The sequence below is a fragment of the Bacteroides finegoldii DSM 17565 genome, from assembly GCF_000156195.1.
In the GTDB taxonomy this organism is placed as follows: domain Bacteria; phylum Bacteroidota; class Bacteroidia; order Bacteroidales; family Bacteroidaceae; genus Bacteroides; species Bacteroides finegoldii.
Map to the genome: position 1 here is coordinate 956 of NZ_GG688335.1, position 57,671 is coordinate 58,626.

General features: G+C 43.1%; 40 protein-coding genes and 4 pseudogenes (1 of these 44 cut by a window edge). 16 read left to right on the forward strand and 28 right to left on the reverse strand.

Annotation, left to right across the window (positions count from 1 at the left end):
- Positions 1 to 49: 49 nt before the first annotated feature.
- From BACFIN_RS22085 to BACFIN_RS02005, 6 genes are all read right to left on the reverse strand, one after another.
- Complete coding sequence (locus tag BACFIN_RS22085; protein WP_081449109.1) at positions 50 to 250, reverse strand: NgoMIV family type II restriction endonuclease; 201 nt, start codon at positions 248 to 250, stop codon at positions 50 to 52.
- The gene (locus tag BACFIN_RS02025; RefSeq protein ID WP_007757576.1) at positions 195 to 1,178 is read right to left on the reverse strand and encodes a DNA cytosine methyltransferase; all 984 of its coding nucleotides are present in this window, start codon (positions 1,176 to 1,178) and stop codon (positions 195 to 197) included. Before BACFIN_RS02025 ends, BACFIN_RS22085 begins: the two co-directional genes overlap by 56 nt.
- 91 nt (positions 1,179 to 1,269) lie before the next feature.
- Positions 1,270 to 3,045 (reverse strand): oxaloacetate decarboxylase, encoded by a 1,776-nt coding sequence (locus BACFIN_RS02020; RefSeq protein WP_032839952.1) that lies wholly within the window; start codon positions 3,043 to 3,045, stop codon positions 1,270 to 1,272.
- A 761-nt stretch (positions 3,046 to 3,806) separates the two neighbouring features.
- Complete coding sequence (gene dprA / locus BACFIN_RS02015; RefSeq protein ID WP_007757579.1) at positions 3,807 to 4,931, reverse strand: DNA-processing protein DprA; 1,125 nt, start codon at positions 4,929 to 4,931, stop codon at positions 3,807 to 3,809.
- Complete coding sequence (locus BACFIN_RS02010; RefSeq protein ID WP_007757582.1) at positions 4,928 to 5,329, reverse strand: acyl-CoA thioesterase; 402 nt, start codon at positions 5,327 to 5,329, stop codon at positions 4,928 to 4,930. The genes dprA and BACFIN_RS02010 overlap by 4 nt, the downstream gene beginning before the upstream one ends.
- A 33-nt stretch (positions 5,330 to 5,362) precedes the next feature.
- Positions 5,363 to 6,646 carry a peptidase U32 family protein gene (locus BACFIN_RS02005; protein WP_007757583.1) on the reverse strand — a complete coding sequence of 428 codons (1,284 nt, stop codon included), beginning with the start codon at positions 6,644 to 6,646 and terminating at the stop codon, positions 5,363 to 5,365.
- A gap of 24 nt (positions 6,647 to 6,670) precedes the next feature.
- Here BACFIN_RS02005 and BACFIN_RS02000 point away from each other — a divergent pair, with 24 nt between their 5' ends.
- Positions 6,671 to 8,527 carry an RNA-binding domain-containing protein gene (locus tag BACFIN_RS02000; protein WP_007757584.1) on the forward strand — a complete coding sequence of 619 codons (1,857 nt, stop codon included), beginning with the start codon at positions 6,671 to 6,673 and terminating at the stop codon, positions 8,525 to 8,527.
- Positions 8,528 to 8,536: 9 nt separating this feature from the next.
- On the forward strand, positions 8,537 to 9,514 hold the full coding sequence (gene dusB / locus BACFIN_RS01995; RefSeq protein ID WP_007757585.1) for a tRNA dihydrouridine synthase DusB: 978 nt from the start codon (positions 8,537 to 8,539) through the stop codon (positions 9,512 to 9,514).
- On the opposite strand, the gene BACFIN_RS01990 is transcribed toward dusB, so the two are convergent.
- Both BACFIN_RS01990 and BACFIN_RS01985 read right to left on the reverse strand, forming a co-directional pair.
- The gene (locus BACFIN_RS01990) at positions 9,507 to 10,472 is read right to left on the reverse strand and encodes a phosphatase PAP2 family protein (RefSeq protein ID WP_007757586.1); all 966 of its coding nucleotides are present in this window, start codon (positions 10,470 to 10,472) and stop codon (positions 9,507 to 9,509) included. The genes dusB and BACFIN_RS01990 overlap by 8 nt on opposite strands.
- Positions 10,463 to 11,470, reverse strand: coding sequence for an NAD-dependent epimerase/dehydratase family protein (locus BACFIN_RS01985; protein WP_007757587.1), 1,008 nt, complete (start codon positions 11,468 to 11,470; stop codon positions 10,463 to 10,465). Before BACFIN_RS01985 ends, BACFIN_RS01990 begins: the two co-directional genes overlap by 10 nt.
- Positions 11,471 to 11,606: 136 nt before the next feature.
- On the opposite strand from BACFIN_RS01985, the gene rnr reads away from it, so the two are divergent.
- The 9 genes from rnr (at position 11,607) to BACFIN_RS01940 (ending at position 30,454) form a co-directional block, all read left to right on the forward strand.
- On the forward strand, positions 11,607 to 13,763 hold the full coding sequence (rnr, locus tag BACFIN_RS01980; protein ID WP_007757588.1) for a ribonuclease R: 2,157 nt from the start codon (positions 11,607 to 11,609) through the stop codon (positions 13,761 to 13,763).
- A gap of 3 nt (positions 13,764 to 13,766) precedes the next feature.
- On the forward strand, positions 13,767 to 14,246 hold the full coding sequence (locus BACFIN_RS01975; RefSeq protein WP_007757589.1) for a pyridoxamine 5'-phosphate oxidase family protein: 480 nt from the start codon (positions 13,767 to 13,769) through the stop codon (positions 14,244 to 14,246).
- Positions 14,243 to 18,310, forward strand: a complete 4,068-nt coding sequence (locus BACFIN_RS01970) for a hybrid sensor histidine kinase/response regulator transcription factor (RefSeq protein WP_007757591.1) — start codon at positions 14,243 to 14,245, stop codon at positions 18,308 to 18,310. Before BACFIN_RS01975 ends, BACFIN_RS01970 begins: the two co-directional genes overlap by 4 nt.
- A gap of 492 nt (positions 18,311 to 18,802) precedes the next feature.
- Positions 18,803 to 21,982: a SusC/RagA family TonB-linked outer membrane protein gene (locus tag BACFIN_RS01965; protein WP_032839949.1), complete on the forward strand. Its 3,180-nt coding sequence runs from the start codon at positions 18,803 to 18,805 to the stop codon at positions 21,980 to 21,982.
- A gap of 12 nt (positions 21,983 to 21,994) precedes the next feature.
- A complete protein-coding gene (locus tag BACFIN_RS01960; RefSeq protein WP_007757598.1) occupies positions 21,995 to 23,617 on the forward strand; it encodes a SusD/RagB family nutrient-binding outer membrane lipoprotein in 1,623 nt (540 codons plus the stop codon).
- Between the two features lie 35 nt (positions 23,618 to 23,652).
- Positions 23,653 to 24,033 carry a hypothetical protein gene (locus BACFIN_RS01955; RefSeq protein ID WP_007757599.1) on the forward strand — a complete coding sequence of 127 codons (381 nt, stop codon included), beginning with the start codon at positions 23,653 to 23,655 and terminating at the stop codon, positions 24,031 to 24,033.
- Positions 24,034 to 24,053: 20 nt separating this feature from the next.
- Positions 24,054 to 25,688, forward strand: coding sequence for a cellulase family glycosylhydrolase (locus tag BACFIN_RS01950; RefSeq protein WP_007757600.1), 1,635 nt, complete (start codon positions 24,054 to 24,056; stop codon positions 25,686 to 25,688).
- Positions 25,689 to 25,731: 43 nt separating this feature from the next.
- On the forward strand, positions 25,732 to 28,044 hold the full coding sequence (locus BACFIN_RS01945) for a glycoside hydrolase family 3 N-terminal domain-containing protein (protein WP_007757601.1): 2,313 nt from the start codon (positions 25,732 to 25,734) through the stop codon (positions 28,042 to 28,044).
- Between the two features lie 7 nt (positions 28,045 to 28,051).
- Positions 28,052 to 30,454, forward strand: a complete 2,403-nt coding sequence (locus tag BACFIN_RS01940) for a glycoside hydrolase family 3 N-terminal domain-containing protein (protein WP_007757603.1) — start codon at positions 28,052 to 28,054, stop codon at positions 30,452 to 30,454.
- A gap of 87 nt (positions 30,455 to 30,541) precedes the next feature.
- Here BACFIN_RS01940 and cysK read toward each other — a convergent pair whose 3' ends face one another.
- From cysK to BACFIN_RS01890, 11 genes and pseudogenes are all read right to left on the reverse strand, one after another.
- A complete protein-coding gene (gene cysK / locus BACFIN_RS01935) occupies positions 30,542 to 31,489 on the reverse strand; it encodes a cysteine synthase A (RefSeq protein WP_007757605.1) in 948 nt (315 codons plus the stop codon).
- 122 nt (positions 31,490 to 31,611) lie between these two features.
- Positions 31,612 to 31,953 (reverse strand): cupin domain-containing protein, encoded by a 342-nt coding sequence (locus BACFIN_RS01930; protein ID WP_007757606.1) that lies wholly within the window; start codon positions 31,951 to 31,953, stop codon positions 31,612 to 31,614.
- A 29-nt stretch (positions 31,954 to 31,982) separates the two neighbouring features.
- Positions 31,983 to 32,783 carry an alpha/beta hydrolase gene (locus tag BACFIN_RS01925; RefSeq protein ID WP_032839953.1) on the reverse strand — a complete coding sequence of 267 codons (801 nt, stop codon included), beginning with the start codon at positions 32,781 to 32,783 and terminating at the stop codon, positions 31,983 to 31,985.
- 202 nt (positions 32,784 to 32,985) lie between these two features.
- Entirely contained in the window at positions 32,986 to 33,495 is a 510-nt protein-coding gene (locus tag BACFIN_RS01920; RefSeq protein ID WP_232281672.1) for a hypothetical protein, read from the reverse strand.
- 7 nt (positions 33,496 to 33,502) lie between these two features.
- Positions 33,503 to 34,975 carry a class I SAM-dependent DNA methyltransferase gene (locus tag BACFIN_RS01915; RefSeq protein WP_032839954.1) on the reverse strand — a complete coding sequence of 491 codons (1,473 nt, stop codon included), beginning with the start codon at positions 34,973 to 34,975 and terminating at the stop codon, positions 33,503 to 33,505.
- Positions 34,976 to 34,983: 8 nt separating this feature from the next.
- On the reverse strand, positions 34,984 to 35,565 hold the full coding sequence (locus tag BACFIN_RS01910; RefSeq protein ID WP_007757624.1) for a restriction endonuclease subunit S: 582 nt from the start codon (positions 35,563 to 35,565) through the stop codon (positions 34,984 to 34,986).
- A 238-nt stretch (positions 35,566 to 35,803) separates the two neighbouring features.
- Positions 35,804 to 36,007, reverse strand: a pseudogene (locus BACFIN_RS23785) (sialate O-acetylesterase); the annotation flags it as partial.
- Between the two features lie 161 nt (positions 36,008 to 36,168).
- Positions 36,169 to 36,772: pseudogene (locus BACFIN_RS21040) on the reverse strand (IS982 family transposase).
- Between the two features lie 243 nt (positions 36,773 to 37,015).
- Positions 37,016 to 37,903 (reverse strand): hypothetical protein, encoded by an 888-nt coding sequence (locus BACFIN_RS01900; protein WP_007757630.1) that lies wholly within the window; start codon positions 37,901 to 37,903, stop codon positions 37,016 to 37,018.
- Positions 37,904 to 37,909: 6 nt separating this feature from the next.
- On the reverse strand, positions 37,910 to 38,899 hold the full coding sequence (locus tag BACFIN_RS01895; protein ID WP_007757631.1) for an alpha/beta hydrolase: 990 nt from the start codon (positions 38,897 to 38,899) through the stop codon (positions 37,910 to 37,912).
- A 44-nt stretch (positions 38,900 to 38,943) separates the two neighbouring features.
- The gene (locus BACFIN_RS01890) at positions 38,944 to 39,402 is read right to left on the reverse strand and encodes an alginate lyase family protein (protein ID WP_007757632.1); all 459 of its coding nucleotides are present in this window, start codon (positions 39,400 to 39,402) and stop codon (positions 38,944 to 38,946) included.
- 111 nt (positions 39,403 to 39,513) lie between these two features.
- Here BACFIN_RS01890 and BACFIN_RS23645 point away from each other — a divergent pair, with 111 nt between their 5' ends.
- Positions 39,514 to 39,648 (forward strand): hypothetical protein, encoded by a 135-nt coding sequence (locus BACFIN_RS23645; protein ID WP_262479250.1) that lies wholly within the window; start codon positions 39,514 to 39,516, stop codon positions 39,646 to 39,648.
- An 85-nt stretch (positions 39,649 to 39,733) separates the two neighbouring features.
- On the opposite strand, the gene BACFIN_RS01885 is transcribed toward BACFIN_RS23645, so the two are convergent.
- On the reverse strand, positions 39,734 to 40,219 hold the full coding sequence (locus tag BACFIN_RS01885; protein WP_007757634.1) for an HU family DNA-binding protein: 486 nt from the start codon (positions 40,217 to 40,219) through the stop codon (positions 39,734 to 39,736).
- Between the two features lie 256 nt (positions 40,220 to 40,475).
- Here BACFIN_RS01885 and BACFIN_RS23650 point away from each other — a divergent pair.
- Both BACFIN_RS23650 and BACFIN_RS01880 read left to right on the forward strand, forming a co-directional pair.
- Positions 40,476 to 40,676 (forward strand): annotated as a pseudogene (locus tag BACFIN_RS23650) (ATP-binding protein); the annotation flags it as partial.
- Positions 40,653 to 41,309, forward strand: a complete 657-nt coding sequence (locus BACFIN_RS01880; protein ID WP_342763646.1) for a response regulator — start codon at positions 40,653 to 40,655, stop codon at positions 41,307 to 41,309. The pseudogene BACFIN_RS23650 and the gene BACFIN_RS01880, both read left to right, overlap by 24 nt.
- A 28-nt stretch (positions 41,310 to 41,337) precedes the next feature.
- Here the strand turns inward: BACFIN_RS01880 and BACFIN_RS21045 are convergent.
- The 8 genes and pseudogenes from BACFIN_RS21045 to BACFIN_RS01850 all read right to left on the reverse strand — a co-directional run.
- A pseudogene (locus tag BACFIN_RS21045) lies at positions 41,338 to 41,889 on the reverse strand (glycoside hydrolase family 65 protein); the annotation flags it as partial.
- Between the two features lie 6 nt (positions 41,890 to 41,895).
- On the reverse strand, positions 41,896 to 42,081 hold the full coding sequence (locus BACFIN_RS23915; protein ID WP_007757637.1) for a hypothetical protein: 186 nt from the start codon (positions 42,079 to 42,081) through the stop codon (positions 41,896 to 41,898).
- 51 nt (positions 42,082 to 42,132) lie between these two features.
- On the reverse strand, positions 42,133 to 44,613 hold the full coding sequence (locus tag BACFIN_RS01875; protein ID WP_374728457.1) for a glycoside hydrolase family 31 protein: 2,481 nt from the start codon (positions 44,611 to 44,613) through the stop codon (positions 42,133 to 42,135).
- 60 nt (positions 44,614 to 44,673) lie between these two features.
- Entirely contained in the window at positions 44,674 to 46,437 is a 1,764-nt protein-coding gene (locus BACFIN_RS01870; RefSeq protein WP_007757640.1) for an endo-dextranase, read from the reverse strand.
- Positions 46,438 to 46,457: 20 nt separating this feature from the next.
- A complete protein-coding gene (locus BACFIN_RS01865; protein WP_007757641.1) occupies positions 46,458 to 48,161 on the reverse strand; it encodes a SusF/SusE family outer membrane protein in 1,704 nt (567 codons plus the stop codon).
- An 18-nt stretch (positions 48,162 to 48,179) separates the two neighbouring features.
- Entirely contained in the window at positions 48,180 to 49,664 is a 1,485-nt protein-coding gene (locus BACFIN_RS01860; protein ID WP_007757642.1) for a RagB/SusD family nutrient uptake outer membrane protein, read from the reverse strand.
- A gap of 36 nt (positions 49,665 to 49,700) precedes the next feature.
- On the reverse strand, positions 49,701 to 52,703 hold the full coding sequence (locus BACFIN_RS01855) for a SusC/RagA family TonB-linked outer membrane protein (RefSeq protein ID WP_149923731.1): 3,003 nt from the start codon (positions 52,701 to 52,703) through the stop codon (positions 49,701 to 49,703).
- A gap of 212 nt (positions 52,704 to 52,915) precedes the next feature.
- Positions 52,916 to 54,565: a DUF6377 domain-containing protein gene (locus tag BACFIN_RS01850; RefSeq protein ID WP_007757645.1), complete on the reverse strand. Its 1,650-nt coding sequence runs from the start codon at positions 54,563 to 54,565 to the stop codon at positions 52,916 to 52,918.
- Positions 54,566 to 55,577: 1,012 nt separating this feature from the next.
- Here BACFIN_RS01850 and araJ point away from each other — a divergent pair.
- The gene (gene araJ / locus BACFIN_RS01845) at positions 55,578 to 56,720 is read left to right on the forward strand and encodes an MFS transporter AraJ (protein WP_007757655.1); all 1,143 of its coding nucleotides are present in this window, start codon (positions 55,578 to 55,580) and stop codon (positions 56,718 to 56,720) included.
- A 125-nt stretch (positions 56,721 to 56,845) separates the two neighbouring features.
- Positions 56,846 to 57,671 carry the 5' end (the start) of a hybrid sensor histidine kinase/response regulator transcription factor gene (locus BACFIN_RS01840; RefSeq protein ID WP_007757657.1) on the forward strand. 3,158 nt of this gene lie beyond the right edge of the window, so the window shows 826 of its 3,984 coding nt (coding positions 1-826); it begins with the start codon at positions 56,846 to 56,848; its stop codon lies beyond the right edge, outside the window.

Genomic DNA, 57,671 nt, shown 5'->3' on the forward strand with positions numbered 1-57,671 from the left:
CAGGTAGGGAAATGTATTCATCAAGAAATTCATATTCATTTGCTCAAATTTAAGCACCCGAAGTCTGTCCTACTGCTTTTTCGTGGACTTCAGCCATTAATTGGTCAGCAATGCCGTGGGCAATATTTATTGATAGTTTGGAGGAACTGTCAGCATTACTTGGAATTCCTTTGCTATCAATAGTCATTACACCGCTAGATAGCAGCTCTTTGTGATATTTTTTTCTCGCCTCTGCAATAAGTGCGTTCATAATCCAATACCTTTTTGATTTGCAACCCTATTTTCATAGCAACAGGAGGAGGGAAAGCATTGCCGATCATCCGACAGGCAATCGTCTTACGCTTGCCGAAATCCCAACTATCGGGGAATCCCTGAAGTCTTGCAAGCATTTCCGGAGTCAATCGTGGCATTCCCACGAAGTCTGCGTCAGGAACGTCATTAGCTACCCCCCGACCGTCTACACCAAGCTCTGCCCACGCCTTACGTGCTCTTGTCGGGCCCAAGTCTGGACCTCCGTGTTTTTTACTTCCGCCTACTAGAGTGGGAGCTATTTTATTGGCTGTCCGCCTCCATTCTTCGACAGCTTTCCAACCATTAGCTGACATCAAGTCATATAAAGTCTCACCTACAGACAGTGTTTTCTCTGGTATCTTTTCGGGAAACATGAAGACATCTGCCAGATCTCTCCGTATTCCAATAATAATTACTCGTGGCCGTAGCTGAGGAACACCATAATCAGAAGCATTTAATAATTGAAGATGTGTACTGTAGCCTAATTTTTTCAACGTTTGAAGTACCTGTTCCCGATAAGCATTAAACTTAGAGCTTAAAATTCCACGGACATTTTCTATCATAACGATACGCGGATTAATTTCCTGCACAAGTCGGAGCATCTGAGGAAAAAGATCACGCTCATCATCAGCTCCCAGTTGTTTGCCTGCAACACTAAACGGAGGGCAAGGTACACCTCCTGCTAGCAAATCTATCTGCCCGTAGTAAGGCTTACCATCAAAATGATGCACATCCTTACAGAAAATATTCCATTCCTGACGATTGCGTTTCAGACATTCGCAATAGTCTTTTTCATATTCGACCAATGCAACATGAGAGAATCCCGCCATCTCAAGTCCTAATGCTTGACCGCCTGCACCTGCACATATTTCTATGGAATTATACATATAAGGATCATTCAAGTTTATAAGTTTCAGATGCAAAAATACGATATTCTTTTATCAATGCCAATAACTCGGTGTTTAAATATGGCTTATCTCACGCAAAGATATCGCTCCGCAGAATATAACCGATAACATCTCCCTTACGTACGGTAGCGCCTTGCTGTGCACATATCTCCACCACACGTCCGGTAAATCCGGTTAGAATCTTTTCATATTCCCCCCACGGAGTGGAAAGATAACAAAAGACTTCGTCATGCTGATATTTACGCCCGATGAATGGAGCAATGGATGGTCCCTCTACGGAAACTTCCCAAAGTACCTGTCCGTTATCAGGGGCAATAACCGGATCTGCCTTGGCACGTTTCAACTTCTTAATTTCCTCTTCCGAATACCCGTTCTTTGCCATTGCCGCATCCTTAGCATGTTGCAACTCTTCCTCAAAACGCTTTTTGGCAACCCCGGACTTATAATCACGATACTGGCGATCGTGCATAGCCAGTTCAAAAAGTTCTTCGTCATCCTCTCCATATTCCCAGCCATTTTCATCCATTTCCTTTCGATATTCATCCAAAGCATCCGGATAATTCAACTGCGGGTCGGTATCGACAAATTCATATCCTTTAGATTTCGCCAACTCTATAATCTCCGGTGCAAGCGTACCAGGAAGACGTCCACTTTTACCCAGAATCATATCCCAAGTATGGTTATCTATCATTGTCCAACGTTCTTCCCCTTTTACCTGCTGCATAAGATTCATTAATGCAACATTTTTCACATACTGGCTGAAAGGAGTCACCAAAGGAGGATAACCCAGCTTGGGCCATACATATTCCACTTCATCAAAAAGCATCACAAGCAGATCATCCAGACTAAGTTCCGGCTCATTCTTACTCCTTAATATCATATTGATGCCGGAATGCACTCCTTTCAGGTCTGCCATCATGGAACCCATCATGCCACCCGGCAAACCACATTTCAGTAGAAGCGAAGACATATATTTGTTGGTAGGATCCATAAAATAACCCAGAAAATCATCAATGAATTCTTGCGTCATCGCACGAGCTTTCATATATGCTTTCATATTTATGTCGGGAACCTGGAAGCCTAAATCTTTCAACATAGCCTGCACAGAGATTACGTCCGGATGCACTTTGCCCCAAGACATCGGTTCCATAGCCACATCAATGATGTCCGCACCATTTTCACAAACCTCAAGGATAGAAGCCATAGACAATCCCGGTCCGCTATGACCATGATATTGAATCAATATATCCGGATGTTTCTCCTTGATAGTCCTGACCAATTCTCCTAACATACCCGGACGACCGATACCTGCCATATCTTTCAAACATATTTCAGGTGCACCGGCCTCAATCAGTCGATCTGCAATTCGGGCATAATACTCAACGGTATGCACCGGAGAATACGTGATACAAAGAGTTGCCTGCGGAATCATACCTGCTTCCAAAGCATATTTAATAGAAGGAATGATGTTTCTCGTCTCATTCAGTCCACAGAAGATACGGGTGATATCCACTCCTTGCGCATGCTTGACTTTATACATCAGTTTACGCACATCTGCCGGAACCGGGTACATGCGCAACGCATTCAATCCGCGATCGAGCATATGCGTTTGAATACCCGCTTCTTTAAAAGGCGCAGTAAAAGCACGGACGGCTTTATTAGGATTTTCGCCGTACAACAGATTCACTTGTTCAAAAGCACCACCGTTTGTTTCAACTCTAGCAAAACAACTCATCTCAATAATCAAAGGAGCAATACGGACAAGCTGATCAACCCGAGGTTGATATTTACCGGAAGATTGCCACATGTCCCGATAAACAAGACTGAATTTAATTTCCTTTTTCATCATAGCCAATAATAAGTGATTTTTTCTTCGGTTAACTTCACATATACAAATATAAGGGTTTAAACTGACATATAGTCAAACAATCACCTTAAAAAATAGATATAAAGAGATGTTTAATATCATAATGCAAGAAAACCACCCCTATATAGATCCATTCACTATAAATAACAAATCAAATTGTTTTATGTTCGTACATATATCATTCCTTTAAGATCGCCAAATACTTCATCGACTTCATTCAAGGTATAAACAAACCAAGATAACCATCAGGCATAATCCACTTGTCAAGAGCTTTATTATACTCAAAATTACTATTACAATAATTAATATAAGATGCAATATTGACTGAATCATTAAAATAAAGATTTCATCATTTTTTATTGTTATTACTCTAGTAAATAATGGTATTAGTGAGAACCTAAAATTGTAAAGCGCAAATACACAGCAACATACAAGTATATATTTCACGAGCCCTTCGAAATACAATGAAACATATTCAAGAAGGCTTGCATTTCTCTCCATTATTTACCATAAATGTACTATATTTTATCCATTAGAAGTGCGTCGTGTCCGATAACAGTGAAAATCAGTGAAAGAATTTAAAAGAGAAACAAATACAACAGAATTATTTGGAAAGAATCAGTTGAACATTTACATTTGTCATGTGATTTTTTTCATAGTATTAGATTTAAGGTTAACAAAGGTTGGAGCAAGGCGTTGCTCCTTTTTTTATGTCCATATGTGAGATTAGTTCATGCGAGTTAATTCAATAACTGGTACATTCCTCCTGCCAATACACGAATCACCCCTTTCATTTCCAGTTCAAAAAGAATAGCGGTCATCTTATTTACAGGAATATCTGCTTCTACTACAAGAGAATTGATTTGCAGATTTCCCAGTTTCTCCAAAATAGCGACAATTTTTTGTTCCTCTTCAGACAGTTCAATAAAAAGACTACGCTGCACACTTACCTTTTCTGAAAGAGTCGTCTGCATATTCCAGCCCATAGCCTGCACAAAATCTTCGGCAGATAATAACAGGGATGCTTTATTATCCCTAATCAACCGATTGCATCCTTTTGAATATTCATCACCCATGCGACCGGGGAAAGCGAAACAATCGCGATGATAACCTTCAGCAAGTTCGGCTGTAATCAATGAACCTCCCTTTTCTGCCGACTCAATGACGATGGTAGCATCACACATACCGGCAACAATACGGTTTCGACTGATAAAATTATGGCGATCGGGATTCGTTCCGGACAGAAATTCGGTCAGTAATCCCCCTTTTTCAAGCATATCAACAGCTGTTTTCCGATGGACATGAGGATAAATACGATCCAGCCCATGAGCTAAAACACCTACTGTAGGTAATTCATTAGCCAAAGCTTCACGATGCGCATGAATATCGATTCCATAAGCAAGTCCGCTGACTACAAGTACATCAGGACAAAGCGCCTTCAGATCCCGCAGAAAAGAGGCGCAGATTTGTGTCCCATAATCAGTAGCATTACGGGTTCCTACCATATTCAGGATATGAAGGGAATTTAGATCGGCATTTCCTTTAAAGAAAAGGACGACAGGGGCATCTTCACATTCCCGCAAACGGGAAGGATAAGCTTCATCATAAAAGGACAGACAGGAGATACGATTCTTCCGGATAAATTCATATTCTTGCTCGGCGCGAAACACAGCTTGCGGACAATCCAATGCCTCTATCACCCGTTGACTTACTTCTGGAATACGTTCCTGTATTTCTTTGCGCAGACGGAAGACATCAACGGCATTACCCATTCCATCTATCAAATGTTTTGCTCCTATGTGCCCGATACCGGGCACCATTGTCAGAGCAATACTATAAATTTGTTCTTCTTCGGAGCTGTTCATTTCAGGTAGGGAGCAAAGACGTTATCGAACAATTCGCTGTCACTTAAACGTCCGTTTACCACACATACCGTCTCAACAGTGGATTTCACTACTACTTTATTATCATTCTTACGGAAGATATCCTGATAAAACACATACTTGATACCTTCCTTTTTCATATATAGTTTCGAGACAAACTCATCTCCGCTTTTCAATGGAGTCTTGAATGCCATACTAATACGTGCCACTACCGGATCGACTCCCTGCTCATGAAGTGCAGCAAAACTGACACCCACCGAAGTCAGAAACTCGTGACGGGTATGTTCCAGATAGTGCTGATAATTGGCATTATTGACAATACCTTGAAGGTCACATTCGTAATCGCGAACCTTCATTTCCAATTCATAGATATAGTTCATTTAAATTGAGAATTAAAAGTTGAGAAATAACAGTTAGCCTCTTTTTTGCTCAATATCGAGCCCTTTGAACTTCTTCAATTCTTCGGTCGATACCAGTTTATACAGCTTGTCACTGGGACGTATCTTATCCGATTTCATGGAGAAATGCTGTCCCTTCTTCACTGTTTGCACAGATTCCAAGTCAACACGGGCTTCTTCCAAAGTCATAAATAGTGCACCGGTAGTCGGCCCTGTAATGAGAAGCTTATCGCCTACACTTACTTCAGCAGCTTCTACCAGGAATTCGGAAACTCCGATATTGGAAAAGTATTTGATACCTTTACCTACATAAATCTTACGTTCCGTAGCTGCCGAACCATAATTCCTGGTCCATTCGCCCAAACGCTGTCCCAAGTAATATCCATCCCAGAAGCCACGGTTGAATACGGTTTTCAGGCGTTCATCCCAAGCCGCAATCTTTTCATCGGTGAATGTTCCATCCAAATAAGCCTTGATAGCTTCTTTGTAACATTCAACCACCGTACGTACATATTCAGGTCCACGGGCACGGCCTTCAATCTTGAATACACGTACACCGGCATCCAACATTTTATTCATAAAATGGATGGTCTTCAAGTCTTTGGGAGACATGATATATTCGTTATCAATATCCAGTTCCACATCCGTTTCCTTATCACGAACCGTGTAAGAACGACGACATACCTGCATACAAGCACCGCGATTGGCCGAATGATTCATCTCATGTAAAGAGAGATAGCATTTACCCGATACTGCCATACAAAGCGCGCCGTGGCAGAACATTTCGATACGAAGTTGTTCGCCGCTCGGACCACAAATATGTTCTTCCTGTATCTGACGATAAATCTCGGCCACCTGTTCCAAATTCAACTCACGAGCCAATACTACCACATCTGCAAATTGTGCGTAGAATTTTAAAGCCTCTGCATTGGAGATATTCAACTGGGTAGAAAGATGCACCTCCTGTCCTATCTGACGGGCATAATTCATCACTGCCACATCAGCTGCAATCACCGCAGAAATTCCCGCTTCCTTGGCTGCATCGACAATAGTATGCATCAGAGGGATATCTTTATCATAGATAATCGTATTGACCGTCAGGTAACTCTTCATCCCGTGCTCATCACACGTACGAGCTATTTCCCGCAAATCATCAATCGTGAATGTATTAGCCGAACGGGCACGCATATTCAGGTTTTCTATACCGAAATAGATAGAATCGGCACCTGCCTGAATGGCCGCAGCAAGAGATTCGCGCGACCCCACAGGAGCCATTATTTCAAAATCTTTTATATTCATTTTACTGTCTGATAATCATTAAATATGATAGAAATATGCAAAGGTACGAATTTATCCGTATTTTTGCAGAGAATAAAGCAGAAAGAAGAAATGGAAAATAAGAAACCTATCGTACTCAACAATCTGGAAGAGTGGGATTTTACCGACTATATAGACTCGTTGATACAAAAAGAGGAGGCTGTAGATTTGGAATTCAAGGTTGCCAAAGATGGTCTTCCTAATAGCTTATGGGATACTTATTCTTCTTTTGCCAATACGGATGGGGGAGTCATTGTGCTTGGTGTGAAAGAGCATAAACAGCAATTCATTATAGAAGGACTGACTAAAGAACAAATCAGCCAATACAAAAAAGACTTCTGGAATCAAATTAATAATCCGGATTGCGTAAATGAGAATCTGCTTTCCGACAATGACTTATACGAAGGTCGCTATAAAGAAAGAAATCTGCTTCTCATCTATGTTCCCTGTGCAAACCGTGTGCAGCGCCCTATCTACAGGACAAGAAACCCTTTCGGTGGGCATACATTTAAACGCAACCATGAAGGAGATTATAAGTGTACGGATGCAGAAGTCAGACGCATGATTGCCGATTCGGACGAAAGTCATCCCCGTGACTCTAGGATTCTGCCCAATTACTCGATGGAAGACATTGATAAGGAAACATTGATTCAATACAGACAGCTTTTTGCCAATTTGAAACCATCTCATCCATGGCTTAATTTAAATGATATTGAATTTCTGACTAAACTTGAAGCATATCGCAAGGACAGAAGTACGAAAGTAGAAGGTTTCACATTGGCAGGCATACTGATGTTTGGAAAGACAGAAAGTATTACCGATCCCGAATGTGCGCCCAATTATTTCCCCGACTATAGAGAGCATCTTAACGAAAACTCCGATATTCGATGGACGGATAGAATCTGTCCGGACGGAACTTGGGAAGCCAATCTCTTTCAGTTTTATCGCAAGGTTCATCCCAAACTAACTGCTCCCCTGCCTAAGCCCTTCCTTATCAGAAACGGAATACGTATTGATGAGACACCTACGCACATTGCTGTGCGCGAAGCTTTTATCAATACGCTTATCCACTGTGATTTCTCGGAGGAGGGCAATATTGTTGTCGAACAATGGGTAGATAAGTACCGATTTAAAAATCCCGGAACAATGCTGGTCAGCAAAGCTCAATATTATCTAGGAGGAGATAGCGTCTGCCGCAATAAAGCCTTGCAGAAGATGTTTATGCTAATCGGGTTTTCCGAAAAAGCGGGAAGCGGAGTGAATAAGATCATTAAAGGTTGGAGGGAAGCAAACTGGCAGAAACCGTATGTTGAAGAATTCAGCCGACCGGATAAGGTGGAACTAACCCTGCCTATGATTAGTTTATTGCCGGATGATGCTGTAATTAAACTAAAGGAGCTGTTTGATGGAAAGGTTGAGAACTTGACGCAAGATGAGTTGACAGCCTTAGTAACTTGTTACAGTGAGGGGGGGATTAATAATACCCAACTGCAATATGTTATTCCGCAACACCGTTCTGATATTACAAAAATGCTGAAAAAGCTTTGTAATCAAGGATTCCTTATTTCAGAAGGAAACAGAAGGGGAACAAAATATCATGTCAACGATCCGGAGAGGAAGGTTGGAAGCTCAAAAAGACTCAAATTCGAAGAACTTCAATCCATAATAATATCCATTGCAGAAGACTACATCACATTAGATGAAATCGCTAAAAGAACAAACAGAACCTTTGACTATATTGCCAATAAAATAATTCCACGAATGCTAAAGAATAGGACTATCGAATATTTATATCCCGGAGTACCCAATCATCCGAAACAAAAATATAAAGCAACCAATAAGAAAACGAATAATAAGCAGTAATACTTATATATGAAGATAGCTCACATAGATTTGGGTAAATACCCTATCCTGCTCGCTCCTATGGAAGACGTGACTGATCCGGCTTTCCGCCTGATGTGCAAGAAGTTCGGAGCAGACATGGTATACACCGAGTTTGTATCAAGCGACGCACTGATACGTGCAGTCAGCAAGGCCGCACAAAAACTCAGTATCAGTGATGAAGAACGCCCTGTCGCTATTCAGATCTACGGAAAAGATACGGAGACAATGGTAGAAGCAGCCAAAATTGTGGAAGAAGCGCAGCCCGACATTCTGGATATCAATTTCGGATGTCCAGTGAAAAGAGTGGCCGGAAAAGGGGCAGGAGCAGGAATGTTGCAGAATATTCCGAAAATGCTGGAGATTACCCGTGCCGTAGTAGATGCAGTAAAGATTCCCGTAACTGTGAAAACCCGTTTGGGATGGGACGCCAATAATAAGATTATCGTAGATTTAGCGGAACAGTTACAAGATTGCGGAATTGCCGCATTGACTATTCATGGCCGTACCCGTGCACAAATGTATACCGGAGAAGCCGACTGGACACTGATAGGTGAAGTGAAGAAGAATCCACGGATGCATATTCCCATTATCGGCAATGGTGACGTGACTACGCCTCAACGCTGCAAAGAGTGCTTTGACCGCTATGGAGTAGATGCAGTAATGATCGGGCGTGCTAGCTTCGGACGTCCGTGGATATTCAAGGAAGTGAAACACTATCTGGAAACCGGTGAAGAACTGCCACCACTCAGTTTCGGCTGGTGCATGGATGTACTACGCCAGGAGGTGGTCGACAGTGTCAATCTGCTGGACGAACGCAGAGGTATCCTGCACGTACGCCGTCATCTGGCCGCCAGCCCCCTATTCAAAGGAATTTCCAATTTCCGCAACACACGCATTGCCATGCTACGGGCGGAAACTAAGGAGGAGCTCTTTCGGATATTTGATGAGATACTTGCTACTATTTAAACATCGGCTGTGCAAACCACTTTTTAAACATCCAGGTTGCCACTACATACAATAAGAATGCGGAGAAAAATCCTACCACAGCGTCGATGACGTAATGTGCTTGAATATATACGGTAGCCCCACAGAGCAACAAATAGAAAGGCAGTAAACAGGCGAACAGCTTCTTACTGCCGCGCCAAGCCATAATCATCAAGATAGTAGAAATACCGACATGTGAACTTGGGAAAGCAGCTGTGGGACGTTCACCCACTTGTTGGGAGCTTTCTACCAGGCTATAAAAGAATCCGTGCTGATATCCCGGTCCGGGCAACAACTCCTGATGATAATTGAAATAGTCACCGATGGCAGGAAAAACTCCCTTAGCCACATTATCAAATCCGATAGCCGGAAAATAGAACTGAGGGCCTGCCACAGGGATAAAGATATAAAGCAAATAATATATAAAGAAAGAAGTAACCAGTACAAAGGACATCTTTTCGAACCATTCGAACCTATAAATGAAATAAAACAACGCCACAATCAGCATCATCGGATAATAGAAGAAATATCCCATATTAAACGCTTCGCTGACCAAAATATGAGGAAACGTATGGCAGAACCAGATAGCAGGTTGTCCACTGAAGATAAACTGTTCGATGGTAGCAAAGACATGGTCCAGGTTCGGAAAAAAGCGATTGAATTCAAAAGTATCCGGATACCAATAGGAAAGCAGGCTCATCTGAATGACGATACGCACAAACGCCGAGAACTTACAAGGGGCAAGCCGATAAAGATACATCAACAGGAAAGTCATTGCAGCAATCATGGCTCTATCCAATAACATATGCCATGGATGGTCCATCCTCTGAAACAGGAATAGAATCAATATGGAAGTCAGCAGATTATAAATCAATGTAATCTTCTCCACAGCAAACAACCCTTTCCGGGTCTCTACACGCTTAAATAAGTCTAAAGCCATCCTTCGTTTTTATACCAGGCAATGGTTTCACGTACCCCCCTCTCCAAATCGTATCCGGGGGTATATCCCAATTCGTTAATTGTCGGGGTTATATCACACTGCCAGTTGCGTTGTTTCATTATCTTATATTTATCAGAATTCAATGTACTGCACTTCTTGGAACGCGTAGCAACAAATTCAGCGAGCAAAGATATAACTTTTAGCACAATTAACGGACATTTCAGATGAAGAACAAACGGATTCCCTAATTCTTTTTGTATCAAGTCCGAAAACGCACGGCTTTTATAGACTTTCCCATCTGTCAGAAAATACGCCTTTCGGATGACTCTTTTCTCTATACCCAAGAAAATAGCCTGCACAATGTCTTTCACATAGACAAAAGTCAGATCTTGCCGCTTGAAACCAACCGAAAAATCAAAATGCTTCTGAATGGACTTAGCCATTAGGAAATAATCTGATTCACGAGGTCCATACACTCCCGTAGGGCGATAAATGACATAAGGAAAACCGGGAATACTTTGAATATATAATTCAGCCTTCAACTTACTGAAACCATAAGCCGTGTTGGGCATGGGAGAATCGTCCTCTTTTATCGGAGTGTAATCTGTCTCGCGCACAGGACCGAACACACTAAGCGTACTTATATATATAAATTGCTTCGGGACCATATTCAACTCCCTCAACGTATCAATAAAATACTTTGTCTGAAGATAGTTCACGTAGTCGAAAGATTTTTTGTCGAAACATTTCGTAACACCGGCACAATGAACGATATAATCAAACTTATTATATGTCCCTTTATGACCGGAGAGTTGGGCACGAAGTTCATTAGGATGTGCAAAGTCCAGTTCCAAAAAGTGTATTTTCCGATTCTTCAAATATTGTCTGCTACTGGTAGGACGAACTCCCGCCCACACACTAAACTTTCGTTTCAACGCTTCTTCTACAATGAAACTCCCGATAAAACCGCTTGCACCCGTAATTAAAATACTCTCCATTCCTACTTTTCGGCTCTATATAAATACAATTAAAATTTCGGTTACAAAGATACGATAAATATAATAGTATTATTACCGTTTTTTTTATTTACTTTGTAGCCATATCAATAGATGATGACCAATAAAAATACATATTATGGCGAAAAAGAAAGAAAAGAAAGAGAAAAAGGCCGGTAAGAGAATGAGTAAAAAAGAGCTGGCAGCGTTGTTAATAGACTTTTTCCACGCCAAATCCAATGAAGTTCTAAGTATGAAATACATTTTCTCGGAATTGCGTCTTACCACCCATCCGCAGAAAATGCTATGCATCGATATATTACATGACCTTTTGGATGACGATTATATCTCCGAAATTGAGAAGGGCAAGTTCCGTCTGAATAATCACGGCACAGAAATGATAGGTACCTTCCAACGCAAAAGCAATGGAAAGAATTCCTTTATTCCCGAAGAAGGAGGTGAACCGGTATTCATAGCAGAGCGCAATTCCGCCCATGCCATGAACAATGACAAGGTAAAAATTACATTTTATGCCAAACGAAAGAACAGGGAGGCAGAAGGGGAAGTAATCGAAATACTGGAACGTGCCAACGACACTTTTGTCGGTACATTGGAAGTAGCCAAGTCATACGCATTTCTGGTAACGGAAAACCGTACACTTGCCAATGACATATTTATTCCGAAAGATAAACTGAAAGGCGGAAAAACCGGAGATAAAGCGATCGTGAAAATAACAGAGTGGCCTGACAAGGCAAAGAATCCCATCGGACAAGTGATAGACATATTGGGCAAAGCAGGTGACAATACCACTGAGATGCACGCCATTCTCGCAGAATTCGGCTTACCATACGTATACCCGAAAGCAGTAGAGACAGCAGCCGATAAGATTCCGGCAGAAATCACTCCCGAAGAGATAGCCAAGCGTGAAGACTTCCGCAAGGTGACAACTTTCACTATCGACCCGAAAGATGCTAAGGACTTCGACGATGCGCTTTCCATCCGCTCCATCAAAAACGGATTGTGGGAAGTAGGCGTACACATCGCCGATGTGACACACTATGTAAAAGAAGGAGGAATCATCGACAAAGAAGCTGAAAAGCGTGCCACTTCCGTTTATCTGGTAGACCGCACCATCCCAATGCTCCCCGAACGGTTGTGCAACTTCATCTGTTCACTCCGTCCGAACGAAGAGAAACTCGCTTTCTCCGTGATTTTCGATATTACCGAGAAAGGAGAAATCAAAGACTCACGCATTGCGCATACAGTCATCAATTCCGACCGCCGTTTCACTTACGAAGAGGCTCAGCAGATTATTGAAACTAAAGAAGGTGACTACAAAGAAGAAGTACTTATGCTGGACACCATCGCGAAAGCACTCCGCGAAAAACGGTTCGCAGCGGGAGCAATCAATTTTGACCGCTACGAGGTGAAATTCGAAATTGACGAGAAAGGGAAACCTATCAGTGTGTATTTCAAAGAGTCGAAAGACGCCAATAAACTGGTAGAAGAATTTATGCTTCTTGCCAACAAAACCGTAGCAGAGAAGATAGGACGTGTACCCAAAAACAAAAAGCCTAAAGTACTGCCCTACCGTATCCACGATCTGCCGGATCCGGAGAAACTGGAGAATCTGTCACAATTCATCGCTCGCTTCGGCTACAAGGTACGTACAAGCGGAACAAAAACAGATATTTCAAAATCCATTAACCATTTGTTGGATGATATACATGGAAAGAAGGAAGAGAATCTGATTGAGACCGTGTCTATCCGTGCTATGCAAAAAGCCCGTTATTCTACACATAACATCGGTCACTACGGGCTGGCATTCGATTATTATACTCATTTCACCTCACCCATCCGCCGTTTCCCGGACATGATGGTTCACCGTCTAGTAACGAAGTATATGGATGGAGGGCGCAGTGTATCCGAGGCCAAATACGAGGATCTTTGTGATCACAGCTCAAATATGGAACAAATTGCAGCCAACGCCGAACGTGCTTCCATCAAATACAAACAAGTGGAATTCATGAGCGAACGTCTGGGACAGATTTACGATGGTGTCATCTCCGGAGTAACCGAGTGGGGACTGTATGTCGAACTTAACGAGAATAAATGCGAAGGTCTCGTCCCTGTCCGTGACTTGGATGACGATTATTATGAGTTTGACGAAAAGAACTACTGCCTTCGTGGACGCCGCAAGAACAGAACATATAGTTTAGGAGATGCCATTACCGTTCGTGTAGCACGTGCCAATCTGGAAAAGAAACAGCTCGACTTCGAATTAATTGAGAAATAAATTATGAAAACTTTTATTATTGAAGACAAACAACGAATCGAGTCCATTATCCTCCATTGCGATGCCTGCTTTGTAGGTATCACAGATTTAGAAGGTAATCCCTACGTAGTTCCGATGAACTTCGGTTATGAAAATGGCGTCCTATACCTTCATTCGGGTCCCGAAGGCAGCAAGTTGGAGATGTTGGAACATAATAATAATGTATGCATCACTTTCAGCATCGGTCATAAACTCGTATATCAGCACGAGAAAGTAGCGTGCAGTTACAGTATGCGTTCCGAAAGCGCCATGTGCCGTGGAAAAGTGACATTCATAGAAGATATGGATGAAAAACGCCGGGTATTGGATATTATCATGCGTCATTACACGGATAGTGAATTCAATTATTCCGAACCTGCCGTGCGCAATGTCAAAGTATGGCAAGTGCCCATCGAGCAAATGACGGGAAAAGTCTTCGGTTTGCGAGCCAACGAAAAGCCATGAAACGTTTCCCGGCTCTTTACCTGTTGACCATCTTCCTTCTGTTACCTGCTTTTCCCATTCTCGCACAATCAGATAAGCAGGTAAACAGCCACTCTTTTACCTATCAATACCTTACAACCAAGGAAGGATTAAGCAACCAGCGCGTATTCTCCATCCTCGAAGATAAGAAAGGCTTCATCTGGATTTCTACACGTTCAGGGGTAGACTGCTTCAACGGAAGAACCGTAAAAAACTACAGCCTTTTCGGGGAAGACATCATCGTTGACGGAGCCGGGCGCATGATCTACCTCACAAAAGACTCACACGAAACGCTATGGGCATATACAAGTGCCGGTAAAGTATTCAAATATGATCCCATCTCCGACGCTTTCACACTGGAGATTGACGTAGCGGAATTAACGGAAAAAGGGATCTTTCTTAACAATCTTTTTATCGACTCATCCGACTGCTTCTGGTTCGGACTGAAAAACGGTTTGTTCTGCTACGACAGCACCAACCGGCACATAGAGAATATACTAGAAAAGAAATGTATAAACACCATCCATTTCTCACCATCCGACGAAACCCTGTATATCGCCACTACCGAAGGATTGTATAAACGCAACCAGCAGAATGGAACAATTACCACCCTATTGACCGAGTGTTACATCCAGTCCGTTTTCTACGATCCCGCAACCCACTTGCTCTGGATAGGAACTTTCAACTCCGGAGTAAAAGTGCAGGATACCCGTACCGGAGATTTCCTGTCGAACGAATCACTGAACCAGCTGCCACACCTCCCCTACCGTTCCATCATCCCTTACGACCCACAAACATTATTATTGGGAGTAGACGGAGCAGGTGTCTATGCAGCCACCCGTGATACCGGATACTCCTGGTCCTTCCTCAATGCGAACCTGGAAGAAGAAGGAGAACTGAAAGGAAACGGCATTTATGCCCTCTGCAAAGACAGTTCTTCCAATCTATGGATCGGCAGTTATACAGGAGGTGTAGCCTACGCAAATCCGAAGAAATATCTCTTCGAACTTACCCAACATGAATACAAAAACCCGCAATCACTGATAAACAACCACGTCAACGCTATCCTCGAAGATCATGAAGGCGACTTATGGTATGCCACCAACCAGGGAATCAGTGTACACCTGCTAAAGTCCGGAACCTGGAAACACTTCCTGAAAGAAAACGTATTCCTGACTCTCTGTAACGATGAAAACGGGAATGTATGGACCGGAGGTTACGGCACAGGCGTCTACTGCCTCAACAAACATACAGGCATCCGCCAGCATCTCACCACCGAACGTCCCGGCACATTGACAACAAACTACATTTACTCAATCGTAGAAGACAACAACAAGAATCTATGGTTTGGCGGCATATATGGCAACCTCATCCGATATACCCCGTCTCAAGCAGGGAAAGCGGAACAATTCGCTTCCTACGGCATTACGCTCATCAACTCAATAACCACAGTCGGCAAAGACACGATAGCCCTTGCCACTGCCAACGGGCTCTACCTGTTGAACAAACAAACCGGCAATTTCAAACAATATTTCACCTCGCCATCCAATGCCGACACCCGGAGCAACAGCTTCATCTACTCCATGTATTTCCCCACCCCCGACAAAGTGTGGTTTGGTACAGACGGAGGAGGCATCAACTTATTAGACCTGAAAACAGGCAAAGCCGTCACCTACTCCACAGCAAACGGCCTTCCTTCCAACTATATATACAGCATCCTTCCCGACAACAAAGGACACCTATGGCTTAGTACAGACAAGGGACTGGCTTACATCACCACCTCCCCCTCTCCCGCAATAACCAACATCGGCTTCCTCGACGGACTGGCAAATGAATTTAACTTCATGTCCTACACCCGGCTAAGAAACGGGGACTTTGTCTACGGAAGTACCAACGGTGCCGTGCGCTTCAACCCGGAAAACTTTACCCGCCCTCTTTACAAAGCCCCCTTGTTGTTCACTTCCTTCGAAGTTCCGCAAAAGTCACGTGAAAAGACCGAAGAGAAAAAGATTCAATTCAACCGGATGCTGAACGAAGGAAAAACGATCGAGTTGAAATACAACGAGAATTCTTTTCTCATTTCCTTTATCTCCGTCTCTTACCAGTATCAACAAGACATCCACTACAGCTACCTACTGGAGGGTTTCGAACAAAATTGGAGTGCTCCTACCAACGAATTAAGCATCCGTTATACCAATATTCCTCCGGGCAATTATACGTTCCACGTAAAAAGCATGAGCAAAAACGCCGGACAGCAACTAGACGGGCACACCATCCGCATACACATTGCGCAGCCTTACTGGAATACAGCAGTCGCCTGGCTGATATACATCATCCTGCTGACAGGCATCACTTATTTCATCTGGCGTTTCTTTGCCAACAAGATGGAGAAAAAGCACTTCTCCGAAAAGATACAGTTCTTTATCAACACCGCCCATGACATTCGCACTCCGGTGACGCTTATCATGGCTCCGCTTAGCGATTTAAGCAAGGAGGACGGACTGTCCGGAGAAGGGAAACGATACCTCCAGATAGCCCGCAAGAACACCGAAAAGCTATACAACTTAATCACGCAACTACTCGACTTCCAGAAGATAGACACAACACATCTCACACTTCAGGTTGCAGAGTACGATTTGAAATCATACTTGCAGGAAAAAGTGCTTAACTTCCAGTCCCTTTGCGAAAGCAAAAAAATCCGGATGGAATTATCAGTGCCCGAAGCCCCCGTCTCACTTTGGATGGATAAAGACAAAACAGACAAAATATTCGATAACCTGTTATCAAATGCAGTGAAATACACCCCTGTCGGCGGAACTATTTCAATCACAATAGAACAGAATGATAAAAAGATAACCGTAGAAGTCAAAGACAGCGGTATCGGTATTCCGCGTAAAGCACAACGGTATATCTTCTCCAATTTCTACCGTGCCGAAAATGCCGTCAACTCCAAAGAAACCGGAAGCGGCATCGGACTACTGCTGACCCGTCGTCTGATGAAACTACATAAAGGAAACATCTCCTTTACCAGCAACGAGGGCGAAGGTTCCACCTTCCTGCTCACTTTCCGAAAAGGGAACCGCCATCTAGCACGCTACATCCTGTCGGGGAAAACCTCTCCTCTATCTACCTTCCTATCGGATATATCCACAGAAGACAATAGCAGCGAACTATCACCGGAGGTAAATACAGACCGGGAAGCAGGAACCGTTCAGCATACAGACCGATACGATGAAAACGAGCCGAACCAGACAGCCCATACTGCCAAAGAACGAATCTTGATTGTAGAGGACAACGACGATCTGCGTTTCTACCTGAAAAAAACGTTTGCCTCCATCTACACCGTCATCGACAAGCCTGACGGAGAATCCGCACTGGAATATCTGCAAGATAAATCTGTGGATTTGATAATCTCTGACGTCATGATGCCTGGGATTCAAGGAGACGAACTGTGTCGACGGATCAAATCAGACTTCACCACTTCGCATATCCCCGTTATCTTGCTGACTGCCAAAACGGAGAAAGACGCCATCCTCGAAGGATTGGAAAGCGGAGCGAACGATTATCTGACCAAGCCTTTCGATACGGAAATCCTAAAGACAAAAATAAAGGGAGTATTACAGAACCGCAAGATTATGCGACAGTATTTTCTTTCTCATTCGCTTCCTTCCGTCCCTGCTGCCGAACCAAGTGAAAAGAAAGAGGATACGGAATGTGCCAACCTCTTATCTGCCATGGACAAAGAGTTTCTGGAACGTTGCACAAGACTCATTACCGAAAATCTGGCAAACCCGAACTTCACCATCAACCAGCTCTCCCGCGAACTAGCGTTAAGTCGTACGATATTCTACGAAAAACTGAAAGCTCTGACAGGACAGGCGCCTAACGAATTTATAAAACTCATGCGCATGACAGAAGCTGCCAACCTACTAAAACAAGGGCTTCCGGTGCAAGATGTCGCTCTCCTGGTCGGTTTCACAGATTCCAAGTACTTTAGTACAGCATTTAAAAAGCATTTCGGAGTATCTCCAAGCAAATTTCTCTAAATAAAAGTTTGCATCACTTTTACCCTCACACCCTCACCCTATGTCTCGTCCTGATTCCCTGTATTACATAAGAAATGCAACCGATATACACAGGAAACACAACCGGCATACATCTGTTATCCCTTCGTTATCTATCCGTTAAACTACCGATATGGTACATTCACCACGGCCGTGGGAAGCTAACTATACCGATAGTCTAATGTAAGAAGACCGGTTACTTAATATAAAAAGAAAGGGGAGATAAGGTATGCTTCCCTGCTTCATTACATCTATTTCCCTATACATCAGCACCCAAACAGCCGTTTATAACATTATTATAACAGCTATCCTATCCTTTAATACCAGATTCTTTTTGTATACTTGCAGCATAAAAAGACGAAAAGATGCAAATCCGATAGTTTTTCAACCTATTCCGATAGCTTTCAAACCCGTCAGGACATGGTTACGTCCTATATTTGCGAGGTAAATCAACAATCTAATAATCTATTTAAGATGAAAAAGCAGTTAACCCTATTTCTCTGTCTGTTGCTATTCATACCTATGTATGGATATGCGGAAGATGAAGTAAATCATCAAATTGTACAGCAAACTACCAAAGTAAAAGGCACTGTTACGGATGAACAAGGTGAACCGTTAATCGGAGCCAGTATCGCCGTCAAAGGAACTTCCCAGGGAGTGATTACCGACTTCAACGGTCAATTCAGTATCGACGCTTCCAGAAACGCTACATTAATAGTAAGTTATGTGGGCTATCGTTCGGAAGAAGTACAGGTAAAAGGACAATCTAATCTTAAAATCGTCTTGAAAGAAGACAGCAAAATCATCGATGAAGTAGTTGTTACCGCACTGGGTATCAAACGGGAACGGAAAGCGCTTGGTTATTCCATCGGTGAGGTGAAAGGCGAAGAGCTTGAAAAAGCGAAAGAAACCAATGTCATCAACTCGCTGGCAGGAAAGATTCCGGGACTGGTTATCAGCCAGACTGCCGGCGGTCCTTCCGGTTCGTCCAGAGTGATCGTCCGCGGTAGCACGGAGATGACCGGCAACAATCAGCCGCTCTATGTAGTAGACGGTGTGCCTTTGGACAACAGTAACTACGGAAGTGCCGGACAATACGGAGGTTATGACCTCGGCGACGGTATCTCCAGCATCAACCCGGACGATATTGAAAGCATGTCCGTATTGAAAGGCCCGGCAGCATCTGCCTTGTACGGTAGCCGCGCTTCTCACGGTGTAATCCTTATCACTACCAAGAAGGCAAGTACCAAAAAGAAATTTGCAGTGGAGCTGAACAGTACCACTACTTTCGAAAAACAATTGACGAAGTGGGACGATGTACAGTATGTCTACGGACAGGGAACCGGCGGACGTATCAACGGTACAGACGACCAATATTCTTCCAACAAGAACTGGGGACCGAAGATTGATCCGGGACTGAACCTGACGTATTTCGACGGAGTCACCCGCCCGTATGTGGTCATTCCCAATAATATCGACGGTTTCTTCAGAACCGGTATGACCACCACCAACACCATCGTTGTCAGCACCGTGAAAGATGACACGGGTATCCGCGCCACTTATACGGACATGCGCAACAAAGACATTCTCCCCAACACGAAGATGAGCCGTAATACGTTGAACCTGCGTGCCAACACGACCATCAACAAGAAAGTAGACCTCGACTTCAAGGTGACTTACACCCGTGAAGACGTAAAGAACCGTCCCGCACTGTCTGACCACCGTGCCAACCCTGCCAAGAACCTGATGTCTCTGGCAACGACCTACGACCAGAAATGGCTGCGCGACAACTACAAAGATGCCGACGGCAACTACTACGACTGGAACGGACGGGACGTATGGAACCTCAACCCTTACTGGGTGCTCAACGAAATGACCAATGAATCGGGAAAAGATAAGTTCATGGGTTCGGCACTGGTACGCTACAACGTCAACGAACACCTCAAGATTCAGGTGACCGGTGGTGCGGACATCAACTTTATGAACTTTCAGGAGTATGCTGCCCCTACATCACCGGGATTCGAACAGGGACAGTTACAAATCAGCGATTTCAGAAACAGAATGTATAACGTAGAAGCACTAGCCATCTACAACAACAGTTATAAGAAATTCGACTATGGAGTAACCATAGGCGGCAACCTCTACAAAGTGGACAACAAAACCCAGATTGTGACTGCCAAAGAAATGGTGATGCGTGACGTGATTGCTCTGCAAAGCTTCACAAGCAAAGAGATCACCGAAGGAACCTATCGCAAGCAGATTAACTCCCTCTATGGTTCTATCAACCTGGCTTACGGCAACTTCGTCTACCTCGACGCCACACTGCGCGGTGACCACTCTTCCACTCTGCCATCGGGAAACAATACTTATCTATACCCATCGGTATCAGGAAGTTTCCTGTTCTCGGAATTCTTCAAGATCAATCCGACGCTATTGCCTTACGGTAAAGTGAGAGTTTCATGGGCACAGGTAGGTAGCGACACAGATCCTTACCAATTGGGACTGTCCTACGAACTGTCTCCCAAAAACTATTCAGGGTACGCACTGTCTCAAATCGCCAATACGACGATTCCGAACAAAGACCTGAAACCGACCAAGACCAACTCTGCCGAAGTGGGACTGGAACTGAAATTCCTGAAAAACCGCATCGGACTGGATTTCACTTACTACACCCAAAAAAGTAGTAATCAGATTATGCGCCTCAACACCACAGGAACTTCCGGCTACAACTCCATGCTGATTAATGCAGGAGAAATAGAGAACAAAGGAGTGGAAATCGCACTGAACACACGCCCCATACAGACGAAAGATTTCTCATGGGACTTGAATATCAACTTCTCAAAGAATAGTAATAAGGTAAAAAGATTAGCTTCAGGTATTAAAGAATTTGAATTGGAATCGGCACGTTGGATTAACGTAAAGGTAGCTGCCGTAGAAGGGGAGAACTATGGTTCCATCCTCGGTAAAGACTTCCTTAGAAATGATGCCGGACAGATTATCGTAGATGCTTCTACGGGACTTCCGAAAGTGACGGAAGACTTACGAGTGCTGGGCAACGCCACCTGGAAATGGACAGGAGGTATCACCACCAACCTGACTTACCGCGACATCTCCCTGTCTGCCATCTTCGATATTAAGGTAGGCGCCGATGTCTATTCCATGTCCGCCCGTTCTTCTTACATGACCGGAAAAGACAAAGCCACTCTTGCAGGACGCGACGGCTGGTATGAATCGGAAGAGCAACGACTGCAAGCCGGAGTGAAAGAAAGTAATTGGGAAGCGACAGGCGGTTATGTAGTAGAGGGCGTGGTAGAAATGCCGGACGGAAGTTTCGCGGAAAACAAGAAGTTTGTCGACCCCGAAGTATATTGGAAACATATAGCCGATCAGACTCCGGTTCCGTTTATCTACGACAACTCTTACGTAAAGGTGCGCGAAATTACGTTGGCTTACCGCCTGCCCAAAAGATGGATCAGTAAAGTGTTTGATGCCGTATCCGTATCGTTCGTGGCACGTAACCCGTTCATCATCTACAAGAACGTACCGAACATCGACCCGGACTCCAACTACAACAACGGCTCGGGTATGGGACTGGAATATGGCTCGCTGCCATCCAGAAGAAGCTATGGTTTCAATGTTAACGTAAAATTCTAATAGTAAGCAATCATGAAAACAATCTATAAAATCGCCTTCGGTATATTATGTATATGCGGTCTGCTGCTGGGAGCCTGCACCGACTTTGAGGAACTGAATACAGACCCTTCCAAGTCGTCCTCTACCGACCCGAACCAGCAACTGTCTATGATTCAGTTGCAAACATGGGGACATTGGCAAATGTGCCAGCCCTATCCATTCTATCTGGCTGCTTTTGCACAATATATGCAGGGCGACTGGAACACCACCAACTATGGCGGACAGTATCGCAAAAATGATGCGGAAATGGGAAACACATGGAACCTGATGTACCCGGCACTCATCAAGAACATTGTCGACATTCTGGACAAAACCAAGGATAACGAACGGGAAGTCAACATTCACTCCGTTGCCCGCATTTATAAAGTATATCTTTTCTCCATACTGACGGATATGTACGGCGACTGCCCTTACTTCGAAGCGGGTAAAGGCTTTATCACCGGTAACGTAAAACCTGCCTACGACAAACAGGAACTGATATACAAGGATTTCCTGAAAGAACTCGGCGAAGCGGCAGATGCTCTCACCGCCAGTGGTGACAAAGTCACAGGAGATATTATCTTTCAAGGGAATATCGACAAATGGAAACGTTTTGCCAACTCCCTGCACCTGCGCTATGCAATGCGCATCGTAAACGCAGATCCGGAACTGGCAAAAGCAGAAGCCATCAAAGCTGTCGGTCAGGAAGCCGGCCTAATGCAATCGGCCGCTGACGATGCCCTGATTGCTTACACCGATATTCAGGACTGGGCATCCAACGAATTCCGCAGAAACGGACTCGCCCAACTATGGAGAGGGCGCGAAGCATATCCTACGGCTTATCTCTGCAGCACATTCTGGAAACAACTGGACGCTACTTCCGACCCGCGGCAGTTTGTATTCGGACGCTGCTATGACGAAAGTTCGGCAAACAATCCATTCGGACGTGTGGATCTGACGGAGGAAATGCAGAATACGGAAGCTGCCAAGTTTCAGCCTTGCAACCCGGGTTACTTCTGGTACAGCAACGGTACATGGCCGGAGGGCTATTGGAGCAAACTGACTAATAAATGGCAGGACAAAGCTACCCGTCCGCAGCTCAACAACATTTTCCTGAAAGGCGATATGCCTGGAGTGATTATGACATACGCGGAAGCGGAATTATTACTGGCGGAAGCAAAAGCCCGCTGGGCAGGAGACATCACAACAGGTGCCGACGCTTCCACTCATTATGAGAACGGAGTACGCGCCGCCATCCATTTCCTGGAGAAATTCGGCGCCAAGACTTTTGACGATCAGGTCATCGATACCTATTTACAGGCTAATTCACTACCTGCCAGCGGATTGGATGCACAGCTTACCGCTATCAACACCCAATTATGGATTCTGCACTTCAACAATATCCCCGAAGGATATGCCAACTGGAGAAGAACAGACATTCCGGTGTTGCTTCCTTCTCCCCACTACGGGGCAGTGACGATTGATTCGCAGACTACACCGCTGCGTCTCTGCTACCCGCTCTTTGAAAGTTCGTACAATCCGGAGGGTTATCAATCTGCCATCCAGGCTATGGGAGGCAAAGACGACTGGAATTCACCGGTATGGTGGGACAAATAAACCTAAGATAATCAACACTAAAAGAAAAAACGATTATGAAGAAAATAATATTTATATGCACGTTGCTGGTATCTCTGTTTGCCATGAGTGGTTGCAGCGACGATATAGACACTCCGGTACTGACCACTGACGAATATCCGCGCATATTAGGCCGCTGGCCAGACAAACAGGAGGATGGCACGTTGGGTAAATTCAGTATTCCATTGAATCAGGTGCTTTCCATCAATGTACAATACACTCCTGCCGAACTATGCGAGGGGACATGGTATCTGGATGGAAGGGAAATTCATAAAGGAGTAGGATTGACGTACATTCCTTCGACCATCGGCACTTTCCACCTCGAACTGATTGTAAAGACTCCGACTAAGGAAACCACCCGTGAAGCTATTATCCAAGTAACCGAAGCAACAGAGTAAACCATTAAAACAAGAATTGTATGAAAAAAAGACTTATAATCTATCTGGCCTGTCTGTTTGCATGCCTGATAGCCTCCTGTTCCGAAAAAGATGAAGTAATCAGCAACGGAGGAGAACCGCAAAACTATGTTCCTTTTGCCATCAACAAAGGGGTGAATATCAGTAACTGGCTGTCGCAGGTAGACGCCATCCCCGCCAACGGCTTCTCACAAGCCGAAGCACAAAAGCTGGCAGGATACGGTTTCGACCACATCCGTCTGCCAATAGACGAAAAACTGTTCTTCACGGAAGACGGTCAGAAGATACCGGAAGCATTCACACTGTTGCACAATGCCATAGGATGGTGCCGGGATGCCGGAATGAAAGTGATTGTAGACCTGCACGTATTGCGCGATCACAACTTCAATACAACGGTCACTACATCGGGCGACCCGATTGAGAGTTTCTACGACACATTTGAAGATATGAAATGGGCAGGATGGTTTGCCAATGGCTCCGGCGTGACGGTGAACAACGTGGACAATCCCAGCAAAAGCGGTATAAACACCAGCAACAGGGTGTTCTCTGTGGTACGAAAATCAGGAGTGGACACTTGGTCGAACGCCAAGAAAAAGGATTTTTCCATTATTCCTGTCGGGTCAGGCAAAATGCAGTTCAAGTACCTGCGTGCCAAAATATACAAAAGCACCAAAAGCACTATTACCGTTGTATTGAGTGACGAGAACAATACGAACGACGGTTACTACGGATATACCAATACTACGGCAAATGAATGGGAAGAAATCGCCGTAGATGTATCCAACTATAACAAAAACTGCGGTCGCGTGGCTCTCCGTCCGGAAGAAGGAGAAACGATGTATTTCGACGATGTATTCTTCTCCGACAGTAAAACTGGTGACAACAAGATTTACCCTGAAAGTGGAACTACCACCGTTGTCCCCAAACTCTGGACAGACAAAGACGCCCAGTACAAATATCTCGACTTATGGAAAACGCTGGCGGAAGAACTGAACCAGTATCCCAACGATCTCGTTGCCTACGAGTTATTGAATGAACCGGTAGCCCCTTACGCCTCACAATGGAACTCTCTTTCCGCCCAACTGATTCGTGAACTCCGGCAAACGGAACCCGAACGTAAACTCATCATCGGCTCTAACCGCTGGCAGAGTGTCAACACTTTCAACGAGCTGACTATTCCCGGCGGTGACCCGAATATCATCTTGAGTTTCCACTTCTACAACCCGCATCCCCTCACGCACTACCAAGCCGAGTGGACGGAAGAAAAAGACCTGAATGTACCCATTCACTATCCGGGCGAACTGATAGAAGAGGCGGACTTCAACCAACTATCCGAAGCGATGCAAAAACTGGTGACTCCTTATATGGGAACGTATGATAAAACCACGCTTGAGTCACTCGTATTGAAAGCGGAGATGAAAGCTACCAGTCTCGGCGTACAACTCTACTGCGGTGAATTCGGTTGCTACAAAAAGACTCCGGCTGCCGACAGAATGGAATGGATACGGGACGTAGTATCTATCTTGAAGGATCGTCACATCTCCTACTCTTATTGGGAATATAAAGCAGGATTCGGTTTCTGCGATTCACAAGGAAACGTGATTGAACAGGAGGTACTGGATTTGTTAACTAAATAATAGTCATTCAGATAACAATAATCATTCAAATTAAAAAAGAAATATGCGACAAACATTCATCGCTATGGGAATTTGTTGTGCTATCGGCATTTCCACATTAGCTTGTCAGGATAAAAGCAAAGATTACACCGATCCTACGCTGCCTGTGTCCGAACGTGTCTCCAGCCTGATGTCTCAAATGACATTGGAGGAAAAAGTTGCCCAAATGTGCCAATACGTGGGATTGGAACACATGAAGAAAGCAGAAAAGGATATGTCCGCCGAAGACTTGAAACACAGTCATTCGCAGGGTTTCTATCCCAATCTACATTCTTCCGATGTGGAAGAGATGACGAAAAAAGGACTGATTAGCTCGTTCCTGCACGTGGTAAAGGCCGAAGAAGCCAACTATCTGCAATCGCTGGCACAGCAAAGCCGCCTGAAGATTCCACTCCTGATTGGCATTGACGCCATTCATGGAAACGGTTTGTATCGTGGTTCGACCATTTACCCCACTCCTATCGGACAGGCAGCTACTTTTGACCCTGCACTGGTAGAACGGATGTCGCGGGAGACTGCTATTGAAATGCGTGCCAGCGGTATGCACTGGACGTTTACTCCGAACGTGGAAGTGGCGCGTGACGCTCGCTGGGGACGTGTGGGCGAAACATTCGGCGAAGATCCCTATCTGGTAGGACAGATGGGGGCGGCTACCGTACGCGGATTCCAGACAAAGGATTTCACGGGAAACGATAAAGTGATTGCGTGTGCAAAGCATCTTGTAGGTGGCAGTCAGCCAGCCAACGGAATCAACGGTGCTCCTGCCGAGTTATCGGAAAGAACGTTGCAGGAGGTATTTTTCCCGCCTTTCAAAGATTGTCTGGAAGCGGGGGTATTTACAGTGATGACGGCTCATAATGAGTTGAACGGGATTCCTTGTCACGGAAACAAGTATCTGATGACGGAAGTATTACGCAATCAGTGGAAGTTTGACGGTTTTGTTGTCAGCGACTGGATGGATATTGAGCGCATGCACGACTATCACAACGTAGCCGAAACGCTGAAAGACGCTTACCAGATCAGTGTAGATGCCGGAATGGGAATGCACATGCATGGACCGGAATTCTACGAAGCTATCATTGAGTGTGTGAAAGAAGGGAGTATTCCTGAAAAGCAGATAGATGCTGCCGTTTCTAAGATTCTGGAAGTTAAATTCAGGTTAGGATTGTTCGAGAATCCGTTTATCGACCTGAAAAAGAAAGATGAAATTGTCTTTAATGAGAAACATCAGCAAACGGCACTGGAAGGAGCGCGGAAGTCTATCGTCCTGTTGAAAAATGAAGGCAATATGCTGCCATTGGATGCTTCGAAATATAAGAAAGTGTTTGTTACCGGACATAATGCCAACAATCAGTCTATCTTAGGTGACTGGGCAATGGAACAGCCGGAAGAACATGTCACTACCGTATTGAAAGGCCTGAAAGCTATCAGTCCCGAAACGAATTATAATTTCCTTGATCTCGGCTGGAATGTACGTTTGCTATCGGACAATCAAATAAAGGAAGCAGTGCAACAGGCACGCAGCTCCGATCTGGCGATTCTGGTGGTAGGAGAAAACTCAATGCGTTATCATTGGAACGAGAAGACGTGTGGAGAGAACAGTGACCGTTACGAGCTTTCTTTGCCGGGACGTCAACAGGAACTGGTGGAAGCTGTAGCTGCTACGGGGGTTCCGACAGTCGTTATCCTTGTCAACGGCCGTCCGCTGACTACCGAATGGATAGATGAAAATATGCCGTGTATCATCGAAGCATGGGAGCCGGGAGTAGCCGGGGGGCAGGCTTTGGCGGAAATTCTTTACGGAAAAGTGAACCCAAGCGGTAAACTGCCGATTACGATTCCAAGAAGCACCGGACAGATTCAGTGTATGTACAATCATAAATTTACCAACCATTGGTTTCCGTATGCAACAGGAAATTCATTACCTTTGTACGAGTTCGGTTACGGCTTGAGTTATACGACGTATAAATATGAGAACCTCAAACTGTCTGAAGCAACTATCACTCCTGACAAAAGCGTGAAAGTAACTGTAGATGTCACGAATACCGGAAAAATGGATGGCGAAGAAACGGTTCAGCTCTATATCCGCGACGAATACAGTTCTGCTACCCGCCCTGTAAAGGAGTTGAAGGACTTTGCCCGCATACCTTTGAAAGCAGGAGAAACGAAAGAGGTTTCATTTACTCTCACTCCCGAAATGCTGTCCTACTATGACGCTAATATGCACTATGGAGTAGAAAAAGGGACTTTCAAGATTATGGTGGGAGCTTCTTCAAGAGATACCGATCTGCAAAGCATTATACTTACAGTGAAATAAAATAGATATGAAGAAATTACTATGTCTCGCCCTGTTATTGTCTGCCGGAAGTGTTTATACCGGCAGCGTTTCGGCAAGCAACCAACCTGCCGGTAAGAAATCCGGCAACAACTCAAAGGATATATACAAAAAGACCTGGATTGACTTCAACAAGAACGGTGTAAAGGATGTATATGAAGATCCTTCCGCGCCTATCGAAGCCCGTATTGCGGATTTGCTTTCGCAAATGACACTGGAGGAGAAGACCTGTCAGATGGCTACTCTCTACGGTTCGGGACGGGTACTGAAAGATGCATGGCCTACCGACGGATGGTCGACAGAAATCTGGAAAGACGGTATCGGAAATATCGATGAGCAGGCCAACGGGCTGGGTAAGTTCGGTTCTGAAATCTCCTATCCGTATGCCAACAGTGTGAAGAATCGCCACACCGTTCAGCGCTGGTTTGTGGAACAGACACGACTGGGTATTCCGGTCGATTTTACCAATGAGGGAATACGCGGATTGTGCCACGACCGGGCTACCATGTTTCCCGCTCAATGCGGGCAAGGTGCCACGTGGAACAAAAAACTAATCCGGGAAATTGCGAAAGTCACTGCTGATGAGGCGAAAGCACTCGGATATACCAATATTTATGCTCCGATTCTGGACATCGCACAAGATCCTCGCTGGGGACGTGTAGTTGAAAGTTATGGAGAAGATCCTTATCTGGTAGGCGAATTGGGTAAGCAAATGATTCTTGGTCTGCAAAGTGAAGGAATCGTTGCCACTCCGAAGCATTTTGCCGTTTATAGTATTCCGGTCGGTGGACGCGATGGAGGTACACGTACCGATCCGCACGTGGCTCCGCGTGAGATGAAAACTCTGTATCTGGAACCATTCCGTAAAGGTATTCAGGAGGCGGGTGCATTGGGCGTCATGAGTTCTTACAATGACTATGACGGGGAGCCTGTTTCCGGAAGTTATCATTTCCTCACGGAAATTCTGCGTCAGCAATGGGGATTTAAGGGATATGTAGTTTCGGATAGTGAAGCGGTGGAATTTCTACACACTAAACATCGTATCACTCCGACTGAAGAAGAAATGGCTGCACAAGTGGTAAATGCCGGATTGAATATCCGCACGAACTTCACTCCGCCACAGGATTTTATTCTTCCATTGCGTCGTGCTATTAGTGAGGGAAAAGTCTCTCTGCATACGCTCGATCAACGTGTTGGTGAGATTCTCCGTGTCAAGTTTATGATGGGGCTTTTTGATAATCCGTATCCCGGTGATGACCGTCGCCCGGAAGTGGTAGTGCATAATGCCGCCCATCAGGATGTATCTATGAGAGCAGCTTTAGAGTCCATCGTGCTTTTGAAGAATGAAAAAGAGATGCTTCCGCTATCCAAGAGTTTTAGCAAAATAGCTGTTATCGGTCCGAATGCGGAAGAAGTGAAAGAACTGACTTGCAGATACGGTCCCGCCAATGCATCTATAAAGACTGTCTATCAGGGAATCAAAGAATATCTGCCCAATGCAGAAGTTCGCTATGCAAAAGGTTGTGATATTATTGATAAGTATTTCCCGGAGAGTGAACTATACAATGTTCCATTAGACACACAGGAGCAAGCGATGATTAATGAAGCCGTAGAATTAGCAAAGGCTTCGGATGTCGCTATCCTTGTATTAGGTGGAAATGAGAAGACGGTTCGGGAAGAATTCTCACGTACCAACCTCGATCTCTGCGGGCGCCAACAGCAATTATTGGAAGCTGTTTATGCTACAGGAAAACCTGTCGTTCTGGTAATGGTAGACGGAAGAGCAGCTACTATCAATTGGGCAAACAAATATGTTCCTGCCATCATTCATGCATGGTTCCCCGGCGAATTCATGGGAGATGCTATTGCCAAGGTTCTTTTCGGAGACTATAACCCGGGCGGACGTCTGGCAGTTACTTTCCCGAAATCTGTGGGACAGATACCTTTCGCTTTCCCATTCAAACCGGGTTCGGATTCTAAAGGAAAAGTCCGTGTTGCCGGTGTGCTTTATCCTTTCGGATATGGTTTAAGCTATACGACCTTCGGATATTCAGACTTGAAAATCTCCAAACCAGTTATCGGGGCACAAGAGAATATCACTCTTTCATGCACTGTAAAGAATACAGGAAAGAAAGCTGGGGATGAAGTGGTCCAGCTTTATATCCGTGATGATTTTAGTAGCGTAACAACCTACGATAAAGTATTACGTGGTTTCGAACGTATTCATTTGCAACCGGGAGAAGAACAAACGATTAGCTTTACACTTACTCCTCAAGACTTGGGGTTATGGGATAAGAATAATCAGTTTACAGTAGAGCCGGGAAGTTTCTCGGTGATGGTGGGGGCTTCTTCGGTGGATATTCGGTTGAAAGGAAGTTTCGAGGTTCAATAAAGAATCCAGAATAATATTTATATAAAAAATGTGAGGTAACCTGAATCTTTGGAAGTTACCTCACATTTTCATTTGACCAATTATACCTTACAAAGGATATTCCTCAAAAGCATACAAAATGGTAGACAGATAACGTTCTCCAGTATCAGGCAATAACGCAACGATCATCTTTCCCGCATTTTCCGGCCGCTTCGCCAGTTCCGTAGCGGCATATACAGCTGCTCCTGAAGATATACCTACCAATAAACCTTCCTGTTTGGCTAATTCACGACTCGTACGAATGGCATCGTCATTCTGCACCTGAATAATTTCATCTACGACAGAAGCTTTGTACGTTTTAGGAATAAATCCTGCACCGATTCCCTGAATCTTATGAGGACCAGGTTTTCCTCCCGACAGTACAGGAGAATCAGATGGTTCCACTGCCACTATCTTTATACTCGGATCACGCATCTTCAATGCCTCACCTACACCGCTAACTGTCCCGCCAGTACCTACACCGGCTACAAAGATATCGACTTTCCCCTCGGTATCTCTCCATATTTCCAGACCGGTAGTTCGTAAATGCATGGCGGGGTTAGCAGGATTCTCAAATTGTTGTAAGATGGCAGCTCCCGGAGTTATACCTTTTAAATCTTCCGCTTTGGCAATTGCCCCTTTCATACCATCCGTACCAGGAGTCAGCACTAATTCTGCTCCTAAGGCTTTCAGAAGATTACGTCGCTCAATACTCATTGTATCAGGCATCGTCAAAATCAGTTTATAGCCTTTCGCTGCTGAAACAAAAGCCAATCCCACACCGGTATTGCCGCTAGTAGGTTCAATGATCGTTGCTCCGGGTTGTAAGACACCTTTCGTTTCAGCATCCTCAATCATAGCCAATGCGATACGGTCCTTAACACTTCCCGCAGGATTAAAAGATTCAATCTTTACAATCAGACGGGCTTTCAAATCATTGTTTTTATTATAGTTACTAAGTTCCAATAACGGAGTATTACCTACTAGATCCGTCAATTTCTTTGCAATCTTTTCCATATATATATGTTTTTAAATTTTCTTGTTTCAAGATATGACAAAGATAGTGCAGATTCTGTTCAGGGGAAATACCATAGATGTGGTAATTTCATACCACATCTGTCTGACTTTCGATCTAGATACTACAATAGGAAGTCAGCCCTCATAGGACTAAATGTATCAATCAGTACACCTGCTTCCAGACAAACACATCCATGAGGCTGGTCAGGTTCTACATAATAACCGTCGCCCGTAGAGAGAATTTCTTTCCGGTCACCAATGGTCAGTTCAAACTTGCCGCTTGCGACATAAGTAGCCTGGCTATGATAATGTTGATGTACAGCCCCAACGGCACCTTCCTCAAACTCCACCTTCACCATCATCAATTGCCCGTCATATCCCATCATCTGACGGCGGATTCCCGGAGCTGGTTTCTTCCAATCCAATTCTTTCTCAAACTGAAAAGTATCACTACGTGTTTTCATCTTCCAATCTCTTATTATTTATAACTATATTATTTAAACCTCTTCACATAATCTACAATCAGATAGCAAGCCGGACCGAGCACCTGACCATGATCGAATCCTTGCATCTCATACAACGTCACTTTCTTATTACCTATACTTTTCAGGACAGCTTCCAACAGCGCATTTTCTTCATATCTTGCCGCCATCTCCAGATGCTTGTCCCCCGTTATCAGTACAAGAGGGGCTGTTTCCTTGCGGGCCTTATTTACCGGAGCATATTCATCAACCACCGGAATACCGTTAGGCAAACCACGTTCCTTACGAATAGTGAAATGTGTCACCGTCTGACCACTAACCGGAAGATAAGCAGCCACACTATCAGCATCTACTCCATATGTTGCCATATATTTTTTATCCATCGCCAGAATCAATGAAAGATAACCTCCCGCAGAATGGCCGGAAACAAAAATGCGATCCTTACGTCCACCGTACTTCTCGATGTTCTTGAAAACCCATGCTACAGCTTCAGCTGCATCCTCAATATAAGCAGGATTCTTCGCCTTCGGACTTAAACGATAGTTTACCGCCACCACTGCAAACCCTTGTTCTGTCAATTCTTTGGGAATAAATTTACTTCCACCTTCCATACCCCCACCGTGGAACCATACGATAGTCGAAAAATCCCTCTTATTTTCGGGATAATAAATATCAAGTTTACAACGTTCCAGACGATAAGCGTCCATTTCAGAGTCAGGGACATAAGATATATCTTTATCGGTACAATAAGAGTTCTGTGCTTGAACTATGCATGCAGAAAACAAAAAGAGAAGAAAGCAAATCTTTTTCATAATTTTATTCATTTTCAATGATTCAGTATTACATTAACTATCAACCTAAACAGTTCATTCTTTTTTCAGACAGGAACAAAGATAAGACCTTATTCCAAGAACATAAGCAAAAAAGACTAAGAAAAGAACTCTTACTATTGATTGGGTAAAGTTCCAACTTGGACAAACGCTATTCAATTTACCACTTCAAAATAATAAAAGATCACTTATTGATATTGCTTTTAACAATAACTTTGGCATTAATAATATCCCGCTTATCAATGTACAATTCAGGTTTCTCACCTGCGCTTTCCACCAAAGCTTCAATGGTGATACATTCATCCGGCAACCATTGTTTAAAATATAGGGTGTTATCTTTCAACTCGGCTATACTATTGTCTGTAGCGGATATTTGAATAATCTGTTTTATATTTCTCGTATACAAAGGAAGTCCATGCCCTTTAGTCACCAAAGATGACTGGATTCCCTCACCCACAATATTCTGATTTCCTGTATTTTTTAGCATATAGCATATTCTCCAAAGATTTTCAATGGGCGTCATATCTTCATACTTCACAAAAACTGCAAGGCCCGGAACATTCGGTCTTTGTGTCAATAACGTATTTTCCATACAGTAAATTGTCACTCTGGTTTTTCTTCTTGACATGTGTGCCAAAAAAACAGTAAATAGTGCGCTGATAATAGCACAGATTATAGAATTTATAGTTCCCATGGTATATCTATTTTCTATTTGTTAGCCTGATTAACTGCTGTGTACAATACTCTAACTGTTCATTGACAAACTCCAGTCTCTTCTCTAATTTTTCAATTCTTTGCAAAGTTGCTTCTACATCAACTTCCACTCTTTCAATCTTCTCCTCCACATATTTGACAGTCTGCCAATCATACTTATTGTTTCGAACCTCCTCCTGTGTAGCAATATAAGCCGGGCAACTATTTTCCTGCCAAACCTGTTCACCACTAAGAAACCCCTTATAAGTGTTTAAAAGCTGTTCGACCATTGTATCCGAAAGTTTATAAATACCTTTATTCGAAATATATCCTTTACGCGCATCCATAAACAAAGTCTGCGTCGTCTTCCTGTCTTTTCTGAAAACAAGAATAGCCGTAGAAATAGCCGCACCATAAAACAGATTTTGCGGTAACTCAATAACCGCTTCAAGCAAATTATGCTCAATAATCTGATGCCGTATCTTACTTTCACTAGTACGAAACAAAACCCCCGCCGGAACCACGACAACAGCCCGCCCATTAGGTTTCAAACTTGCCAGAATGTGACTAATATATGCCCATGTAGCCTGACTTCTAGGCGGAATACCATATTGAAAGCGTCCATAACGATCAAACTCTGCTTCCTCTGTTGCCCACTTATCTGCAAATGGTGGTATAGAAGCAACAATATCAAACCGCTTTAACCCGCCGTCATCCGTCAGTTTAGGATTACTAAGGCTATCTCCCCAAAAAAAAGTGGAATCTTTGAATCCATTCAACATCAGATTCATTTTTGTCAATGCATATTGATTCCAGTTTGCCTCTTGCCCGAAAATATTAGCTCCCCTGATTCCAACCCTTTTACCAACTTCAACTAGCAGAGTACCACTGCCGGATACCGGATCGCACAAACTATTATTATCTTTATTATCGCCTATCAATTCCGCCACCAAACCAATAACCTCTTTAGGAGTAAGGACATTATTTATCTTCTTACCCGCCTCTTCGGCAAAAATGTACAATAACAGATTATATAAGGCACCGATATCTATTAACTTGCCAGCATCATCTGTTAATGTCAGTTTCTGAAAAAAATGAAGAAGTTCACGCAATTTACTCAATCTCTCATCCGTATCTCCCAATATATTACTTTCGAAGTTGATAGCTCTATTAATTTCATAACCTTCAATTACGCGGCTGTTCGCTTGCTCTAATTCATAAAGAGCAACATTTATCAACTTGCCAAGCTCCAGCGAGCCAAGTTCTTTGTAAAGATAGTCAAAAGAGCTACGTTCAGACACTAACAACCGAAGGAAAGGTTTATTCTCATCTGACTGAAAAGAGTCATTTGATTTGTAGTACTCACTTGCAGATTTCAGAAATAGCAAAGCCAATACATAATCCTTATACTGGTTGACAGAAAGCGTTCCACCTAAGATTTGTTTCGCCTTACCCGCTATATAATATGCAATTTCTATCATAACATATTTCATTTTAAAGAATCCATCAACAACTGTTCCTGCAAACTCCGTTTTAGTTCATTGATTTCACTGTAAATACTTTCCCCCTCTCTTCTCAATTGATCCATCTGTACAATAAGCTGTTGTGTCTGCATAGAAGGTATGCCGATCTGAAGATCACTTAGTACCGATTGAGGAATTACCTGAATTCCTGTACCTACCGATGATTTTTTTAATTTATTAAGAACAGATGGGGTATTGAGAAAACAGCAAAGAAATTCTGGTAGTATATCTTTTGATATAATACGTATAATAATGAATGACGAAGAAGCTACCATTTTTTCCACTACCCCATCATACAAAAAACAATAATTAGAGGCTCCTTTAGCCGCAAACAATAAATCATTTTTCCGTAACCTGTATTGGTCACCAATCCCCCTATCCACCACTGTAGTGATCCGACTGTAATCAGGTTTACTCCTCGGATTAATATCCTTAACCTGCAAATACTTTATATCACCTGCCGGATCGCTTTTCATATATATGCCAGATTGCATCATGGCAATATCACTTATTCTCTTTATATCCTTTGATGTTATATCCATATCCATACAATACAGTCCCTACTTAAATAAGCTATTCTAAAAAAGTTAAAGAATAAATTTCAGTTATCAATTCAATTACACTGCAAATATATCACTCTTTTTGATATATCAATGCAATATAAGGAAAATAAAAACACAAAAAATGAAAATTACTTTTATAACCTCTTCTTATTAGAAGCAATATCAAGTAGAATCCCTACTAAATAAGAATAAGTAAATATCAACTGAAAAGATATAGTTACATCTTATCCGTTAATACCTGATAAGTCTGATTATTCCAGGAGGTAGTAACAGTAACTTTCTTATTATCTACCCATCCCCACAGCTTAACACTACTATTTTGCTGGGGTATCATGTGATCTCCCATCATAGCAGGTTATTTAACCTTTCCCTGTATAAAAGATGAAAAACAGAAGCATAAAATCAAAATACTTAGAAGCTTTTTCATATTGTTCATATAAAGTTTAGCCCAGGTCTACACTAAAATTGTAATCCTGGGCCAAGATTCGTTCATATCCGTTAATTCATTACCAAACTCATATCGTCAAGGAACGGCTGTTGATGTCCATTTCTTCTCCAAACAATATATAACGTGAGTTCGAAATAAAATCAAAAAATAGCAAGTTGTCCGTCATTGACAAAATATACGTCAATGGCGGGCTTCTTTTCAAAAAAACAGTATGCCGCGATAGCCGACAAGGAGTTGGCTATAAAGTTATTGAATGAACGATGTCTGGAGTGTTCTATCTGCGCAATGTTCTTCAATTCGTCATTGACTGTTTCGAGCAGGGCTCTTTTTCTGAGCAAAATCTTGTCGGCAATACTCATCAGTGAATTCTTCATATTGTTTTTAACTCTAGTGACAAGCTGTATGCCATTAAGAAAAAGGTTCTCAAACAGAGCCTGACCAATATATTCTTTGTCTGCGCATAGTTTTCCTTTGATGTTTTCTAGAAACTTACCTTGCTTCAACGGTTCCCGGTCATCCACGTTTCCAGGCGTGAACATGAAATTGAGGATCTCTCCTTTGTCATTGATTATCAGATGCAACTTGAATCCGAAGAACCATCCTATTGAACATCTTCCACGCTCGGCAAGCCCTTCAAATGTCTTATTATACCTTAATCATATATTTTTCCTGTTGAAATGTAAATTCCTTGCAAAAATCATCGGCCATACAATAAATCTCTGTAACTTTAGACTCTGGAAACATAGCGGTAATCGTTTAAATGTTATAATTCAGCGCTATAAATTTAATACTTTTATCGCTATGTTTCTAATTATAAGTGAAATATATTTATTCTTATATCGAACTCACGTTAAATATCTATCCCCCCAAAAAAATAAAGTTCTCCTATCCCCAAATATACCCGAAGATATATTTCAGACAGGAGAACCACCATAATAGACAAAACAATAGTCTGTCCCTTTCTTATATTGTTCTTAAAATCCCTCTCTAAAGTTTTTTGATAGAGAAATCAGCAAAACGGATTTCCTCGTCACGCAACCGATCTTGCCAACTCCGGTTCTCACCCAAATAACGGTAGATACCCCATTTGGGACGAAGTCCGGTACAATCCGTACGCCACATATCCATTTTTTCAGGACCTAGTTTTAAAAGAACTTTTCCATCTTTGATACGTGTGATGATCACTTCATAAGAACCGTTCTCACCGAAACAGGCTTTTTCTTCTACCTCTACCCAGTTGCCTAGAAAATCGGCAAGGTCTGTACTAATAAGGGTAGAAGTGCTTCCACCACGTTTATCATAACGTACCCGCAATTGTTGTCCCCCTTTGCTGTTAGAATAGGCAGTCAGAGTGATAAGAGGAGAACTGACATCTGCTGTGCCCGACGAGTTATCAATACCTTTCAACTGGTGAAGATGAGAAAATTTAGTCGTCGTTTGAAACCCTACCGGCAGACAGAATTTCCAACGAAATACCATAGCCTCTCCCTTTTGTCCGACAAGACTTTTCGGAGATTTGTTATCCGTCTTTATCTCATTGCGCTGACGGTCAGTAATATTTGTAAGCCCACGATCATCATCGATCGTAGCATGAATGAAAAAAGCAAATACATACTTATTCAACTGATTATCATAAACCTGCTGAATATGCTGAAAATGAGCGGTCTTATGTTCACGTGAAGAATCAGGCGCTTCATGGTTATATCCCGAACGTTTAATCAAGTCATATGTTTTTATACTATTGCCATCAGCAATCAATGTACCATCCACCTGCTGTTCAGGTTTCGGTTGTTCTTTCTCGTCTATCACTTCCGATGAACTGTTGGAGCAGGCGATAAAAGCAAAAAGGGCTAAAAATAAGATTCCTTTTCTCATTTGGACTTATTTAACATGGTCAGTCAGGAAATCTACCGATTTGAAGAAAATTTCTTCCATTTTATCAGAAGTCTTTGAACTGACATTATGGTCATAATATTCATATCTCAACAGTTCACAGACTCCCCCTCTTTTCTTTAAAGCCGATGCAAATATCCCGCTCTGCTCACATTCTACCGTAACATCACATGTACCACATACCAACATGGAAGCAGGTACATTCTTTTTTGGAATCAGGTTGACAGGAGATACTTCCCGAAGTACTTTAGGATCCCTGCCACAGAAATATCCAATACGCTGAGGGTCTTTCGTCTTTTGAATGATAGCCGCCTTTTCCAAATCATAAATACCGGAATAACCAACGAAGGCCTTCGTTCCGGGTACAGTCATTGCAGCTACCGCAGCCAAATGAGCACCGGCGGAAGTTCCCAGAAAGCCAAAGCATTCAGGGTTGATATTCAGCTCTGCAGCATGTTCCCGTATATATTTCACAGCATCCCAAACATCTTGGATAGAAACTTTCACGGTTGCATCAGATTGCGGAGCCAATGTATAAGATACACGTACACCAGTGATCCCCTTTTGTTTTGCTAAATATTGGGATAAAGACCTAGACGAACCGTTATTGCCCCGTGCCCATCCACCACCGTGGAGATAAACTACAAAAGGAGCAGGGTTATCAGTTTCTGCAAAATCAACTGTCAGTATCAGCTCATAATCTTTATACTTTTTGTAAACAATGTCTTTTGTAATTACTCCTTTATAATCCTTGCTTTTCAAGCGGTTTGCCTGGTAAGTATAAGGAGTCATTACATCAGGAATTGTATTCACATCAATAAATTTCGCATATTTCTTTGCATATAGCAACAAATAAGAGCCATCTTCGTTCTGCTTCATCTTCATACCATAACGATTGGAAAACTGTTGTGGTTGAGTTTCCTGCGCAAGACAAAGAAACGGCAGCATACACAAATAAAAAAACAATTTCAATTTCATGTTATCACTTAATATCAGGTGAGGATAAATTATGTCTTCTAACTCTATTTCTTCTTCAAAATCAGATACGGTATCGTTTCTACATCAGATGTACTGTATTTCAACCCAATACGCTTTGCCGTATCAATATACTTTTGATTGCCCAATGCTGTTCCTGCTTCATAAAGAAGAATAGCTGCACGAGACTGGTCGAAAGGTTTAATTTGTTTGAATTTCCAACTTTCGGGATTCAGATAGTAGGGATATAGATAATCCACTGCCTGTGAAGCCACTTTTCCATTGGGAGCAGGCGTACTCCATAAATTAATACCAACTTGACTGGTGATTTGATTAGCTTCCATCAAAGCTTCCAAAGCGAAAGTTGAATAATGTAAAGAAAGGGTACGTTTCAACTCTTGGGGCAATGAGCCATCGTCAGCAATCTGTGTACCCATCTTGGGAAGAATACTTTGTTCAGCCACCTCACGAATACGGTCGGTACGGTCTAAGTAGGCTAATACCATCAGATGATTAGTTCACTCTTGCTTATCATTACTCCTGATATATTAAAATATTATCAAAAATATAAAGTCTGCGCTGTTCCTCAAAAAACAGTCCATGCAGAACACAGAGAGATGTTACAAAAGATAAAAGATAAAGACAAGGATGGAATGAAAGAGCTGGTACTCCGCCACTTGTCCAACCTGATTGATTTTGCCAAATTATCGACCAAAGGAGAGATTCCGGAGTTCGAATACGGGCATATCTAAAAAGCAAAAGAAAGCAATAAAAAAATAATAGAGGAGGACATTTGTCCTCCTCTATTATTTTTTAAGTTAACAGCTAGTCTCTCAATTAAGCTGCCGGATCGGGAGCTTCTCCGTGATTACCGTCCGAATTTCCGCCATCGCCAGAATCAGAGCCACCATTCCCTCCATTTGTTGCCACAACGTCCAATGGTACATATTTTGAGATACTCATCTTATCCAACATCGTTTTTAACTGACTTCCCGGGGTAAAAACTATTTTTCTCACTATGATATTACTACTATCGACATCCTTGGCTTCTATACCACTTTTAGCGTTAAAAGTAGGACGAAGTGTACCGAACTCACCTAGCTTCACCGTTTTTCCCTCATCCATATATCCTTCCAATGAATCAAGCAGCCCGTCTAAGACTAATTTGACCTGACCACGATGAGTACCACAAATCAATGATACATTTTTACACAATTTCGAGAAATCAATTACTCCATCGCTCACCGGAGCAGCGACATACTTCTTAGTTTTGGTTTCATCGAAATTAAAGACTCTTTCTTTTACTGCATACTGTAATCCCATAATTTTAAGTTTTTAAATTGTTTGATAAAAATGTTGTTTTGTGATCACGATGCAAAGATACAGCAAGGGAAAACCACCGAAGTGCTTTAATGCTCCTTAACTACCCGTTAATCTAAAAACACTCCTTTGAACACCTGCCTAAAAAAATATTCGCTTTTGCCTAAAAAAAGATATCCATCCTCCTAAACGCAGATATCTTTTTAGACAAGTATCGTCTTATTTGATAAGATAGGTAGCCACTACCGGAACATTACATTTCCGTATACGCAACTCTGGTAAGGGATTGACTGAAAAACAAACGAGCGAAATATTCAGTCGCTTTAAGATTTTCGAGAGCAGTAACCTGAAGCACGCCGGAAGTACCGGAGTGGGTCTGAACCTAACCAAAAGCCTGACTGAATTATTAGGTGGAGAAATCACTATAGAAAGTACTTTGGGAGAATATGTAGAATTCAATGTATCCCTGCCGCCTATGTACGTGAATTCCGAAAAAGAAAGTCAGGCTACAGAAGAAGAGACAGAGGTCAGTGAAATGCTTTTCATTCCTAAGCAGAAAGAAATTACCATACTGATTGTAGAAGACGAAAAGAATATCCGGGAACTGTTGAAAGATATTCTGCTTCCCTACTATCAGGTTCGCGAAGCTGCCGATGGAGAAGAGGCGCTGAAAGAAGTAGAACAAAAGCAACCGGACATCATTATCAGTGATGTGTTAATGCCCAAACTAGATGGCATTACACTGACAGATATATTGAAGTCTGATGAACGGACAGCTCATATTCCGGTTATTCATATTTCTGCCAAAAACTCTATTGAAGACCAGATCAATGCCTATAATCACGGAACAGATTTGTATATCCCTAAACCTTTCCATCCAAGACATGTGTTGAGTGCGGTAGAGAATATGATTAATAAATACTCTCTGATGAAAGAGTATTTCAAATCCGGCCGTTCCTCTCTTATTGTAAGGGATGGGATCACCATGCACAAAGAGGATGAATTATTACTGAACAAGATTATCAAGTTCATTGAAGATAATATCGATGATGAATCCATGAATCCGGAATATTATCAGATTCTTACGAGGTAGCTCAAATGAGATATGCGACTAATGGGACAATATCTGCTGTAATGTGATGTTCGAGAGGTCCGGTCAAGGCAAAAGTCGGAGTAGATTCTTCACCAGCATCGTCACTTTCCCAAGGAAACATGGCACCCCGGTAACCATGAGTGATAGCACGTTTGCAAGCAGCTGCAAGACGGTTGGTACGGTAGTTCACCATAGATTCGGCAATGCCTTGATTGAGCAATAATATAGGAGGATACATCCAAAGTTCCGTATCCCAAAAGATATGCCCGTTGTCCCCCTGTGAAGACAGCCCCATGGGAGAAATGCTCAATCCGGTACCCTCTCTTCCGAAAGAATAGAGGTTGAACAGGGCGAAACGCACTGCACGTTGAGCATCATCATCACCCTCAATACGAATATCACCTTGCCAAAGTTCATTCCATAGTTGGCAATGGAAAGTCATCAGACGGTCGGCACCCTCGTGGATAGCGTAAGTGATTTGACGTTCAGACTCATTGTAAGGATCTACGAAGTCACGCTTGGAACAGATGACACCTGCCAATGCAAAAGAATAGGTTTCTCCTTTTTTCAGAGATACGGTAAAAGATTATTGAATGGGAAAAGGCTCTTTCCAAGGGAGAAGACCAATGCCGCCATTAGCCATAGGAGCTCCTACGTAATCAGCATGAATATCTGAAGTATGGAGTTGCCACAAGTCTTTCTCGGAAGTAACGGCACGCATGGCCGTAAAAGAGCTTATCAATACCAGAATCAGTAAATTTAGTTTTCTCATGTTTTTCTATGTTGATTTACCACATTAAATACGGGGTAAAGATAAGAATAACTATTTGAAAATAATCATAATCTGCTCATCAATACCCTTATCGGGTATGCGCACACTACATACACAGGTTTCTTTATCCCAACTCCACGCCACAGATTCCGTATCATTCTCTAAATTATCTTCCAAGCGTTCCGTCTTAGCTTTCTTTATTTTCTTTCCTTTGACAGTAACCTCTTTCGGAACTTTCGCAGAATAAATACGAAACAACAGATTTCTCGGACCGGGGACAGTGTAACCTTTCCCTTCACGGGCAGAGACAATCAATTCATATCCATTCGCCAAAGTATTACAAACAATCGGTGTTTTGACAAATTCATCGCGCTGGTACCCTAAGTTTTCTCCTTCATCTTCATAAAGAGTAAAAGCAGCCTGTGCACCCTCCTGTGCAGGGAAAACTTCAAAAGTTAGTGGATATACCGGTTTCTCATGGGTGTAGTTCATCACCGGCATGGTGGGAATGATAGAACCTTGCTTCACAAACACAGGAACGAAGGACAAGGGAGCGTCAACCGTAGTCCATTGCTCTCCGGTGTAAACCGTCTTCTTGTTATTATAGTCAATCCATGTACCTTCGGGCAAATAGACATTTTTGGTACGAGCGCCTTTCTTCACCACAGGGGCTACCAGTAATTCACGGCCAAACATGAATTGGGCATCCGTAGAAAAAGTTTCCATATCCATTGGATATTCCAGAAACAGAGGCCGCATGATAGGCAATCCTGTATCATAAGCTTCGCGGGCATAAGTATAGATATAGGGCAACAAACGATATTTCAACTCGATAGCTGCCTTTGCGTTCTTTTCCGCTTCCGGTCCGAAAAGCCACGGTTCCACCGGATTATCTCCCTCATGGTGGATACGACTCAAAGGATTGAATGCACCGAATTGAATCCAACGGGTATAGAGTTCCGCCATAGCCGGATAATCTTCAATGTCTCCACAGTAACCGGTAATGTCACAGGAAGAAAACGGTATCAGTCCTAAACCGGCGGAAAGCATTACAGGAATCTGATTGGCTAACTGTCCCCAGCCTTGCAACACATCATCTCCGTTCCCGCTATCACCTGTCCAACCGAACGTATAACGTTGCAATCCGGCATAAGCAGCACGGGTCATTTGGAACACACGACGGTCCGGATTCCTCTTTTCAAATTGTTCTTTCACCACTTTATCCCAAGTCAATCCATAGACATTATGGATTTCATCGTGCATACCCAGATAGTGTTTCATGACGAGACGTTCCGTTTGCTCTTCGTTACTCCAGGCAGGTTCGCCCATGTCCGTCCAGAAGCCGGAGATACCGTCGTCAATCGGTTTCTGCTGATAGGTTCCCCACCAATCGGCTACGGCAGGCAAGGTGAAATCCACCACTCCACAGTTACCACCCCAAGGCCAGGGCATATCGTAGCTTTTACCGTTCGTACTGTCCTTTACAAAATAACCCAAACGATCAGCTTCTTCCCATTGCTTTTTATTAGCTTGTGCAATTACCGGATCTTGAGATACTACTACCTTAAAACCCATCCCTTTCAAATCCGAAAGCATCTTCTTTGGACTCTCATAGTTTCCTTTGCGCCATTCGAAATCCTGCAGATATTCCGTCCAGCCGATATCCTGATAGATAATATCACAAGGGATTCCACGTTTCCGGTAGCCCTCGGCTATTTCGCGACTTAGCTTTTCGCTTGTCAGCAGACCGCGGCATTGAGCAAAACCCAGCGCCCATTTCGGTGGCATGATAGGTTTGCCCGTCAGTCCGACGTATTGGCCGATAATTTCCTTATAGTCCTTGCCGAAAATAAAATAGTAGATCATTTCACCGTTCGGAGCTTCAAAGCTGTAATAGTCGCGACTTTCCGTACCGAACTTGAATTCCGTTTTGTACGTATTATCAAGAAAAATACCATACCGATAACTGCTCATAAAGAAAGGAATACTCTTGTAGAGCGGATCTTCCACTATACTGTAACAGGGTTTGTCACTATTCCACATCTTATAAGATTCGCCACGACGGTCCATCTTTCCTGTCTTTTCTCCCAGTCCGAAAAAATGCTCGTCACGACGGAGCACTTTATATTCCGTCTTCTTTGTTCCTTCACTCACATGCCCCTTGTCGGCATAATCACTAAACAGGAGTTTCTGATACTTATCAAATATCTGAAGACTCAACGGAGATTTATTTACCCGAATACGCAATTTCGGAGTAAAGATCTCATAACAGGCCGCCTGTTCGTCCACATGGACGGTCCCTACATCTTCCAACTCTTCATTAATCACTGCAAAAGAGGCATTCTTCCGTTGCAGCTGTCCATCGGGCGAAAACCAAACTTTGACTACCGAAGGACTACAGAGCTGTAGCTGCAACGCAGCACTGTCCGTCAGGTGAAAAGTCACCTGACGCCCTTGTTGTGTAAAAGAAGTGCATACCTTTGCGTTATCTGTGGCACAAAGCACAGAGATAGGTAACAAACAAGCTATCATCCATCCTATTATTCTATTCATATTCGCACTATCCTCTTATTTATTCCATATCTATCAGCCTCATTCATACTCTACTACCAACATTGTCCAATATTTCAATGACGGAAGTGCTACCTTTATCTCATTTCCTTCCTGAACGAAATCAAGCTCTTGAGAGACTCCGAAACGTGCATCCGGAGAGGCTGCCCAAACTGTTCTTACCGTCCCCTTTACGCTTACCTTTGTTTGGACCGATTCAATCAAAGAGGGTTCAACCTGCGTCCCATTAGAGTCACACCAATCCAAATGTACAGCATTGGTATAATTAAGGAAATGAATCACGTCCCTACGATCAAAGCGTTTCCCGATAGTGGCAATCTGATTACGGACAGGGGGCCATTGATTGACGGTCATCTTCCCATCTGTAGAAGAAGCTGTAACTCCATAAAACTCTCCACCATCACGTAAGAGATTCTCATACCCGGTGATAAAATCATAATAAGTCACCATTGCTTTCTTCAATTCCCCTTTCATTGCCAAGCTGCTGTTAGGGAAATACTCGGTAGTCAACATATGTTCTCCTAATTCCAGATGCGCACCACCCCATGCATGGATAGCGGCATTTGCCATTAATACACCAGGGGTATTGAAATAGCCACGCCCTTCACCGCCAAGCTTATAATTCATATAAGCAGCCAATACAGTTTTCTTTCCGTTCGACCATCGATCGTTGTTTGTGATAATATTTGAAAGGACGCTAAAGCCGTTATCGGTCGGTTTTTCCCACACTTCAGTATAAAGGAAATCTACCGGAGAGTTCGCAATCAAGTTTTCTTGACCATATTGTCCCACAGCATTCATCACCAACGACTTTTTCGGTTGAGCTTCTTTCATCGCCTTTATAAACACCGGGAAAGTAGCTGCGAGATCAACAGAGTTTCCATTATAATCATATAATTCTCCCCGACCACCTAACTGGTCAATCTGATAGCCGTCAAAATCAAAAACTTCATATACGTCGTTATTCTGCTGAGCCATATAGTCTCTCCATTCCTGCAATGCCGGATTCGTCAGATAGATGTTACTTTTGAAAGGAGAACCTAGCGGATGATAATCCTTGTTTCCGTGCTTCTTGTCCTTAAACAGGTACCAAGTTTCTTTCACGCCATCATCGGCCGCATCGCTCAAAGCTCCATAAGCAAGATTGTAGAAAAGAGATTTCATACCCCGTTTATGACCAGCGTCAATGTACCCCTGCACAGTAGAACGATAACAATCGCGATTGATAATATCTTTCCACACATCCATCGGAGCAGAAGGCGAACCTGCTAATGGCTTATGGTGTTTGTAATGCCAGTCCTGATACTGCACATAGTTGATATGATGGCGGTTCAGGTTATCCATTACCTTGTTAATCTCCTTTTCGCTCATTTTGCCATATTCGGAGAGAAATCCGTTGCGCGGAAAGCGTGCAGGGTCGGAAGACACATCAATGGCAATGCTGCTCAGAACAACCTCTTCGCCATTCTCTACTGTATATAAGTCGACCATATAACCTTTAAAGTCATCTGTCGGCGGATTCCAACTCCATGACTTTCCGGTGAGGGGAGTTTCGGAAAGCACCTTGTTGAGGTGCTTATAGCGAATGGTCACCTGCCCTTCGGGAAGATTGTTCAAAGAAAGTTGTACCGGTTCTCCCGGCTGATAGGCGGCTTTATCGGTAGACAGCAGTACGGTGATATAGCCGTCTCCGTAAGTAATAGGATTGTTCGAAGGCTCGTCGTCGATACAACCGGCCAATGAAAAAGCCAGGATACAAGCCATTATATATTTCGTCAGTTTCATAATTCAATCTGTATTAATCGTTATTTCTTTTGAAAATGAATCTCCTTTTTATAGGTATTGATAGTAACCTTAAAGGTTCCGGCATTATTCATATACCATTTATTGTCGCCCTTATCAGAAGAGAGATAACATGAGCCTGTAAACTCATCATACACTCCTTTATTATCTTCTTCCGCAACAAAGAATAAACCATCGTAATCACCGAATTGGAGAGGAAACTTTATCTGTCCGGTTCCCAATTCTCCTTCATATACAAATTCATTCTTGTTAGAGTTGCTTTGCGTAAGTTCTTTCACATTCTTCCAGGCAAAATCTCCGGATACTGCTTCTCCCATTGCCCAAACCTTCTCGTAAACTACAATTTGTTCCACTGTCAAGTCCTGGCTACCGACATTGAATGTCACAACATATTTACTTTTATACGTCTGCTTCTCTTCTGTCACCACTTCAGTCCCTTCTTTGTCTTTTGAAATTCGGAAAGTACCGTCCTGCAATTCTCCATTATAAGTGAAAAGCTCTGGGTTCGAATCATCTTTTGTCATGGCTATCGGCGTCTCTCCTGCCGCAGTTCCAATCATCCAAAATTCACTGTTATCCGGTTCTTCACCATCCAAATTGGTGATTTCAATATCCAATGTATTCAGATTTACTTTCACCCGATAGCTGGCACCACGCTTGATATTGAATTTATTATCCGGCCCGTCATTCTCATCCTGACGATAAATCAGTTTATTCTCATCACTTCCGTCCCTGCCAAACGAAGGATAGAAATCGCTCTGCTGAGTCACAAATTTAAGTTCACCCGTTCTAAGCTCACCTTCCCAAACAAATCCGTTAGGTTCATCAGCTATCGGAGTCATCTTCGTTGCATCGTCCAATGACCAACCGCCCGTAGTAGCCGAACCAATCATCCAAAGATTAGGATAAACCATCTCTCCGCCCAAATCCGTAATCTCAATATCCAATGTGCTTAGATTCAGTTTTATCCGATAGTTACCCGGAGTGCTTATCATAAACTTCTCATCCGGTTCGTCATCACTTTCCCTATATACAAGTTTATTCTCATCTTCACCATCCTTATTAAAAGAAGGAACAAAAGAAGTTTTCTGTAAGACGAATTTCAGTTCTCCTGAAAGAAGCACGCCTTCCCAAACAAATCCGTTCGGTTCATCCTCAATTGATTCCATCGGAGTAGCATTATCCAGACTCCATCCTCCTACAGTTGCTCCACCAATCATCCACAGATTCAGATAACGTTCTATATAAGGTGTCAGTTTGAATGTAACGACAGGAGAAACCTGAGTAAACTCTTCATGCCCCAATACAGCAGCAGTCACACGAGCTTCAAACTCCAATGTTTCATCCAAAGAACTATTCCACACTTCTGCCAACAAGTCATTCATCTCTTTATGGTTAAATGCCAGAATACGGGAATCCGTTGCACCTATATCCTTTTTCAGTCCTCCTGCGAAATTGTTACCTTTCAAATCCATTTCAAGAACATAGCTGATACGGGAATCTGTTCCATAGTTACTACCAGCAGTCCAAGCAAAATGAAAAGCTTCCCTATCACTCATCAACTGGTCCAGTTCCACTACTTCGGACGATACAGACAATACCAAAGACTCACTTCCTTTATCTGTCTCCATCTCATCAGAAGTACACGAATTAAATACAAAGCCCGCCAATAAAGCCGTCAGAGCAATATATATCTTTGTTTTCATAATCTTTCTTTTTTACTATTAATATCCCGGATTCTGTTTCAAATTGCCATTCGCCTCAATCTCTTTCAACGGTATAGGCATTAACAAATGTTTTTCCGCCGCATTGGTTTTTCCGATAGAGTGAAGGAATTTCAGAGCATAGTTGTCTTTCAGGCGAACCAAATCAAACCAACGGTCTCCTTCAAACGCCAACTCTATACGACGTTCCTGAATAATTTTCTCCCTCATCTGATCCTGTGTCAATCCTTCGATATCCGCCCGGTTAGTCAGTCCTGCCCGTTTTCTAACCTCGTACAAAGGGGCTTCCGCATCAGTTGTCAAAGCTTGTTCATTCAACGCTTCCGCTTTCATCAGTAGCACATCCGCATAACGGAGTACCACAAAGTTGGCCGGACTGGTATTGTAATCCATAGAGATGGATTTCGGGACCAGAAACTTACGCAAATTGTATCCCGTTGTAGAATAAGAAGACTGATATTGCTTTCCGTCAAAGTCAGGACATCCCAAATAAAGAATAGTCTTATCTTTACGATTATCCCCTTCTTCGTACTGGCTGACAAACTCGGCAGTCGGCTGGTTCCATCCGTAGCCGCCCGCCACCATATCCGAATTACGAGGGCCTGTAAACGCACTCAACCAAGAAGATTGGTTTTCATTACTCCAGAAATCATAATTGGTCTTACCATAATACTGTACCTCAAACAATGATTCAGGTCCATTTTTCTTATTCGGATTAAAGTTATCACTATAATCATCATTCAAACGATAACCCAATTTCTGTATTTCCTCACAAAGACGTACAATCTCCGCATACTCCTTTCTTTGGGTCAGATACACTTTGGCTAGCAACCCCATCGCTGCTCCTTTGGAAGCACGTCCCAAATCGGAAGCGGAATAAGAAGATTTATCCGGAAGCAAGTTGATCGCTTCTTTCAAATCATCTTCTATCAACTTATAGATTTCTTCTTTCGAAGCACGGAAAGGTTTCAAATCATCTTCCGAAGTCTGCGGTTCTGTCAGTAAAGGTACTCCTCCAAAAAGACGAACCAGAATAAAATAATAATGGGCACGCAAGAATTTAGCTTCTCCCAAACAACGGTTTTTCAAACTTTGATCAATATTCATACCCGGAACGTTCTTGATAACGAAGTTGCAACGGAGAATACCCGGAGACGGACCGCGCCATACATCAAGCACACCGGCATTATCGGTGGTGGTTATGAAGTTAGCCATATCGGTAGTCTCTATGCCATCCGTACCTCCACCTGCACCGACAATACTGTTACCGGCTACGATATCCAGTGTCCACATACGCATATTATATAATTTGGGCCATTGAAGCGGTTGATAAGCACCATTTACGGCAGCTATCGCATCTTCCGCTGCCTGAAAACTCTTGGAAGTATCGATAGAGTCCCACGGTTCTTTATCAAGGAAACCATTACAGCTGCTCAATGTCAAGCCCAACAGGAAGCAAGGAAGTATATATCTGAACTTTTTCATATTTGTCAATCAATTAAAGGTTCTATATAAAAGTAGTTAGAAAGAAACAGATGCGCCGAACGTGATGTTACGGGCTATGGGATACACGTTATTGTCATTTCCCGATCCGGAAATTTCCGGATCAAGCCCCGTATAACGGGTTAATGTCAGTAGATTCTGCCCCGAAACGAAGAAGCGCACAGAAGACATCGCCGCCTTCTTGCTCCATGCGGCCGGTAAGGTGTAGCCCAATGTCACATTCTTCAGACGCAAGTATTTACCGTCTTCTATAAAACGATTTGAAACACGCCCGTTCTTATTCGGGTCACCGAATACAGCACGTGGCATACTGTTGCTTGTTCCTTCGCCACGCCAACGATCGAGAACGGTCGTCATCTGGTTCTGTGCTACGGACATGGCTTCCAAAGAGGCCCGGTTTGCGTTGTATATCTTGTTTCCCGCCGCCCCTTGCAGGAAGATTTCCAGATCGAAACCTTTCCAGGCAAATGAATTGTTCATTGAAAAAATCCATGTCGGAGTGGGACTGCCGAGATAAGTACGGTCTTTATCATTGATGATTCCGTCGTTATTCAAGTCCTTAAACTTAATATCACCGGCAGAAGTACGGTTGTAAGGGTCATTGCCTTGCGTCTGAATGGCGTAGCGGTCTACTTCCTCCTGTGTCTGGAAAATACCGTTCGTCACATAACCGTAAAAAGAACTGACCGGATGACCGACTGCATGAATATTATTATCGAAATACATCGGGACATCCCCATTCAAGCGGATAATTTCATTCTTGTTGTAAGAAGCATTGAGAGACGTATTCCATGAAAATTCACCCACCAGATTACGGGAACTGACAGAAACCTCAAATCCCTTATTCCGCATCTTACCCGCATTGATCTTAGGAACATTGATATCCGAATACCCGGTAGAGATAGGCACTACCATATCTACCAGCATATCGTTCGTATTCTTGATATAAGCATCCAGACTAAGATTGATCCGACCGTCAATCATTGTCAGGTCGGCACCGACATTATATTGCTCCACCTCTTCCCAGCGAACATTCGGGTTTGGCATTACCGACGGGGCAATGGCATTCACTTGCGTACCATTGAAGTTATACTGAATAGTCTGGATGGTGGAAGCATACGCATAATTACCCACACTCGCCTGATTACCGGTCAATCCATATCCCGCACGGAGTTTCACATCACTCAACCAGAAACTCTTTTTAAAGAAAGGTTCCTCAGAAAGCCTCCAGGCAAGAGATACGGACGGGAAATTAGACCACCGGTTCTTTTTGCTGAAACGGGAAGAACCGTCACGCCGGATCGTAGCTGTCAACAGGTATTTATTATCGTATGTATAATTGATACGCCCTAAATAAGAGAGCAATGCCCAGTCACTTCCATTTCCGTTCACAGTCGGTTCGAGCGTACCATTATCCAATTGCTGCGCAGTAGGACTGATGAATCCCATAATGGAACCGCCCAAATACTCATACGTGTTACTCTGTGCAGAAGAACCTACCATCACAGTCAGTTGATGTTTCTCTGCAAACGTCTTATTAAAAGTCAGAGTATTGTCCCACAATAAAGTAAGGCTTTTGTTATACTTCCGGGAAGCATACGATTCCGGTTGGGAAATCGGCTGCCAGTCATACTTGGGCGACCAGCCTTTATCATCCCAAAAGAGTGCCTGTACTCCAACAATAGTTTTGAAAGTCAGCCATTCCCACGGTTTTACTTCGGCGTAGATATTACCCAATATATTGAAACCTTTAGTAGCAGTAGAGTTGGTCATCATCTTGCCGATAGGATTAGCAATATCTCCTACATACATCGGAAGCCCTACAGGACCTGCCCAAGAACCATCATCATTCTTGATAGCCTGTGTAGGCAGTGCCAACATGGTATTTTTAATACTATACTCGCCCTTCTTTTTAATATCATGATTCAGCGAAAGTTTGTTTCCCATCTTTAACCAATTATTCATCTGCGTATCCATATTGAATTGCACCGTATAGCGCTCATATTGAGTGGTACGTACGATACCTTCCTGGTTGAAATAAGCCGCAGATACATAATAAGTCGTTTTATCATTCCCACCGGAATAGTTCAGTGAATAGTTCTGGATAGCGGCAGTCTGAAACAATTCATCTGTCCAGTTTGTTCCTCTGCCCAATGAAGTAGGATCTTCAAACAGAGGGTTCTGCGGTTGACCGTTAGCTGTCATCATTTCATTATGGAGGGAAGCAAATTGAGTAGCATCCAGCAAATCAAGTGTACGGATAGCCTTTTCGATACCGTAAGAAGCCTTAAAGTTAAAGTGAGCGGCGTCCGATTTCCCTTTCTTCGTGGTAATAATAATGACCCCGTAAGCTCCTCGCGAACCGTAAATAGCAGTAGCGGAAGCGTCTTTCAACACGTCTACCGTCTCCACATCATCCATATTAATCATATTCAAAGGAACATCCGTCGGCACCCCGTCGATGACAAGCAACGGATCACTATTGTTGATGGAACCGATACCACGTATCTTCATTGACACATTATCGCCCGGCGCACCACTGGAAATTACCTGAAGCCCGGTTGCACGTCCTTGTAAAGCTGCTCCCAAACTAGGAGAGGGTTGTTTCATCAGATCTTTGGAAGAAACGGAAGAGATAGCCCCAGTCAAGTCACTCTTCTTCATCGTACCATAACCGATGACAACGACTTCATCGAGCACCTCGGTATCTTCTTTCAAAGTAATAGTCAGGGACGTTTTGCCATTCACCGGAACTGTCTGAGTGGCATATCCGATAAAAGAAACGGTTAGCATACTTTTAGGGGACACTTTCAGGGAGAAGTTACCGTCTATATCGGTAATCGTACCGTTCGTCGTACTTTCTTCTACTACACTGGCACCGATCACCGGCTCACCCGCAGCATCCACTACATGTCCTTTTATGGAAATCTGTTGTGCGAATGCACTAAGAGATAGGAACAAGCCCCACATTATTAATAAGAGGCGGCGTTCAAAGCCTTTCGACTTCATACTCTGTTTCATGTACATTAATTTAAAGTTAATATTAGGGTTACTTTTGTTTTTATTCTCTGTGTCATTGCTGAAATGACTACGAAACAAAAGTATCTACATTTTATACTGTTCCTTAAAGCAGATAGCAAAAATATAGTGATTTGCATAGTAAACAACTATATAAATCACTAATAATTAGATTATTAAAAAATAGTATACTAACTAAAAAAGTAGTGGTTTTCTTACTCTTCCACCTTCCCTATTTTCATTACTTTAGCCTCAAATTCATCTCTTTCTCCCAAAGCTTTGTTACGGACACGGGTCCGGTAATTATAAATGGTAGTCACGGAATAACGGAGGAATTGCGCTATCTTGGTACTGTCCGTAATCCCCAGCCGGATAAGGGCAAAGATACGGAGTTCGGTGTTCAACAGTTCTCCCGGTTTGGGTTGCATGGGTTCGGTAAGCAGCGCATTAAATTCTTCCACAAAATTGGGGAAAAGTTGCAAGAAAGTCATGTCGAAGTTTGCATAAAACTCTTTCAGTTCTTCGTCAAGGAATTGGGAAGATTTAATGGCTTTATATAGTTCTTCCACTCTTCCGGCAGCAGCAATTTTATTCAGGGAACGACGGTATAAATCCATCTTGTCGAGATAAGTGGAGCATTGGTCCATATATCGGCCGATATATTCCTCCTTGATATAGTTGGCTTCCGAAAGCGTATGGTTCATCTCTTTCAGTTGCGAATTGGAGTCGTGAAGTTCTTCGTTCAGTTCTTGCAACAACGTATTGGTATCGACCACTTCGCGACGTGCGGCAGCAACCTTTTTCATCTGCTTGTAAACGAAGAAAATGGCAACCAACAAAAATACGGAAAGCAAACTGATACAAATCAATGATACTTTCATCTCCTGTTGCTGCCGTTTGGTTTTCAATTGGTAAGCCTGGTCAATGATAGGAAAGACTTGCGAGATTTCTAACGTACGAAGGCGGGCATTACAAAGAGTGGCATCCTCTAAGGAGCATTTCAGGTAATTGTAAGCACGGTCAATATCCCCTTCATCGTAGACAAGGGAAGCGAGTTTGCGCAAAGATACATATTCCTTTACTGCCGATTTCAGGTCGGCAATAGCCGAAAGGGCCAGGTAATGTTTTTGCCCCTGCTTGTCGCCTTTCAACCGGTAACCCTCGGAGAGAGTATAAGTAAGCATTGCTTTTGAATGGTCATCCAAAGAAGGCTTGTTGTAATATTCCATCAGCATACGGATGGCTTCATCGTATTGAGCATGTACGATGCACTTATCCGCCATCACCAATACGTGCCCCAGAGAGTCGGAAGCATTCACCTGCAAAAGAGAATCCCGATATAAATCCGTCATTCGATAATACTCTTTCTTGGCTTTCTCCGTAACGGCATAATCTCCCATCAATCCGTAAATAGTGCGATACAAGTGATAATAGTAACCATAGAGATAATCGGGCAGCGTTTTCTTATCAATCTGCCCCAATAGTTCCAACGCTTCTTTATACATTCCGGTAGTTCCCATCACTTCCGCCATATTCATGGCAGCATCATCCAGATAATCCAGTTTATCCATGCGATGCGCCAGTTCCTCTTTCCGTTGAGCATAGACAAAAGACGAATCCAGATTATAAGCCCGGTATTCATCGAAAAGACGTCCGCAAAAACCATATCGTTGTTCATCGGAAGTAGCCTCCGCCAACAATTTCTTCAGGTCAGCGATACGCGCCTCCTTTTCCACTCCATAAGTCCGACGGTTTTTAATGAGACCGTCAATCTCACGGAGTAACGCATCCGTACTCTTGTTATCTTTTGCACAAAGCAGGCCGGGGAAGGCGATTGCCAGAAGAATCAAAATTACTTTTTTCATAGTGCCGTATGTATTATAGTTGCAAAGATAAAAGTCTTTCAGAAACTTCCGGCTTTCAGGAGAAAATTATTGCAAGCGGGAAGAACAATCTTTATTAAAAAGAGAGAACAAAACAGATTTATTATAAACATTATTCGGCTAATGACATAAAAAAGTACGAAGGTTTATATTCATCACTCTGGTGCATCAACACTCCAACTTTCTTTCCCTTTCTTTGTTCTTTCTGCGGGAATATGCTACTTTTAATCTCATGAATATGAGAACTAAAGAAAGGAACAAATTATGGAAGAAGTCATATAGAAATTTATGACAAGCACCCATTAAACAACCGTTGTACAACTGTTATACTTCCATTATCCCATAACCATTTGTACATTAACGTGCCGATATTGTTAACTTCCTACGGCCGTGGTGACTTCTTCCCACAGTCGTGACGAGTTCCTACCACAGCCGTGGGAAGATCTTGTCACGGCCGTGACGCACTAAAGATACCGGTACTTTAGTGGAATTATACCGGCATCCTAACGTAACTATACCAGTATCCCAACATAAGTATACCAGCTACTCTCCCCATAAAGTCCCACTTGATTAATCTTAAAACAAGGCATTTGACAAGAAATCAAGGCTGACAATAAAAATGCATATCTTTTACTTTCAACCTATTATCAGCATCTATTGTCATGCAGTATAAAATTGGTATTCAACCACTTAAATATCATCCTGACAGATTGACAATAAAAAGAGCACAAATCGTTAAGTATTAGTTAAACAAAATAAGACGATTGTTCATTTCTACATCTTTGTAGACCAATTCAGTTTTATTCTTTTAATCCTTATACCATTTCGAGTTCCTTGTTGCATACCCCTAAGAGAAAAACTGTACAAATTGATTTAAATCAAAATCATCCGGTCTGAACTCACCTTGAAAGATTTTGTTTTACCTTTGCAGCCGAAATAAAAAAGCGGCAAAAAATAAAGGTAAAAAAGTAACAGGTATTAGGTAGGGTTTCGTATGAAGAAGAGTCTTATTGCATTGGCGTTCGGCACACTGGGATTGGGTATTGCCGAATTTGTAATGATGGGAATATTGCCCGATGTGGCAAAAGATCTAGGTATCAGTATCCCGACTGCGGGACATTTCATTTCGGCATACGCTTTGGGCGTATGTGTTGGCGCACCTGTATTGACATTGGCCCGTAAATACCCGTTGAAACACATTCTGTTAGTACTGGTTACCTTGATTATGATAGGTAATATCTGCGCGGCAATGGCCCCCAATTATTGGGTATTGCTAATTGCCCGTTTCATCTCCGGGCTTCCTCATGGTGCCTATTTCGGAGTAGGTTCTATCGTTGCGGAAAGACTGGCCGATAAAGGAAAAGGTTCGGAAGCCGTTTCGATCATGATTGCCGGAATGACCATTGCCAATCTTTTCGGTGTACCCTTGGGAACTTCTCTAAGTACCATGCTCTCCTGGCGTGTCACTTTCCTGTTGGTAGGAATCTGGGGAATCGTTATCCTATATTATATCTGGCGCTGGGTTCCCCACGTAGAAGGACTGGAAGATACAGGTTTCAAAGGACAATTCCGTTTCCTTAAAACTCCGGCTCCGTGGCTGATTCTTGGCGCTACGGCACTAGGTAATGGCGGTGTATTCTGCTGGTATAGCTACATCAATCCGATGCTTACCAATGTGTCCGGCTTCTCCGCTGAAAGCATTACGCCCTTAATGATCCTTGCTGGCTTCGGTATGGTGATGGGAAACCTGATTAGCGGACGTCTCTCCGACCGTTACACCCCCGGAAAAGTAGGGACTGCCGCACAAGCACTTATCTGTATTATGTTATTGCTCATCTTCTTCCTTTCTCCCTATAAATGGGCAGCAGCCCTGTTGATGTGCCTTTGTACGGCAGGATTGTTCGCAGTATCCAGTCCGGAGCAGATATTAATTATCCGCGTATCAAAAGGAGGAGAAATGCTGGGAGCAGCCTGCGTACAGGTTGCCTTCAATCTGGGAAATGCCATTGGCGCATACGCAGGCGGACTCGCAGTCAACGAAGGATACCGCTACCCTGCCCTGACAGGCGTACCGTTTGCACTGATCGGATTTACTTTGTTCTTGATTTTTTATAAGAAATACCAGGCAAAATACTAAAAAACACTATCAACCTGATACACCCTTTCCTCTTATATTCAAGAAGAAAATAGACTTCATATTACAATTATCGCATATATAATGTTTATATTTGCCCGGAATAGACATTGCATCCTTTTTCCGCTATGAAAACAAAAAACATTTTATATGCCATCATCGGGCTGCTCCTGTCGACCTTTTGGACAGAGAGTACCGCCCAAAAAACTTATTACTATTTCCGTACGCTGGACATCAAGGACGGGCTTTCGCATAACACTGTGAATACCATCCTGCAAGACCGGCAAGGCTTTATGTGGTTTGGCACAAAAGACGGCTTGAACCTATATGACGGCCTTGTATTCCGCACCTTCCAAAAAGAAAACTCTTCATTAGGCAACAACTTCATCACCGCCCTGCACGAAGATGCCGAAGGAAATATTTGGGTAGGGACTGATGCGGGCGTCTACATCTACAATCCCCGGTTAGAAAAATTCACCTCGTTCGATATTCCTATTGAAGATACAGGCAGGACTATCAACCGCACCATAACATGGATAGACTCCGACCCTCAGAAAAACGTATGGATTGCGTCCGATTCCCAAGGACTCTTCCATTACGACAAAAAGCGGAATAGCCTGAAAGAGCATTCGGCGAAAATAGGCAATGGAGCACTCAATATCACCCGCTTCTGGTTCGAGGACAACGAACTATGGGTAAGCCGCTATGAAGACAACCTGTATCATTCGGGAGACGCTGCCCACTTTACCACTTTCCGGGATGCCGAAGGAGAAGAGCCATTCAAAGGAACTGTCATCAATACTTGTGTCAAAGGGTTGCACAACTGTATTTACATAGGTTCATCCAACGGACTGGCGGAAATCAACCTGACCACCCGCAAAGTACGCCGCCTGTTAAACGACTACGTACGCAACATCTGCCTGCGTTCGGACACGGAGCTATGGGTAGGTACGG

Bases quoted from the DNA above. Each gene is read 5' to 3' on its own strand.
- BACFIN_RS22085 (WP_081449109.1), bottom strand. From the start codon at position 250: ATGAACGCACTTATTGCAGAGGCGAGAAAAAAATATCACAAAGAGCTG.
- BACFIN_RS02025 (WP_007757576.1), bottom strand. From the start codon at position 1,178: ATGTATAATTCCATAGAAATATGTGCAGGTGCAGGCGGTCAAGCATTA.
- BACFIN_RS02020 (WP_032839952.1), bottom strand. From the start codon at position 3,045: ATGAAAAAGGAAATTAAATTCAGTCTTGTTTATCGGGACATGTGGCAA.
- dprA (WP_007757579.1), bottom strand. From the start codon at position 4,931: ATGAACAGCTCCGAAGAAGAACAAATTTATAGTATTGCTCTGACAATG.
- BACFIN_RS02010 (WP_007757582.1), bottom strand. From the start codon at position 5,329: ATGAACTATATCTATGAATTGGAAATGAAGGTTCGCGATTACGAATGT.
- BACFIN_RS02005 (WP_007757583.1), bottom strand. From the start codon at position 6,646: ATGAATATAAAAGATTTTGAAATAATGGCTCCTGTGGGGTCGCGCGAA.
- BACFIN_RS02000 (WP_007757584.1), top strand. From the start codon at position 6,671: ATGATAGAAATATGCAAAGGTACGAATTTATCCGTATTTTTGCAGAGA.
- dusB (WP_007757585.1), top strand. From the start codon at position 8,537: ATGAAGATAGCTCACATAGATTTGGGTAAATACCCTATCCTGCTCGCT.
- BACFIN_RS01990 (WP_007757586.1), bottom strand. From the start codon at position 10,472: ATGGCTTTAGACTTATTTAAGCGTGTAGAGACCCGGAAAGGGTTGTTT.
- BACFIN_RS01985 (WP_007757587.1), bottom strand. From the start codon at position 11,470: ATGGAGAGTATTTTAATTACGGGTGCAAGCGGTTTTATCGGGAGTTTC.
- rnr (WP_007757588.1), top strand. From the start codon at position 11,607: ATGGCGAAAAAGAAAGAAAAGAAAGAGAAAAAGGCCGGTAAGAGAATG.
- BACFIN_RS01975 (WP_007757589.1), top strand. From the start codon at position 13,767: ATGAAAACTTTTATTATTGAAGACAAACAACGAATCGAGTCCATTATC.
- BACFIN_RS01970 (WP_007757591.1), top strand. From the start codon at position 14,243: ATGAAACGTTTCCCGGCTCTTTACCTGTTGACCATCTTCCTTCTGTTA.
- BACFIN_RS01965 (WP_032839949.1), top strand. From the start codon at position 18,803: ATGAAAAAGCAGTTAACCCTATTTCTCTGTCTGTTGCTATTCATACCT.
- BACFIN_RS01960 (WP_007757598.1), top strand. From the start codon at position 21,995: ATGAAAACAATCTATAAAATCGCCTTCGGTATATTATGTATATGCGGT.
- BACFIN_RS01955 (WP_007757599.1), top strand. From the start codon at position 23,653: ATGAAGAAAATAATATTTATATGCACGTTGCTGGTATCTCTGTTTGCC.
- BACFIN_RS01950 (WP_007757600.1), top strand. From the start codon at position 24,054: ATGAAAAAAAGACTTATAATCTATCTGGCCTGTCTGTTTGCATGCCTG.
- BACFIN_RS01945 (WP_007757601.1), top strand. From the start codon at position 25,732: ATGCGACAAACATTCATCGCTATGGGAATTTGTTGTGCTATCGGCATT.
- BACFIN_RS01940 (WP_007757603.1), top strand. From the start codon at position 28,052: ATGAAGAAATTACTATGTCTCGCCCTGTTATTGTCTGCCGGAAGTGTT.
- cysK (WP_007757605.1), bottom strand. From the start codon at position 31,489: ATGGAAAAGATTGCAAAGAAATTGACGGATCTAGTAGGTAATACTCCG.
- BACFIN_RS01930 (WP_007757606.1), bottom strand. From the start codon at position 31,953: ATGAAAACACGTAGTGATACTTTTCAGTTTGAGAAAGAATTGGATTGG.
- BACFIN_RS01925 (WP_032839953.1), bottom strand. From the start codon at position 32,783: ATGAAAAAGATTTGCTTTCTTCTCTTTTTGTTTTCTGCATGCATAGTT.
- BACFIN_RS01920 (WP_232281672.1), bottom strand. From the start codon at position 33,495: ATGGGAACTATAAATTCTATAATCTGTGCTATTATCAGCGCACTATTT.
- BACFIN_RS01915 (WP_032839954.1), bottom strand. From the start codon at position 34,975: ATGATAGAAATTGCATATTATATAGCGGGTAAGGCGAAACAAATCTTA.
- BACFIN_RS01910 (WP_007757624.1), bottom strand. From the start codon at position 35,565: ATGGATATGGATATAACATCAAAGGATATAAAGAGAATAAGTGATATT.
- BACFIN_RS01900 (WP_007757630.1), bottom strand. From the start codon at position 37,903: ATGAGAAAAGGAATCTTATTTTTAGCCCTTTTTGCTTTTATCGCCTGC.
- BACFIN_RS01895 (WP_007757631.1), bottom strand. From the start codon at position 38,899: ATGAAATTGAAATTGTTTTTTTATTTGTGTATGCTGCCGTTTCTTTGT.
- BACFIN_RS01890 (WP_007757632.1), bottom strand. From the start codon at position 39,402: ATGGTATTAGCCTACTTAGACCGTACCGACCGTATTCGTGAGGTGGCT.
- BACFIN_RS23645 (WP_262479250.1), top strand. From the start codon at position 39,514: ATGTTACAAAAGATAAAAGATAAAGACAAGGATGGAATGAAAGAGCTG.
- BACFIN_RS01885 (WP_007757634.1), bottom strand. From the start codon at position 40,219: ATGGGATTACAGTATGCAGTAAAAGAAAGAGTCTTTAATTTCGATGAA.
- BACFIN_RS23915 (WP_007757637.1), bottom strand. From the start codon at position 42,081: ATGAGAAAACTAAATTTACTGATTCTGGTATTGATAAGCTCTTTTACG.
- BACFIN_RS01875 (WP_374728457.1), bottom strand. From the start codon at position 44,613: ATGATAGCTTGTTTGTTACCTATCTCTGTGCTTTGTGCCACAGATAAC.
- BACFIN_RS01870 (WP_007757640.1), bottom strand. From the start codon at position 46,437: ATGAAACTGACGAAATATATAATGGCTTGTATCCTGGCTTTTTCATTG.
- BACFIN_RS01865 (WP_007757641.1), bottom strand. From the start codon at position 48,161: ATGAAAACAAAGATATATATTGCTCTGACGGCTTTATTGGCGGGCTTT.
- BACFIN_RS01860 (WP_007757642.1), bottom strand. From the start codon at position 49,664: ATGAAAAAGTTCAGATATATACTTCCTTGCTTCCTGTTGGGCTTGACA.
- BACFIN_RS01855 (WP_149923731.1), bottom strand. From the start codon at position 52,703: ATGAAACAGAGTATGAAGTCGAAAGGCTTTGAACGCCGCCTCTTATTA.
- BACFIN_RS01850 (WP_007757645.1), bottom strand. From the start codon at position 54,565: ATGAAAAAAGTAATTTTGATTCTTCTGGCAATCGCCTTCCCCGGCCTG.
- araJ (WP_007757655.1), top strand. From the start codon at position 55,578: ATGAAGAAGAGTCTTATTGCATTGGCGTTCGGCACACTGGGATTGGGT.